The following is a 57,671-nucleotide window of genomic DNA, read 5'->3' on the forward strand; positions in this document are numbered from 1 at the left end:
CAAAACTTTAGAAGAAGGCCAAGATGTTGAATTCGAAATCGTTGACGGCAACCGTGGCCCTCAAGCAGCTAACGTTGTAAAATTATAATCCTATTCTTTTTAACCTTAGCGAATTCAAAGCGCCCAGAGTTTATCTGTGGCGCTTTTTACATGCAAAGAAAACCGTTGTTCGGCAATCCATATCAGGATTGCCAAACAACGGTTTTATGAGAAGACAGACGGCTGTCTGCTTAGTTTATGTAGTGACAGGTTACTTCTTCATACTTCTCATAGCAAAGGATACGATGAAAATCAGGATGACTGCTCCGACTAATGCAGGAACAATGTAGAAGCCTCCGATTTCTGGACCCCATGCTCCAAACAGAGTTGTTCCTAACCATGAACCGACGAAACCAGCAATGATGTTACCGATAATACCACCGGGAATATCCTTACCCATGAACGATCCTGCTAATGCTCCTAAGACGCCACCAACAATTAAAGACCAAATAAAGCCCATTTCTCTTCCTCCTTTTTCTAATACGAGTGCAGTAACAATATAGTTATTTCCAATTAACTATACTCTTATTATATATAAAATGAGTCACATTACAAATAATAAGCCCTCGAGATGGTAGTTTTTCTGAAAGCAGGAAGTGGGAGTCAGCCATCTGATGCGAGAAAAGCTCAGTTTCACAAAGAACAAAAATCAGGATAAGAGGATAAATAAAGAGCTGCCCCGAAAAGACGAGGCAGCCCTAAGGTATCAGCGGAGTTGTTGTTCCTGTTGGTGGATATTCAACAGTTTAACTTTCAAATCGTCCTCCATCATAGAGAGTTCTTTTTCAGCCTCTTTGCGTTTGATCCGACCTTCTTGCTGGATTTTCAGCGTCTCTTCCAAAGTTTCGATCAGATCCTGCTGTGTCTGTTTGAGCGTTTCGATATCGATCACACCCCGTTCATTTTCTTTGGCAGTTTCGATGGCTGATATTTTCAGCATTTCGGAATTCTTGCGCATCAGATCATTCGTGGTCTGCGATACTTGCCTTTGCGCCGTTACGGCATCCTTTTGGCGCAGCAGCGTAAGGGCGATGGCCACTTGGTTTTTCCATAACGGGATGGCAGTGTGGATCGAGGACTGGATTTTCTCAGCCAACGCTTGATTGGTGTTTTGGATCAAACGGATCTGTGGCGCTTGCTGGATCGTCATTTGTCTGGTCAAACGCAAGTCATGGGTACGTTTTTCAAGTCGGTCAAGGAACTGTTTCAGGTCGTTGACGATCTGCACATCCATTTGGCTTTGGGAAGCCTCAGCAGTCTGGATCGCTTTCGGGATTGCGTTTTTCTGAAGATCCTCCATTTTCACCTCACCGGCCGCGATATAGATATTCAAGGCTTCAAAATAATCCTTATTTTTTTGATATAGCTGCTCCAACGTGATGTTGTCATTGAGCAAGCTATTTTTTTCTTTATCCAGTTTGATCGCGATCTTATCGATTTGGGCACCGATCTTTTGGTATTTTGCGGTCATTTCGTAAGCGGATTGTTTTACCTTGCCGAAGATCTTGCGGAAGACATTGTTGTCTTCTGCCCGGAGGTCTTCCGGTTTGGCCTCATTCAAACGATACATCAGATCGTTCAAGGAGTCGCCGATTTCGCCGGTGTCCTGGTTCTGAACATGGTCCAGCATCGAATGGGAAAATTCACCCAATTGTTTTTGGGCTGCAGCGCCATAACTGATGATGGCTTGCATGTTGTTCTCATCGATTTGGCCGGCTAACGCCAACGCCTGTTTTTGCCGTTCTTCCGGTAAGCGATCGATCAGGCGATCCGGATTGATCACTTCGGCTGTGGCTTCGATTGCATCAGCAACAACTGCTGGTTGCGCAAATGGATCCGAAAAAGGATTGGCCAGCAAATCTTCCAATTCTTGATTGACATTTTTGCTGTCAGTTTGTTTATTTTGTCCGGTAGCATCAAATTGGTCCATCAGTATTCCCCCTATAGTTCTTCGTCCAAAGCATTTGCATTGCTTTTTCCTTCATTATCCCTTTTCAAAACTTGCTTTGCAAGTTCCAACTCGATATCCATATCTTCGATATCGTTGGACATGAAGTGAACGTAATCTTCGCCGATAAGCCGGCTCATATCATCGATTGTTCTGGCGCAGTTGTCCAAGGCTGTATAGGTTTCTTTTGTCTTGGAAACGTGGCCATCGATTGCGATGTATTTTTCTGTCAGCTCTTTCAGGCTGGGAAGATGTGTATACAGGAATTTATCAACCTCATGAAGACGATTCGGTTGATTGACGATATTTTTGAAGAAATCCTTCAGAATGTCCATCGTATCGTTGCGTGCCGCGATAGCTTTTAATTTTGAGCGCTGCTGGAGGTTGAATTCGATTTCTTGAATTGTTGTTTTGGCTTGATCCATCGTGCTGCGGAAATAGGCAATCTGTTCCTTGGTCATCCCTTTGGATTGGTAGAAGGCTTCTTTGTCGGCGCTCACTTTTCCGAGTGTGCCTCGTTGTTTTTTTGCCTTAGGCGACCATTGCATCCTTCCGCCGTTTTGGACGTAATACAAGCAAACGCCCAAGCCGATAGTCATCGCGATCGACGTCCAGAAATCGAATCCGAAGATGAAAAAGAAAATCACTAATGCAATCAGGCAGGCTACGCTGGAAAACGTATATTTCAGTATATCTTTGATGTTGCTCCACATAAATTTTTCCTCCTTTGATAACGTGCTGTTCACTTTGTCTGTGCTTATGCTATTATTCTAGCATAAAAGTCTATTGAGCACCTATCGGCCGAAAGGATGATTTTCGTATCCGCTGCCCATTTAGCCTGAATTTCTCGCGGCTCTTGTAAATGGCGGAAAAGATAGGTTATGATATTAGATGATGAGGAAAGTGGATTGGGAGGTACAGAAATGGAATTTGAAGAAAAAACATTGAAAAGCGAAAAAATATTCGACGGTGTCTTGTTGCATTTAGTTAGGGAAGAAGTGCTGCTGCCGAACGGAAAAACTTCAGTCAGAGAGATGATCAGACATCCGGGTGCGGTAGCGATGATACCATTTACTTCCGACGGGAAAATGGTCATGGTCAGACAGTTCCGGAAACCGTTGGATCGGACCGTTGTCGAAATACCGGCAGGCAAATTGGAGACTTCCGATGCGGAACCTTTGCTGGCAGCGATCCGTGAGCTGGAGGAAGAGACCGATTATCGCGCAGAAAAATGGTCTGAATTGACGGCTTTTTACCCGACACCGGCTTATTTGGATGAAAAAATCACAATCTATTTGGCGGAAGGCTTGACGAAAGTCGAAAATTCTTTGCCTATGGACGAAGATGAATTCATCGAAATATTGGAATTGACCTACGACGAAGCGAAAGCTTTGCAGCAATCCGGAGAAATCTGCGATTCGAAAACAATCTATGCCATGCTGTTCTGGGAGATGCGTCTTTTGCGGGAAAGAATAGAGGGATAGCATGCCAGAACCAAAGAAACCGCTGATCACCAGGGAACGCTATCGTCAGTATAAAAGGGACCAGACGAAACCGCTGGTGACCGACGAAAAGAAACACACTCCGGCAACGGAAAAAAACAACAAGCAATCAACTGCTTCTGCGGGCGAGAAAAGCAGTATTCCGGCTGAAAAGAAACGTTCGGAAAACGGCAATAAAGCCAAAACCGCCAAGCCAAAAGCGAAGCTGTTCCGGAAGGCCGACAAACCGACAGCCTCAATAAAGGTGGAGCGTTTGTCGGACAAAGAAAGAGGCCGAAAGCTGGATGGCTATCTGAACAAAGCCATTCTGATCGTCGTCTTGTTGATCATTTTGGTTTTTGCTATAGCCTTTGTCCTATAACATAACAATGCAGATACAAGGAAGGAAATACTCATGATCGGAATTATTGGAGCAATGGAAGAAGAAAACCGTATTTTGTTGGAAAATATGGCAGAAAAAACAGAGGAAACGCATTTCCACCTTGTTTTTACAAGAGGGAAAATCGAAAACCAGGAAGTGGTGCTGGTGCAATCCGGTATCGGTAAAGTCAATTCGGCTATAGCTACCGCTTTTATCATCGATCGCTACCGTCCCGACTTCGTCATCAATACCGGTTCCGCCGGTGGGTTGAACACAGCTTTGCATGTAGGCGATGTCGTCGTAGCGGATAAGGTTGCTTATCATGATGTGGACGCTACCGCCTTCGGTTATTCGGTTGGACAAGTACCACAGATGCCGCATTATTATACGGCCGATAAAAAAGTCGTTGAAAAGATTACGCGGGCAGCTGAAAAAGTCGGCTTGCACGCTGTCCAAGGAACGATTGTCTCAAGTGATTCCTTCATCGCGTCTGAAAGCGGCACAAACCGCATCAAGGAACATTTCCCTGATGCCTATGCGACCGAAATGGAGGGCGCATCGATAGCACAGGCTTGCTACGTTCTGGGGACCCCCTTCGCCATCATTCGTGCCATTTCGGACGGCGCAAGCGATGGTGCAGCCCTGAGTTTCGACGAATTCATCGTTGAAGCCGGAAAGAAATCAGCGGAAATGGTCATCGAATTACTGAAAAATAACGGAGCATAGTCCGAAATTGAACCGCTCATCCGATAATGGCTGAGTGGTTTTTGCTTTCTGCAGAATTTTGGAGCGCTGTTACTTCAGAAAAGGAAGGGCTTACTGTTGTAAGGGTTTTTCAAAATACTGTACAATAAGGATGAAATGTCAGGCTAAGGAGGGATTTTGGATGCGCCAAGAACTGGTTATCGGACAAGGGGAAAAACCGGCCATCATCCATTTGGATAAGTTGAATCGACACGGCTTGATAGCCGGAGCGACCGGAACAGGGAAGACGGTGACTTTGAAAGTGATAGCGGAAAAATTGAGCAAAGCTGGTATTCCGGTATTCCTCGCGGACGTCAAAGGGGACCTGGCGAGCATTGCAGAACCGGGTGAGTTGAGCGAAAAGATACTGGAGCGAGCAGCGAAACTGCAACCGGAGGATTTTGAGCCGCGCGCATATCCTGTTGAACTCTTGGATATATTCGGAGCGAACGGTGTACCGGTGCGGACAACCATTTCCGATATGGGGCCGATTTTGTTGTCGCGTCTGCTGGGACTCAATGAAACACAAGAGGGTATCCTGAACATTGCGTTCAAAGTAGCCGATGAAAAACAACTCTTGCTCATCGACATCAAAGATTTGCGGGCGATGTTGAATTTTGTCGGAGACAACGCCACAGAATTGCGTCGTGAATACGGGAATATTTCCAAGCAATCGATCGGTGCGATCTTAAGAGGTCTATTGGTTATTGAGGAACAGGGAGGCGACCTTTTCTTCGGGGAGCCGATGTTCGATATCCAGGATTTATTGAAAACAGATGCAGCTGGGCGCGGCTATGTGAACATCCTCATGGCGAACCGCCTGTTCATGTCTCCTAAACTCTACTCGACTTTCCTGCTATGGTTTCTTTCGGAGCTGTATGAGCAATTGCCGGAAGTCGGTGACCTTGAAAAACCAAAGATTGTCTTCTTTTTTGATGAAGCGCATGTCCTTTTCCAGGATGTTCCGGATGTGTTGGAAGAAAAAATCGAACTCATAGTCCGGCTGATCCGTTCCAAGGGAGTCGGTGTTTATTTCGTGACGCAAAATCCCACCGACCTGCCGAATGCCATTTTGAGCCAATTGGGCAACAAAATTCAGCATGCTTTGCGAGCCTTTACGCCGAAGGAACAAAAGACCGTCAAAGCTGTTGCCGAAACTTTCCGCCAACAGGAAGGAGAGGAATTGGAAAAGAAATTGACGGAACTGAAAGTCGGTGAAGCGCTTGTTTCCTTTCTCGATCCGGAAGGAATTCCCGGCTATGTTCAGCAGGTCATGATTTATCCTCCGGAGAGCAAAATGGGCATCCTGGATCCGTTCGTAAAGGAAGAAAAAATCAACCGTTCCTTGCTGTATTATAAATACAGCGAGGCAATCGACAGGGAATCCTCCTACGAACAACTGCAACGATTGTCGGAAATCAAGGCGATTGAGTTGGAGGAAAATGAAGAGCTTGCCGCGAGAGACAGGGATAAAGCCGAACAGTTGAAGCAACTCGAAATAGAGCACCAAAAACAAAAAGAACAAACCCAACAAAAACGAACGAGCAGTTCCCGCGATTCCACAATGGACAGATTCACAAAAAATTTGATGTCCCAAGTAGGCAGGGAAGTCGGGCGCGTCATCTCGCGTGGCATTTTGGGCATCTTGAAAAAATGAAAACAGACCGAAAAAGTAAAAGCCAGTCATTGATGACGCGCCCTTACTTTTTCGGTCTTTACAATTTTTCTGGATATTGGTGACGCTCTCCTTAAAATAACTTACTTTTTTTCATGAAAATCTCATATTTGGTATTGTGTTTTATTTCCTCATCCATTAGAATAACATCTATACCATTAATTGAGAATGATTCTCAATTAGAATCGTTCTCATTAAGGAGTTGTTTTTGGAAGATGGTGAAGAGGTGTTGAAGAAATTACTGCTTACTCTCGCATTGGCGGGAGTAATCGTGCTTTCCCTGAGTGTGGGAACGGCTGCGTTTTCGGTTGAACAGTTTCTGGTCGGGAGTAACACGGATCGTCTGATCCTATTGTCGTCAAGGCTACCGAGGACGGTTACGGTTCTCTTGGCAGGTGCGGGATTGTCTTTATCCGGGTTGATCATGCAATCCTTGACACAGAACCGTTTTGCTGCCCCTGATACAGTCGGAACGGTGGATGCAGCGAGAGTTGGGATGCTCTGCGGCATGATTCTCTTTCCGGGTTTATCGGTTGTGGGAAAGATGGCCCTCTCTTTCTTCTTTGCGGCAGCGGGAACCTTCCTTTTTTTGGTGGTGGTGAATCGCTTACCTTTCAAGAGCCAGATGACAATCCCTTTATTAGGGTTGATGTACGGAAATATTTTGGGAGGGATCGCCAATTTTTTTGCCTTCCGCTTCAACGTCACGCAAAATCTTTCGGCCTGGATGCAAGGAGATTTCTCATTGGTCATCAAAGGACAATACGAGGGGATGTATCTCATTTTCCTGTTATTTTTGGCACTTTATTTTTTTGCCGACCATTTTACGATTGCGCGTTTTGGGAAAGACGCGGCCAAAAATCTTGGTTTGCCTTTTGAAGCGGTCCTGTTCATCGGGACACTATTCGTATCCTTGACGGTTGCTGTCATCTTGAGTACGGTCGGAAATCTGCCGTTTTTGGGAGTCATCATCCCGAATCTTGTATCATTGCGCTTCGGCGACAACATCCGCAATACCCACGGCAAGGTTGCGCTTTTTGGAGCGGTTTTCCTGTTGCTGTGCGATATCTTTTCGCGCGCGGTTATCCCTCCATACGAAATACCGGTAGAAACGGTACTGGGTGTTTTCGGCGGTGGCCTGTTCTTGTGGCTGTTGCTGAAAGGAGGGCGGACTGCATGAAAAACGTGTTGAAAAATCGCATCATTATGAAGCGGCTGGCGGTGATGGCAGTGGCTGTGGCTTTGGTTTATTTTTTTTGGAACCAGGGTATCGGTAATTTATTCATTATGAAGTTGCGGAGCACGAAACTTTTGACATTTGCGGTCATCAGTATCAGTACTGCTTTTGCGACAGTCAGCTTTCAGACGATTGTGCACAGTAACTTTTTGACCCCTAGCATTCTAGGGGTCGAATCCTTCTACCGCCTTCTGCAGACAGTGTTGATGTTCTTCAGCTTCTCGTTGCTGGGCAGCCAATTGAATGCGGAATGGCAGTTCGTTTTCCTGGTATTCTTGATGTTGGGCAGTTATTTCTTGCTGTACCGGCTTTCGTGGAACCGGAAAAATTACGATATGCAAATCATTTTGATGATCGGGCTTGTCATGGGGACTTTTTTCAACAGTATCAGTTCCTTCATGCAGGTGCTGATGGATCCGAATGAGTACGACAAACTGCAGACGAAGCTGTATGCCAGTTTTCAGAACATCAATGATTCTGTACTTGTTTTGGCTGTTCCGATCGCCTTGTTTTCGATCATCAGTCTGTGGCGCAAGCGGAAGGTGTTGGAAGTTATGGGACTGGGTACACAAACGGCCAAAAATTTAGGGATCTCCGTCGAAAAGGAGACCAAGCTCACCTTCATGCATGTCATCCTGTTGATGACTGTCTCTGCAGCGCTCGTCGGGCCGATGATGTTTCTCGGTTTTGTGGCGGCGAATATCGCTTATCGTCTGTTCAGGACGTATTGCCTGAACTATCTGTTGCCTGGTGCGAGTTTGCTCAGTTTTGTGATGGTCGTGGCCGGACAATTTCTGGCAGAGGAAGTTTTCAAGTTGCAGACGAATTTAAGCATTCTGGTCGAACTGTTCGGGGGAATCTATTTCTTTTGGTTATTATGGAAGGAAAGGAGTAAGTTATGAAAATCAGTCATGTCAGCAAAGCCTATGAGGATGAAAAAGTATTGGATGATATCTCTTTGGCTATCGAGAGAGGTAAAATAACGGCTTTCATCGGTCCAAACGGGGCAGGCAAAAGTACGCTCCTTTCAGTCATCAGCCGTCTGTTGACAAAGGACGAAGGCATATTGACGATACACGGGAAAGAAATTGAGGCCTGGCAATCCGATGAACTGGCGAGGGAGCTTTCGATCCTGAAACAACAGAATGCTTATCAAGTGCGTATGACGGTCCGTGAACTAGTCTCGTTCGGCAGGTTCCCCTATACGAAGGGCAGGCTGAATGAAGAAGATCATGCTATGATCGACAAGGTTTTGGGCTATCTGAACCTGGTGGAATTCTCCAACCGCTATTTGGATACGTTGTCTGGGGGGCAACTCCAGCGGGCGGCCATCGCCATGATCTTGGTGCAGGATACCGAGTATATCTTATTGGATGAACCGCTGAACAATCTCGATTTGAAGCAGAGCATTGTGACGATGCAGACCATCCGGAATTTGGCGGATGAATTGGGTAAAACCATTCTGGTCGTCATCCACGACGTCAATTTCGCCTCCGTTTTTTCGGACAACATCATCGCCATGAAAAATGGGAAAGTCTTCCGGAGCGGCACGGTCGAGGAAGTGATCCGGACTCAAGTTCTGCAGGAATTATATGAAGTGCCATTGGAAGTCATCACGACTGCAGATGGAAAAAAACATTGCACGTATCAAGCAATTTAACATAGAGGAGAATGGAAAATGAAAAAATGGCAAAAGACAATCATCAGTTTGGCTTCAATCTTTACCTTGGCGGCTTGCGGCGCCCAAGAAGGGGCTGCCGATGCGGCAGACTCAACAACAGTGACTTCGAATGCGGAAACTGAAACGACAGTGACCATCGAGGATGCGCGTGGCTCCGTAGAAGTACCGAAAGATCCTGAAAATGTAGCTGTTTTGGATTTTGGCCATTTGGACACATTGATCGCCTTGGGCAAGCAAGATGCAGTCACAGGAACTGCGACAGACAACATGCCGGCTTATTTGGCGGATAAGGCAGATCAATTCGAGAATGTAGGGACACTTAAGGAACCGAATGTGGAAGCATTGGCGAATTTGGCGCCGGAGCTCATCATCATTTCCAACCGCTTGTTGGACTTCGCGGAACAGTTGGAGGAAATCGCCCCTGTAGTCGTGCTCAGCGTCGATTACACGGACTATTGGGGATCTGTGCAAAAAAACATCACAACTTTAGGAGTCATCTTTGACGAAGAGGAAGCCGCTGAAGAAGCCATTGTAACTTTGAATGAGGAGATTGAGTCCGTCAAAGCGAAGACAGCAGGAATCAGCGAGAAAACATTGACGTTACTCCTGAATGACGGCAGCATGTCCGCTTTCAGCACAGGCTCGCGTTTCGGCTTCATCTATGAGACACTGGGCTTCACTCCTGTCGATGCAGCGATTGAGGATTCCACACATGGGCAGTCCGTCGGGTACGAAGGGTTGTTGGAAATCAATCCGCAGATTTTGTTTGTCATCGACCGTACGGCAGCTCTTGGGACAGCCTCTGATGAAAATGCGGCGTTGTTGGAGAATGATTTCGTTTATCAAACGGATGCTTACAAAAACAATAAAATCATCAACCTGTCTTCCGACTTGTGGTATCTTTCAGGTGGTGGGATAGAATCAATCCATTTGATGATCGAAGAGATCGCAGTGGGCTACCAGTAAGCAAAAAATTGTCCAGCTTCTGATTTTTTCTCTATAATGATGGAAGCAAATCAGAAAGAGGTGCACAATTTGGCAGGTTATCATTTCGATAAGGCAGACTTCAACGTTTTTGATATTCAGGGACTCGATGAAAGGATGGCAGGCATCCGCGACCGGATCCAGCCCAAGTTCAGGCATTTTGCGGAAGCGGGTGCCCACCTCATCGTTTCGGAAGCGGGTCCCGAGTCGGTGCCTGTACATGTCGCCAAGCATCTGCGCCGCACAAAATATGCGCCCGAGAATACCTGGTGCGCCATCGGTGGGGATGCGAGGGGCTACAAGAAATATCCGCACTTCCAGATCGGTATTGCGAAGGAAGGGGTCAGCTTCTACCTTTGTCTGATCGACCAACCCGTCAAAGAGAAAGAAATGGCGGCCGCTTTATTGGAACGGATTCCGGAACTGGAAAGATTGCCGCGTGATTACGTCGTTTCGGTCGATCATACCGTGCCGGATGTGCTTCCGATTGAGGCAGTCAATTGGGAGTCTATCCTGATCCGGTTGCGGGATGTGAAGAAAGCTGAGCTGTTGATCGGCCGCAAGTTGGCGCCAACCGATCCGCGCTTAGCGACGGAAGCAAGTACGCTGGCAGTGTTGGAGGATACTTTCCGTGAACTGCTGCCGATCTACCAGGCCTGCATGGAACACTACCGCTAAACGTGTAACCCAATACAAACTAAACAGGACTGAACAGCGAGATTGATTGCTGTTCAGTCCTGTTTGGCTTGAAAAATATTTTGAGCATCCAAAACGTTGGCTAGCTTCACGGGTTAGCCCTTCGGAAAAAAGAATAAGGAACCTCTTGTCTCTGCGAGCCAAGACATACTGTTCGACTTGTCATGGTTCTTGCCATCTTTGATGGCTTAGAAACATGATACAACTGACCGGTACGGTCACGTTGATTCCTTTGTTTCGGAAGTCTCTCAGCAATTGCGCTCTGCGATGCTCATTTGCATGGAACTCTTGGGGATTCATCCCTTAGAGTCCCAGTACAAGGTGACTGTAGGGAACGTTGCGATGCCAGATTTCCTAAATTGTCATGACTCTTGCGATTTCAATCGCTTAGTCCTGTCATCAGGCCATCCAACTGGTCTCGTAGTGAGGCCCTCTGATGTCGCGCTGTGACATCAGAGTACTTGACCGATTAGGTCACAGTGTTTCCTTAAAGAAGGGCTGAACGAACCCGTTCCGCTTTTCCTGTACAAAAAAAACGGCAAATTGCTTTGCCGTTTCCTTGATGCCGCTCTCCGGGGAGATTAGCCTAATTTGTTGTAGTATTCTACTACGAATGACTCATCGATTTCAGCTGGCAATTCTTCGCGAACTGGCAGACGGTTCAATGAACCTTCCAATTTTTCTTCGTCGAAAGTAATGAAGTCAGGACGTCCGAACAAAGCTTCAGCAGCTGCTTTAACAACTACCAAGTTTTTGGATTTTTCACGCAAGCCGATTACTTGGCCAACAGCCACTTCGTATGAAGGGATATCGACACGTTTGCCATCGACAGTTACGTGACCGTGGTTAACTAATTGACGTGCTTGACGACGAGTAGAAGCCAAACCTAAACGGTAAACTACGTTATCCAAACGTTGTTCCAATAAGATCATGAAGTTAACACCTTGTTTACCTTCTTTGATTTTACCAGCTTTTTTGAATAAAGTTGCGAATTGGCGTTCGTTCATGCCGTACATGTGACGCAATTTTTGTTTTTCTTGCAATTGCATAGCATATTCAGATAATTTTTTACGGTTGTTAGGGCCGTGTTGACCTGGAACGTATGGACGACGCTCCAATTCTTTACCTGTTCCCAAAAGGGAGATGCCTAGACGACGAGCTTGTTTCCAACTTGGTCCTGTATAACGTGACATAATAAAATTCCTCCAATAAATGTTTGATTTTTGGAGTAAAATAAGAATGATAAGTCAGCAATGCGTGCAGGTCATCCTTCAATCTTCACCTTATGCAGCCGCAAGGGTACACAATTGAACCATCTACAGATGGCGATGAACTGTTGACGCGGGTGCTTCTTTCTCGCTGCATTATTTTACACAAAGGTTATTGTACCAAACAAAATCAGTAAATGCAATGAAAAAGTGATGATATTCATCGTTTGCACAGCGGTGGACCACTTGGGGTATTCCAAACGAAGGAATTAAGTTTCCAGATTATTTTCTGGTTTATGATTGGTTCTTTCTATGTTATACTAAAAAATGAGATATATTGGGCGTTTTCAATTTTAAATCAAATAAACGAAATTGTCGGAATAGGTGGAGGATTTATTGATGGAGTTTATATATTGGTTAGTAGCGATAATATTGTTAGTATTGGTCGGGTATGGTGCGATCATGTATTTGACAAGACAACAAGCGAATCGGATCAAAGCAATCGATGAGAAGAAACAAAAAGCGATGGCCATACCGGTGGCCGACAATCTGTTCACGTTGAAAAACATGAATTTGACAGGGCAAACGAAGCGCACCTATGAGAGTTGGCAAGCCACGTGGCAGACCATTACGCGTTTTCAGTATCCTGAAATTGAGGCGGCGCTGGTCAGTGCCGAACAGTACATTCAACGCATGAATTTCATTAAGGCGAAGCAAGCCATCTCGCAAGCGGATCAATTGATCGACGAAACGAAGAACAGCGTCGAAAAAGTGAACAAGGCTCTCGAAAAGCTATTGGAAAGTGCGCAAGAAAACCGCAAAGAGTTGGAAGAAATCCAGGAACGATACAATAAAATCCGCAAGCAATTACTGGCGCACAGCTTTACATTCGGTCCGGCAATCGAAACGTTAGAGAAGAACCTGAATTACATGGAGTTGGATTTCACGAAATTCAATTCATTGACGAACGAGGGCGACCATATGGAAGCCAAAGAGATCTTGTCGCGTATCGAGCAAGATTTGTTGGTGATGGAAGAAGTTGTCGAAAAGATCCCTGAATTGAACGAAAAAATCAAGACCGAGTACGAAGAACAAGTGAGTGATCTGAAAGACGGCTACCAACGCCTGTTGGATGAAAAATACATTTTCGAAGGTGTAGATGTCTCAGCTGAGATAGCTGCGGTTGAAAAAGAAATCCAAGAAGCGAAAGATTCCATCGGCCTTGCCGATATCAATGAAGCAGGCAAGAAGATGGACAAGGTAGAACGCGACATCGAAGCAGTCTATGCTATCATGGAAAAAGAAATGGAAGCCAAAGAATTTGTAGGTCGTCACACTGCGAACCTGCAAAAGAAAATGGATCATGTGCTGCAGAGCAACCGTTACGTGTTGCTTGAAATCGATCGCGTCTCACAGAATTATTTCTTGAACAAAAATGAGCTAGGCCGAGCGCAAGAGTTTGAAGAGCAGTTACTGAAAGAAAATGAAGCCTTGCGTTATTACGACAAGATGATGAAGGAACACGAAATTTCTTACTCGGTTGTCCGCGAGTATTATGAAAAAATCAGTCAACGTCTTTCCGAAATCGATAAAGAACAATCTGAGTTGGTCAGCAACCTCAGTGATTTGCGCAATCGCGAAAAGGAAATCAAGGACAGCATCGATCTCTACGAATTGGATATGCGCAATATGAAGCGCACAATCGAAAAATACCATCTGCCCGGTTTACCGAAAATTTATTTGGATCTTTTCTTCTCAGTCACGGATCGCATCGAAGATTTGGCTTCCAAGTTGAACCGCGTGAAGATTGACATGGACGAAATCGATGCGATTTCGAAGATGTGCGAAGAGGATATTGAAATGTTGGATAACCAAACCCAAGTAATTGTGGACAATGCGATGCTGACTGAATATATGATCCAGTACGCAAACCGTTTCCGTCATTCACATGTGGAAATTGAAAATGCCATCAACAAAGCTTTAGTGCTTTTCCACCGCGAATATGACTATGAAGGTGCGTTGGAAGCCATACGAATTCCTTTGAACCGTATAGAAGCAGGGGCTGCCCGCAAGGTCGAAGAATCCTATCAGGAAGAAAAAAATCGCCGTTACTATTAAATACAGAATCAATAAGACGCAGGGGTCGGGACATTGTCTCGGCTCCTTTTTGGACACTCTTTTATGAGAGGGGAATAAAATTAAACCGTAAGCTTTTAATGGTCAGACATTTTCTATATAATGGATAGGATGTCCCGCTAAGGGTGCAAAGTTATTAAGGAAGTGTAGATATAGATGATTTATTTTGACAACAGTGCAACAACGAAAATGTATCCAGAGGTTTTGGATACGTACCGAAAGGTCAATGAACAATTTTTTGGCAATCCTTCCAGTTTGCACAGAATAGGTAATGAGGCAGATGCGTTGCTCCAACAATCGCGCAAACAAATTGCGCAATTGCTGGCTGTACAGCCGGATGAGATTTTCTTCACGAGCGGCGGTACAGAGAGCGATAACTGGGCAATCAAAGGTACTGCAATGGAAAAGTTCCACGCCGGGAAACACATGATCGCTTCTTCTGTCGAACATCCTGCCGTCTCAAAATCGCTGGAACAGTTGGGGAAATTGGGATTTGAAATTACTTATCTGCCTGTCGATACTGACGGAATCATATCCGTTGAGGAGCTTGGGAAAGCGATAAGAAAAGATACGATCCTGGTGAGTGTCATGGCAATCAATAATGAGGTCGGCAGCATCCAGCCAATCGAGGCTATCGGAGAACTGTTGGAAAATTATCCTTGGGTTCATTTCCACGTAGATGCCGTGCAGGCTGTGGGTGAATGCGTGCCGCTGATCCAACATCCTCGTGTGGATCTCTTATCGCTTTCAGCACACAAATTCCATGGCCCTAAAGGTGTCGGTATCCTTTATAAGAAACATGGTAAACGGATTGCACCGTTGTTGACTGGAGGCGGGCAAGAAGCTGGTATGCGCAGCACGACAGAGAATGTCGGCGGCGTTGCGGCAATGGCGAAAGCTTTGCGCATGACGCTCGAAAATGGTGCTTCAAGCCGCGAGCAGGAACAGTTGGTCCGGGGTAAGTTGTTAGCTGCCCTTTCGGAATATGAAGATGTCCGAATCTTTTCGCCCGAAGATGGCGCCGGGCATATCCTCTGCTTTGCCATGAAAGGCGTCAGGGGAGAAGTGATGGTCCATGCTTTTGAAAGCCAGGACATCTTCATCTCAACGACAAGCGCCTGCTCAAGCAGAAAGAAAGGCACACCCTATACGCTGGGGTCGATGGGCGTACCGCTTTCCTGGAGCCAGTGCGCAGTCCGGATAAGCCTTTCCGGCGAGAATACGCAAGCGGAAGCAGATGCCTTCATCGAACATTTTCGGACGCTGCATCAACAGTTCCAAAAGATACAATAGAATAATAACTGACAGATTGGAAGAGAATATAAATGGAAACGCACATTCAAATACGCTTTGGTGAATTATCGACCAAAGGGAAAAACAAAAAACGTTTTGTCCAGCAGTTGGCGCAAAATGTCAGGATGGTCACAAAGGATTATCCGCAGATCAGAATCAAACCCGAGCACGATTTTATGTTACTGGAACTGAATGGAGCTGCAGAGGCTGACATTCTCGAGCGCTTGCAGCATGTGTTCGGTATTCAAAACTTTTCGCCCGTTTATCTTGTTTCGCACGATCTGAATGAAGTGAAACGGGTTTTGGTGGAGTTGCTTGGTAAAATGGAGACGGCGGGAAAAACGTTCAAAATAGCTACGCGCCGTTCCGACCATTCCTACGAGCATGACACTACTTTTATGAATGCCGAGCTGGGCGCTACTGTGTTGGCTGCTTTTCCGGCCATTTCTGTCAAGATGAAACAACCGGATATTCTTGTACGTGTAGACATCAAAACTAGCGGCATCATGCTCAGCACGCAGACATACAAAGGGGCTGGCGGGTTGCCTGTCGGTTCCAGCGGCAAAGGCATGCTGATGCTTTCCGGAGGCATCGACTCACCGGTTGCCGGTTATCTTACTATGAAGCGCGGTGTGAAGATCGAGGCTATTCATTTTCATAGTCCGCCGTACACAAGTCCACAAGCATTACAGAAAGCAAAAGATCTGGCTGCCAAATTGACTAAATTCGGTGGTGAAATCCAGTTCATCGAAGTGCCGTTCACTGAAATCCAAGAAGAAATCAAAGAGAAGGTGCCGGCGGATTATTTGATGACGATCACACGCCGGATGATGCTGCGGATCACCGATGCCATCAGAGCCGAACGCAAAGGATTGGCCATCTTTAATGGAGAATCTTTGGCTCAAGTCGCTTCTCAGACGCTGGAAAGTATGATTGCCATCAATGATGTCACAACGACGCCGATCATTCGTCCTGTCGCTACGATGGACAAATTGGAAATCATCGCATTAGCGCAAAGAATCGATACCTTTGATTTGTCTGTGCAACCGTTCGAAGACTGCTGCACTATTTTTGCACCACCAGCGCCAAAAACGAAACCACACTTGGATAAAGCCAGACGTTTTGAAGCGTTGCTTGATGTGGAACCACTCGTTATGCGCGCGGTTGAAGGGATTGTAGTATCTAGCATAACGGGTCGGGAAGACACTTCCAGCCAAGATGAGGCGCTCTTTTCGGATTTGCTTTAATCTATTTTGCAAGTGCGTATCCTTACCATAAATCGCCACTTATCTGTATAATGAAGATATTATCGATCAAGGGGGAATGTTTTCATGCAAGTAACATTAAAGGGTGAAATTGTTGAAGTTTTAGGAACACAGCCAGTTGTCGGGGAGAAGGCGCCGGCTTTTTCGTTGTACAATACGGAAGACGAAAAGGTAGCTTTGGATGATCTGCGCGGATCGGTAGTCTTGATCAGCGTATTCCCGGACATCAACACGAGCGTTTGCGATAAACAAACACGTAAGTTCAACGAGACGGCAGCGGACATCGAAGGTTTGACTTTGTTGTCGGTTTCCAGAAATACAAAAGAAGAATTGGTCAACTGGTGTTCAGCAAACGGCATCGATATGCAGATGCTGCATGATGATGCAGGCGAATTCGGCGAGTCCTATGGCCTTAAAATTCCAAAAATGGGCAACAAGTTGGCCCGCAGCGTATTCGTCATCGACAAGGAAGGCGTCCTTTCCTATATGGAGATCGTCCCTGAAATCGCGACGGAGCCGGATGAGGAAGCAGCATTGGCAGCTGCCAAAAAATTACTTTAATCGCATTGAGATTTCAATGAAAAGGTGCTAAACTAGTGAAGTATAAACAAAGCGTCGATCAAGAAGAGTAGCTTACCCGGAACCATACAAGAGAGAAAAGCGATTGGTGAAAGCTTTTTTGGGGAAGGAAAGTGAAGTAGCTTGTGAGCAAGTTGTGTGAAGGTCTGTGGACTGGGTAGCGCAGCTCGGAGTATTCTCCGTTATCAAAAAGAGAGACAGGGATCCGTTTCCTGTAATTTAGGTGGTACCGCGATTCATATCGTCCTGCATATTCGTATGCAGGGCGTTTTTTTTCGCAATAAATCAATGTAAAGAGAGAGGAAGTGGCTGAATGTCTAAAGCAGACGCAATGCCGACAAAGTATCAACCCCAGCAAGTAGAATCTGGGAAATATCAACAATGGGTGGAAGCGGGGCTTTTCAAGCCTAGCGGAGACAAGAGCAAAAAACCGTATTCGATCGTGATTCCGCCTCCGAACGTAACCGGCAGGCTGCACTTGGGCCATGCTTGGGATGTGACGCTGCAGGATATGCTGATCCGCCAAAAACGCATGCAAGGGTTCGATACGTTATGGTTGCCGGGTATGGACCACGCCGGCATAGCCACTCAAGCCAAAGTGGAAGCGAAACTGGCCGAGGACGGGCTTACCCGTTATGACCTTGGTCGTGAAGCCTTTGTCGACAAGGTTTGGGAATGGAAAGAGGATTATGCAAGCGTCATCCGCGAGCAATGGGGAAAAATGGGGATCTCCGTTGATTATGACCGGGAGCGTTTCACGTTGGATGATGGTTTGTCCGATGCAGTCCGTAAAGTCTTCGTCGGCTTGTACGAAAAAGGTTTGATCTACCGCGGCGCATACATCATCAACTGGGATCCAAAGGCAAAAACGGCCTTATCAGATATTGAAGTTATCCATAAGGACGTCCAAGGCGCCTTCTATCACTTCCGCTATCCGATGACAGATGGTTCGGGATACTTGGAGCTGGCTACTACCCGTCCGGAAACGATGCTTGGAGATACTGCCGTAGCGGTTCATCCGGAAGATGAAAGATATCAGCAGTTCATCGGCAAGACCGTGACTTTGCCGCTCGTGAATCGGGAAATCCCTGTCATTGCGGATGATTATGTCGAAATGGACTTCGGGACCGGTGTCGTAAAAATAACACCGGCTCATGACCCGAACGACTTTGAAGTCGGTTTGCGTCATGACTTGCCGCAAGTGAATGTCATGAACGATGACGCGACGATGAACGAAGCAGCCGGAAAATATGCAGGTATGGACCGTTTCGCAGCGCGCAAAGCGATCGTAAAAGATATGGAAGAACTGGGCTATTTGGTCAAAATTGAAGAAATGACCCACAGTGTCGGACATTCTGAACGCACAAACGTTGTTGTGGAACCGCGCATCTCGACGCAATGGTTCGTCAAAATGCAACCATTGGCTGAGCGTGCGGTCGAAAATCAATCCGCAGAAGAAAAAGTTTCCTTCTATCCTGAACGATTTGAGAATACTTTCCTGACTTGGATGGGCAACGTCCATGACTGGGTCATCTCCCGTCAATTATGGTGGGGACATCAAATCCCGGCTTGGTATCATAAAGAAACCGGCGAAATGTACGTAGGCATGGAAGCCCCGAGCGACAGCGAAAACTGGACGCAGGATGAGGATGTTCTGGATACATGGTTCAGTTCAGCACTTTGGCCGTTCTCGACGATGGGCTGGCCGGATGAAGATGCGGAAGATTTCAAACGTTATTTCCCTACCAGTACGTTGGTTACCGGCTATGACATCATCTTCTTCTGGGTAAGCCGGATGATCTTCCAGAGTCTGGAGTTCACCGAAAAACGTCCGTTTGAGAATGTACTGATCCATGGTCTGATCCGTGACGAGCAAGGCCGCAAGATGAGCAAATCGCTCGGAAACGGGATCGACCCGATGGATGTGGTCGAAAAATATGGGGCGGATGCTTTGCGTTGGTTCTTGGCGAACGGTTCCGCACCTGGTCAGGATGTCCGCTTCAGCTATGAGAAGATGGATGCCTCCTGGAATTTCATCAACAAAATCTGGAATGCCAGCCGTTACGTGCTTCTTAACTTGGAAGACCTGACATTCGACGCTATCGACATTTCAGGGGAAAAGACGATAGCCGATAAATGGATCCTTTCCAGCCTGAACAAGACCATCACTAAAGTGACGGACCTGTTCGAGAAATTTGAGTTCGGTGAAGCCGGTCGCTTGTTGTACCGTTTCATCTGGGACGATTACTGCGACTGGTATATAGAAATGTCCAAAGAAGTCCTGCAAGGGGAAAATGAAGCTGCTAAAAAGACAACCCGCAGCATCTTAGCTTATGTTTTGGACAACGTCTTGCGCTTGTTGCATCCGGTTATGCCTTTCGTCACCGAAGAAATCTGGCAGAACGTACCGCATCAAGGTGATTCCATCGTGACGGCAGCCTATCCGGTAGCGGATGCAAGCCATATCGATGAAGCGGCTGAAGAAGCGATGGAGAAACTGATCGAATTGATCCGTGGCGTCCGCAATGTCCGCGCTGAAATGAACACACCGTTGTCCAAAAAAGTTCCGATGCAGTTGAAAGTGAATGACGAGGCGACCGAAGGGATTTTCCGCGCCAATGAATCGTACATCTTCCGCTTCTGCAATCCGGATACACTGGAAATCGGCCAGCACATCCAAGCGGCCAGCGACGCTGTCACCGCAGTTTTCTCAGGCGGAGAGGTATACATGCCGCTTGCCGGTCTTATCAAATTGGAAGATGAGATTTCCCGTCTCGAAAAGGAAGCGGAGAAATTGACCAAAGAAGTCGACCGTGTGGAAAGCAAATTGAATAACGAAAAATTTGTCAGCAAAGCCCCTCAGGCTGTAATCGACGGGGAAAAACAAAAAGGGACCGAATACCGCGAAAAACTGGCGGCCGTTGAAGAACGCATCGCTGCCCTAAAAGAACAGCTAGCTTAATAAGAGAATCGAATTGAACAGGAAGAACCCTATTAGCAAGTTCCTTTGTAGATAGGGTTCTTCTTAAACAGAAATGGAGTGAAGAGGTAGATGTTTGCAACTTATGAAGAAGCGATGGAATGGATCCATACCCGCAAAGGCATGGGGCCTAAGCCCGGAATAGTCCGGATGAAATGGTTGATGGAAAAACTGGATCACCCGGAACGTAAATTCAGATCCATCCATATTGCCGGAACAAACGGAAAAGGATCGAATGTTGCTTACTTAAGAAGCCTGTTCATGGCGGCCGGCTATACGGTGGGCACCTTCACCTCGCCGCATATCGTCAGTTTCAATGAAAGGATCAGCGTGAATGGGGCGAATATCCCGGATGAAGACGTATTGGAGCAAGCGAACATCCTTTACGCACTCTATGAGGAAATCGGCCGCACGGATATGGGTCCACTGACGGAATTCGAAGTAGTGACAGCCATGATGTTTTCCTATTTTGGGACACATCCTTGTGATGTCGTATTGTTGGAAGTCGGTCTGGGCGGTTTGTACGACAGCACGAATGTTGCCGAGCCGGATTTTTCGCTCATCACGACGATAGGCAAAGACCACAGCAATATCCTCGGGGATACCATTGCGGAGATCGCCTACCAGAAAGCCGGAATAATCAAGCAAGGGACACCTGTCGTCATCGGAAGATTGCCTGAAGAGGCTTTTGCGGTGATGCGTGACACTGCGGAAAAAAAAGCTGCGCCCTTGCATGCATTCGGCCCGGATTTCAGTGTTTCCAATTGGCATGAGGGTTCCGATTATCATGAGGTCTTTGACTTTGCCTCTCAGTTGGGCGCTTTTGAAAAACTGGAAATAACCTTGATGGGTGGCCATCAAGTCGATAATGCAGCCACTGCGCTACAAACTTTCTTACTGTTCTGCAAAAAATACGCTTTGAGTTACTCGGAGACGACGATCAAATCCGGTTTGCTGGGGACAGCTTGGCCGGTCCGGATGGAGATCATTTCGCAAAAACCGTTCATCATGCTGGATGGTGCCCACAATATCCCGGCTATGGCAGTGCTGACTGAAGCGATCAAAAAGAAGTTTTCGGATAAAAATATCACCATCCTCTTGGCGGCTTTGGCGGATAAGGATCTGGAGGAAATGGGCCAGTTGATCAAATCAATTCCCGCGAGTAAGCTGCACGTGACCACTTTTGATTTCCCGAGGGCTGCATCAGTCAAAGAACTGTGTGAGCGGGTAGGTGTACCGGAAGCTGGAGCCTACGAAGATTGGCGATTTGCGATTGATGATCTGAAGGCGAAGCAAGCTGAAGCAGGTATGCTATTGATTACCGGTTCGCTGTATTTTCTTTCCGAAGTAAGACATTATTTATTAAAGGATAAGGAGTTTGGAGATGCGTAAAAAAGCAGTTATTTTTGATATGGATGGATTGATGTTCGATACGGAAACATTGGGATATCAGGCACAAGGCGAACTGGCTGAAGAGATGGCTTTGCCGATAGCGTTCGACTTCGATTATTATCTGAAACAAGTAGGGCGATCCGATAAAGATGTGATGCCTGAATTGGCTTCCGACTTTGGTGATGCGGAACTGGCGGAACGATTTTTGAAGAGAATGAAGGAGAGGCAGACGGGCATCGCCTCTGAAAAGGGGCTTCCGATCAAAAAAGGCCTATACGATCTGTTGGCCTTTCTGAAGGAGGAAGGCGTAATATGCGTCGTTGCTTCCAGCAGCCGGAGGAAAGAAGTCAGTTTCTACCTCGAATTGGCTGATATTTCACAGTATTTCCGCTACCAAGTGTGCGGGGATGAAGTATCCTTCGCCAAACCGAATCCGGAAATTTTCCTGAGCGCCTGGAAACCCCTTGGCATTCCGAAAGAGGACTGTCTGATCCTGGAAGATTCGCTTAATGGCATCCGTGCTGCCTACGATGCGGGCATTGAAGTGATCATGGTTCCGGATCTGATCGTTCCCGATGACGAAGCCAAAGCAAAAACAATTGCCATTTTGCCCGACCTGCATGCGGTCATGGATTGGCTGAAAGAGAAATAACCTGTTAGGCTCCTTCCTGCGTACCTATTGAGTAGACGGAAGGAAAGGGGTAAAACAGGATGGTGCAAGAAACAAATCTGCTGATGGAGGTTCCAAAAGCCTCGCGACCGCGCGAAAGATTGGATCAATTCGGAGAAAAAGCCTTGGCGACGCATGAATTATTGGCTATCGTTCTGCGGACAGGGCCCAGGGACAGCAACGTCATGCAGCTGGCGTTGCGGGTGCTGAATGAGTTCGAGGATCTGCATTCCTTGAAGATGGCCTCGCTTGAAGAATTGACTGCTATTCATGGAATCGGCCGAACCAAAGCGATCGAAATCAAGGCCTGTGTTGAATTGGGGGTGCGTGTAGCCAATGCCACGCAACTGAAGAGCGGAACGATCACATCGACGCAAAGCGCCGGGACGCTGCTGCAGAAAGAGATGCGCGATCTCCAGCAGGAGCACGTGGTGGCTGTCTATCTGAACACAAAGAACGAAATCATCAAGAAAAAGACGATCTTCATCGGCAGCCTGAACAGTTCGGTTGCGCATCCCCGCGAGATATTCCGGGAGGCGGTAAGGTTTGCGGCGGCGCGGATCATTCTTGCGCATAATCATCCTTCCGGTAATCCCGATCCCTCGGAAGCCGACCTGGTGTTTACCCGCAGGATGGTGGAGTGCGGAGAAATGATGGGGATCGAGATCCTTGATCATTTCATCATCGGGGTCGATGATTATCTCAGCCTGCGGGAATACGGTATCATATAGTAAAGGTTCCTAAACGATTTACGCAAGCTGAAATGAAAATTTGATGGCAAAAAACTTGCAATATCGGAAAACCTGATATATCATTATGTTAGTGTTTTTGTTTGGTAAAGAATAGATTGTCATGAACATTCCTATCGTACCAAAAGCAAGAATAACAATTTAAAGTGCTTTGCACGAGGAGGAATTTTTCATGGAAAAAGGAACAGTAAAATGGTTTAACGCAGAAAAAGGCTTCGGATTTATCGAACGCGAAAGCGGAGATGACGTATTCGTACATTTCTCAGCTATCTTAGGCGACGGATTCAAGTCATTGGAAGAAGGACAAGCCGTTTCATTCGAAATCGTTGAGGGAAATCGTGGAGCACAAGCTGCCAACGTTGAAAAAATCTAATTAATCTTAACTTAATCGATCAAAAGGCCCGGGACACTGTCTCGGGCCTTTTTAAGACATATAGGAATTTATAAAATTTTTTCAACTCAAAAGTGCATCACCATAGGTGTTTCACAAGTTTGCAACATATTTCATGCATCTAAAATGATGTCCAGCTTCACGGGTTAGCCCTTCGGAAATTAGATAAATCTGTCCTATTGCGCTCTTCGATGCTCAGTCGGACAGATTTCCTAAATTTCTTTCAGGGCTGAACGAACCCGTTCAGCTTTTCTTAATGCCGGATGCCTGATGTTCGTCCGGGAACTCCGATCCACCGGGATATTCCCTGTGAATGGTCCAAACGTATTGTGTCAATCTGGAGGGATAATCGGCAGCAGTATTACCGATCAACGTCATTCCTGTCAAATTGATTAATTCTTTCTTTTGTTTGTTACATTGATGTTTTTCTTGTTCCGGTTTGTGGTAAAATAGAAAAGAATTTGTTTGTGGGAGAGTTTGTAGTCAATCAGACGGAAGGATGAGAAGTACTTGGTAAGTTTGAATTTTAAAGGCAAAAACATCGGCATTGATTTAGGTACGGCCAATACGATCGTCTTCGTAGCCGGCAAGGGCATCGTATTCAGAGAACCTTCTGTCGTCGCAAAAAATATCCATACGGGAGAGATTCTCTCCGTTGGAGAAGAAGCATTCCAGATGCTTGGAAGGACACCCGGCACCATTGTGGCATCCCGCCCAATGAAAGAAGGGGTCATTGCGGATTATGATACAACTGTCGCGATGATGAAATATTTCATCAAAAAAGCGACGGGTAATGCATTCATCAAACCATACGTGATGGTCTGCGTACCGAGTGGTGTTACAGAAGTGGAAAAACGGGCAGTTCTTGATGCTACCCGGACAGCCGGAGCGAAAGAAGCCTTCATCATAGAAGAGCCCTTCGCTGCTGCTGTGGGTGCTGGGCTTCCGGTGCATGCGCCTACAGGCAATATGGTGGTGGACATCGGAGGCGGTACGACGGATGTCGCGACGATTTCGCTTGGCGGAATTGTTACGAGCCGTTCCAGTACAGCCGGTGGCGATCGGATGGATGAGGCAATCATTCAGTTCATCCGCAAAAAGTACGGTCTGCTGATAGGCGAGCGGACTGCCGAAAACATCAAAATAACGATCGGTTGTGCCGATATTGAAAAGGCAGCTTCCTATGGCTCCATGGAAATAAGAGGCCGGGATATGGTCAACGGCCTGCCCAAGACTTTGGAAATCCACGCCGAGGATATTGCGGTTGCGATCCATGATGTGGTCGAGAACACCATCCTTTCCGTAAGAGAAGTGCTGGAAGAGACGCCTCCCGAAATATCTGCTGATGTCATTGACCATGGTATCGTTTTGACGGGTGGTGGCGCTTTGTTGAAAAACATCGCTGAAGTCATTTCAGCAGAAGCGGAAGTTCCTGTATTTATCGCCAACGATCCATTGGACTGCGTCTCCATCGGGACCGGTGAAACCTTGAAGAACATTAACGTTTACAAGCGTAAAAATTTAAGGCAGTAAGTATAATGAATGTAATTGAAAGTGATGTACGAAATGAGGTGTCAATGTGAATCAGTTTTTTAACAATAAAAAATTGATTATCCTATTGATCGGTGTGATTACCTTTATCAGCTTGATAGCATACTCTCTTACCAACAACAGAGAAGATACATCGATACCGCAACAAGTAGGGAACGATGTAACAGGCTCCATTGCGAGAATATTTTCTAAGCCAGCGGAAGTAGTGGCGAATTTTGTTGATTCAGTCGATAACCTGATGAATACGTATGAAGAAAACCAATCTTTAAAAAGTAAAATTGATACCGTTTATGAGCTGCAAGTGAAAGTCTATAATTTGGAGCAAGAAAACGCAAGGATGCAGGAAGAACTTGAATTGAAAACTACTTTGTCAGAGTATGAACAGATCAATGCTTCTGTGGTATCCCGCAATCCCGACAGTTGGCTGAACCAAATCGTCATCGATAAAGGATCCCAGGACGGGGTGGAGGTCGATATGTCGGTGATGGCGGGGAACGGTCTGATCGGCCGTGTATCCGAAGTCAATTCGACCAGTGCGAAAGTCCTGCTTTTGACCACATCCAACGATACAACCAACCGTGTATCAGCTGAAATCCAAACGGAATCTGGACCTGTACATGGTATTGTCAATGGTTATGATGAGAATACGAAGAAGCTTTCCATGTCCCAGATTGCCCCTGATGCAGTGATCAATCCGGGCGATAGCGTGATTACATCAGGATTAGGCGGTGTTTCTCCAAGCGCTCTGTTGATCGGGAGCGTCAAAGAAGTATCGATGGACAGTTACGGTTTATTTAAGCAAGTCACAATCGAGCCCGCCGGTGAGGTTTACAATATTCGCTTCGTGACGGTCATCAAACGGCTGAGCGGAAGTGGTGAGTGATGGTGCAAAACAGATCTTTGCATCACACTTATTTCATCCCTGTGGTGCTCTACGTGCTTTTGATTTTGGATGGCTTTTTGATCAATGCCTTTCCGGGCCAGTTTGTCAGCGAAGAGTATATTCTCGTGCCGCATTTGGCGTTGTTCGGATTCGTGCTTTTTTCCTACTATTTCCCTAAACAGCCGATGCAGTTGTACGCAGTTCTTTTCGGACTGTTGTTCGACAGTTATTATAGCGGCATTCTGGGTGTTTACGCAGTCGCTTTTGCCGTAATCGTTTACTTTGTGAAGAAGATGCAGAGATTCCTGGCGGAAAATGTTTTTGTGCTGGCATTGTTGTTTATCGTTGCGATCGTCATGGTGGATTCATTCGTTTTTGGCTTCTACAGTTTGATGGATATCACGCAACTTGACTTCAGTGCATTTGCTTCAGAGCGATTAGGGCCGACTATTGTGTTGAATATTGTATTGTTCATTGTGATTTATTACCCACTGTTCAAATTGGTGGGCTGGATGTACGATTGAACCTGATGAGAAAATAATGAGATATTTTTTAATGAAATGCTTGCATTTGACGAAAGCTGTGGTATTATTGTCTTAAATTCTAAATGCAATGAAGAGAAAAAGTAACTTTTGACTATTTCCAGAGAGTTTGCGGCCGGTGTAAGCAAACAATAGAAATAAGTGAAATCACATCTCTGAGCAAGGATACCGAAAAGACAGCTTCCGCTTTCTCAGTAGGTTGACTCGGTTGTGCCCGTTACAGCACTGACGTTTCAAACGGAACGTTATGAGGCGGTTTCTGTGAAGAGCCCGCAAAAAAAGGTGGAACCACGACTTCAATCGTCCTTTAACTTTCAACAGGAAGTTAAAGGGCTTTTTTTATTGGAAACGGCGTGATGGGGGACACCACAAAATTAGGTAATAAAAAAGTACACATATATGGAGGAGAAGGATATGAAAAAATTAGCATTATTGTTGTTGGCATCTACAAGTTTATTGGCTGCATGCGGTGGAGGTGCCGCTGAGGATTCTTCTGCAACTGGATCGGAAGTTTCAGAAATCAAAGAAACACTGGTGATGGGACTGGACGATACATTTGCACCGATGGGCTTTAAAGATGAAAGTGGCGAAATCGTCGGTTTCGATGTCGAGTTGGCGAAAGAGGTTGCGGAACGCTTGGATGTGGAAATCACTTTCCAACCGATCGATTGGGCAATGAAGGAAACCGAATTGGCTTCCGGTAACATCGACATGATCTGGAATGGCTATACCATAACGGAAGAACGCAAAGAGAAAGTCTTGTTCTCAGAACCGTATTTGAGCAACAGCCAAATTATTGTCACAATGGCGGATAGTGATATCGAAACAAAAGCTGATTTGGCCGGAAAAGTCGTTGCGACACAACAAGGATCTGCGGCATTCGATGCTATCATTGCCGACGAAACGGGAATTGCTGCTGAGTTTGATGGGGGCACGCCGATTTTGTATCCTACCTTCAACGACGTGTTCAATGACCTGGAAAGCGGCCGCAGTGATGCAATCGTCGTTGACGAAGTGTTGGGCCGATACACTATGAAACTAAAAGGCGAGGAAAAGTTCGCTGTTCTTACCGATAATTTTGGCGATGAAGAATATGGTGTGGGTCTCCGCAAAGAAGATGTCGTGTTGAAAGAAGCAATCGATGCAACGATGAATGATATGCGTGAAGATGGAACCTACGATGAAATCTACGCAAAATGGTTCGCTGAATAATAAAACTTCTTGTTGAGGGAGAAAGTCGTATGTTGAATAAGCTTAAAAAAGCCGCACTGGTCGGATCAGGGTTATTGGTGTTGGCTGGATGCAGCAGTGAGTCGGCTGATGACGCTTCTGTCAACTCTGAAGCCGTTGGTGCAGAAACGTTGGTTGTTGGTTTGGATGATACTTTTGCTCCGATGGGATTCCGTGATGAAAATAATGAAATCGTCGGCTTCGATGTCGACTTGGCGAAGGCGGTCGGTGAACGGATCGGAGCTGAAATTGTTTTTCAGCCGATCGATTGGGCAATGAAGGAAACCGAATTGGATTCCGGCAACATCGACATGATCTGGAATGGCTATGCCATCACACCGGAACGGGCTGAAAAAGTCCTCTTGAGCGAACCGTACATCGTGGATGCGCAATCCATCATCGTTTTGAAGGACAGCGCAATCGAAACAAAAGCGGACTTGGAAGGGAAGTTGGTTTCGACGCAGCAATCTTCCAGTTCAGTGGACAAGATTATGGAGGATGAGTCAGGGATATTTGGAAAGTTGGGCGGGGATCTGGTGCTCTATCCTTCCAATAATAATGCCTTCAGCGACTTGGAATCAGGACGTGTGGATGCCATCGTCGTAGGTGAAGTCTACGGTCGTTACTACATGAAGCAATCCGGTAAAGACATCTACCGTGTTCTCGAGGATAACTTCGGGGAAGACGAAATGGCGGTTGCCTTCAAAAAGGATAATAAGGAACTGCAGGAGCGCGTCGATGCAGCCTTGGCCGAAATGAAGGAAGACGGGACTTTCGATGAAATTTATGACAAATGGTTCTATAGTGAATAACGAAAATAAAGGGTAAGAAAGAGGTTTAAGAAATGGACTTGATACAGACGATACTGCCATCATTGCTTGACGGCTTGAAGATGACGCTCACGTTGTTCTTCATCATAGGGTTATCCAGCATTCCGTTAGGTTTTCTGGTCGCCGTCATCCGGGTTTACGGACCGAAGTGGCTGGGTTTTCTGATCCAGATATATGTATTCATCATGAGGGGCACACCCTTACTTTTGCAATTGATGTTTGTTTTCTTCGGTTTGCCGCTGATAGGCATCACGTTGGATCGTTTTACGGCAGCCATTCTGGCATATATAATCAACTACGCTGCCTATTACGCGGAAATCTTCCGTGGAGGTATCACTGCTGTACCGAAAGGACAGTTCGAGGCCATTTCGGTGTTGGGTATCGGTAAAATCAGAGGATTTTTCAAAATCATCATTCCGCAGGTCACTAAAATTGTGTTGCCGTCTGTAGGGAATGAAGTGATTGCGCTAGTGAAAGATACATCTTTGGTTTATGTCATCGGTCTCGGGGAATTATTGCGCGCAGGACAGATTGCTGCCAATACCTATGCCTCGTTAGTGCCTTTCCTGGCAGTCGGAATCGTCTATTTGTCGATTACGGCTGTCATTACGGTGCTGCTGAATAAACTTGAATCCAAAGGAAACTTTTAGGGGGGGAGCGGCAATCATGTTATTAAATGCGATGAATTTAACAAAGTCTTATCATGACATAACCGTAATCGATGATTTTTCATTCCATATCGATTCCAGTGAAATCGTTGTGTTGGTGGGTCGTTCCGGAACCGGTAAGACCACTTTGATGCGCTTGCTCAACAATCTGGAGAAAGCTGACCAGGGAACCATTTCGATTGAGGATGCCTTGTTGTGCAAGCAAGGTTTGAAGGGCGCAGAATATGTGGACCGCAAAAAAAGGCGTCTTTACCAAAATAAAATTGGCATGGTGTTTCAAGACTATGCTCTGTTCCCGAACCTTTCGGTGTTGGAAAATCTTCTGGAGGCGCCGCTTGCCCAAAAATTGGGTACCCGCGAGGAACTGGCGGCGAAAGCAGCCGGATTACTGGAGCAAATGGGATTGGAAGACAAACTGGAAGCAATGCCGTCAACTTTGTCCGGAGGCCAGAAGCAAAGGGTCGCAATCGCCCGGGCGATGATGCTGAATCCGCGCGTGCTTTGTTTTGACGAACCGACTTCTGCGCTCGATCGCGAATCTTCCGACAGCATCGGTAAGCTGATACAGGAAATTGCAGCAGGAGGAACCGGTATCCTGATCGTTACGCACGATACCGAGTTCGGGCAACAATACGGCACACGGATCGTATCCTCAAGCGAATTCGTCAAGAACCGTTAAGGATAGGGCAAGGGCTGACAGTCCGGCAAAAAAAAGAGCAATTGCCCTGTTTTTTTGTTATATTTTTTTGTCGTCAGTGAAAGAATGGCAGTTTATTTCAACAATGTTTTCATTTAGGTTGACGGGAGCTTTTGTTTTTGGTAGACTATTAATGTTGTAAATGTGCGCACCACAGCTACAACCGCACGGATAGGAGTCATGAGACCTGCAAGGGCACTCCGTTTGGCGAGTCTAAGTAAAATAAGGAGGTGCAGAGAATATGTACGCAATTATCAAAACTGGTGGTAAACAATTAAAAGTTGAAGTTGGTCAAGCGATCTACATTGAAAAATTAGATGCTGAAGCTGGTGATAAAGTAATTTTTGATGAAATCGTATTTGTAGGCGGAGAAGAAACTAAAATTGGCGCTCCATTCGTAACAGGTGCTTCTGTAGAAGGCACTGTTGAAAAACAGGGCAAAGAAAAGAAAGTCACTACTTTCAAATACAAGAGAAGAAAAGATACACACCGTAAGCAAGGTCATCGTCAACCTTATACAAAAGTAATCATTGACGCAATCAACGCATAAGAGTGTGAATAACCATGATTGAAGTGAAATTTAAAGAAGATGACCATGGCAACCTGCTTTCTTTCGAGATTACGGGACACGCCGGGTATGGGATAGAAGGCGAAGATATCATCTGCGCTGCTGTTTCTGTACTGGCCATCGAAACTGTGAATAGCGTTGAACGTTTAGCCGGCTATCAGATGCTTGTTGATGAAGCGGATGAAGAAGGCGGGTATCTCTATGCGGAAATACTTTCCGAAAGGGAAGCGGAACAGCAATACATTACGCAGATTTTACTGAAGCATCTATTCTACTCGTTGGAGGATGTCGCTCAGGCATATCCAGATTATGTGACCATAAACATGCAATAAATACTGTACTACTTAATAAGGAGGTGCAAACCACATGTTGAAATTGAATCTACAATTGTTCGCCCACAAAAAAGGGGGCGGATCTACTACCAACGGACGTGAGTCCCAATCCAAACGTTTAGGCGCTAAACGTGCAGACGGACAAACAGTAACTGGCGGATCAATTTTGTACCGTCAACGCGGAACAAAAATCCATCCAGGTACTAACGTCGGTATCGGTGGAGATGACACTCTATTTGCAAAAGTTGACGGTGTCGTTCGTTTCGAACGTTTAGGCCGTGACAAAAAACAAGTTTCTGTATACCCTACAGCTAAATAATACTTGTACTTTTGCCGATCAACCAATTACATACACACAAAAAACCTTGCGGGGGCAAATGATCAATCACTTCCTTCGCAGGTTTTTTTGTATTTTAGATAAAGACAAAAAGTAAGGGACGGTGAACGACTTGAAAGCAACAAATGTTGAGAGTCTTTTCGGATTAATGGATGAAGCCATCACATTGCTTCAAACGGAAGCGGAGCTTACATATATAGAAGCGTTATCCGAAACGTTGGAAAATCTTTCCTTTGAAGCAAAAGCACAACAAGTGGAAGGCTTGCCTTCAATCGAGGCAGTTGAACGCTTGAACAGCCTCTACAAAAAGATGAATTTGGATGCATTGGATAAGGAAATTATCCGCAAGAGCATCCAACTGACTTTCATCAAGGCAACAAAAGAAGACAAGCTCCAGATGAATCATCAAATGACACCAGACACGATCGCCTATCTGATCGCATATTTTATCGGAGAAATAAAAAAAGATAAAACAGAAAAACTGCATGTTTCAGATTTGGCTGCAGGAACAGGAAATCTTCTGAATATCGTCGTGGCGCATTTGACCAGCAGGGGAAATGAAGTGACTGCAGAAGCAGTTGACAATGATGATCTGTTGATCAGTGTTGCGGCCAACAGCGGAGCCTTGCTGGGATTTTCGGAAAAAATCCATTACACCCACTCGGACAGCCTGCAGGAACTGCTGATTGCGCCTTCTGATATCGTAGTATCCGATTTTCCGATCGGGTATTATCCGGTTAATGAGCGCGCAAAGAACTACCAAACAGCTTTTCCGGAAGGAAATTCTTTTGCGCATTTCCTAATGTTTGAACAAAATGTGAACTATTTGAAAGAATCCGGTTGGGGGATATTTATCGTTCCATCCGACATTTTTGAAACAGATAAATCATCTGTGCTAATTGGATGGTTGAAAGAAAACGTTCATATACAGGCTTTCTTGAGTCTTCCGGCGGATCTGTTCCATAAAAATGGTATGAAAAAATCAATCATTATTGTTCAAAAAATTGGTGAAAAATCTCTTCAAGCTGAACAAGTGCTTTTGGGGGAAATTCCAGATCTTAAAAACGCACAAAAGATGCAATCTTTCCTGGATATTTTCCACAATTGGAGCGCAAAGATGATATAATATTTATTAGAGATATAAGAAAAATCAGACAATTTAAAGGAGAGAAAAAAATGTCAAAAATCATCGCTATCAATGCTGGTAGCTCAAGTTTGAAATTTACTTTATATGCAATGCCTGAAAAGGACGTTCTTGCAACCGGGATAATCGAAAGAATCGGTTTGAACGATTCTGTCTTCACCATCAAACACGGGGAAGGCCAAAAATTCCAGGTAATCGAAGACATCATGAACCACGAAATTGCAGTACAGAAATTACTTGACCAATTATTGGCATTAAACATCATTTCAAGCTACGACGAAATCACAGGAGTCGGCCACCGCGTCGTTGCGGGCGGAGAAATATTCAAAGACTCCGCGCTTGTGGATGAGCGTGTCCTGGAACAAATCGAAGAATTGGGAGAATTGGCACCGCTGCATAACCCAGCCAACGCTACCGGCATTCGTGCATTCAAAAAATTGTTGCCTGAAATCACAAGTGTTGCTGTATTCGATACTTCATTCCATACAACAATGCCGAAAGTAAACTACCTATACAGTATTCCGATGGAGTACTATGAAAAATATGCTGCTAGAAAATATGGCGCACACGGAACGAGCCACAAATACGTAGCCGAACGCGCTGCTGAAATGTTGGGAAGACCGATTGAAGAGTTGAAAATCATTACTTGCCACATCGGTAACGGCGGTTCCATCACTGCTGTCCAAGGCGGGAAATCAATCGATACATCCATGGGCTTTACGCCACTGGCAGGTATCACGATGGGAACTCGTTCAGGGGACATCGATGCATCATTGATTGCCTATTTAATGGGTAAACTAGGTATCACTGATATCAATGAATTCGTTGACATTCTGAACAAAAAATCTGGCCTTTTGGGACTTTCCGGCGTATCAAGTGATATGCGCGATGTTGAGGCAGAAGCTGAAAAAGGCAACGAGCAAGCTCAAATTGCTTTGGATATCTTCCATAATCGTATCATTAAATACATTGGACAATATGTTGCAATCATGAATGGTGTTGATGCGATCGTCTTCACAGCCGGCGTCGGTGAAAATTCTGCTCCTACCCGCAAAATCATCATTGATGGTATTTCATGGTTCGGTTGTGAAATCGACGATGAAAAGAACAATGTCCGGGGTGTTGAAAGAATCATTTCTACTGATGATTCAAAAGTGAAAGCATTATTGATTCCTACAGATGAAGAATTAATGATTGCTCGCGATGTCGTTCGTTTCAGCGAAAAATAATCATTTGAAATAAAAAATCCGTTATGCCGATGTTTCGGCATAACGGATTTTTTCATGCCATCAAATTTGATGGCTAGCTTCACGGGTTAGCCCTTCGGAAAAAAGAATAAGGAACCTCTTGTCTCTGCGAGCCAAGACATACTGTTCGACTTGTCATGGTTCTTGCCATCTTTGATGGCTTAGAAACATGATACAACTGACTGGTACGGTCACGTTGATTCCTTTGTTTCGGAAGTCTCTCAGCAATTGCGCTCTTCGATGCTCATTTGCATGGGACTCTTAGGTATTCATCCCTTAGAGCCCCAGTACAAGGTGACCGTAGGGAACGTTGCGTGGACAGATTTCCTAAATTGTCATGACTCTTGCGATTTCAATCGCTTATTCCTGTCATCAGGCCATCCAACTGGTCTCGCAGTGAGGCCCTCTGATGTCGCACTGTGACATCAGAGTACTTGACCGATTAGGTCACAGTGTTTCCTTAATCAGGGCTGAACGAACCCGTTCAGCTTTTCTTAGTTTTGGGTTTGTTCTCGAGGTCAGTCCGGACTACCAACACATCGCAAGGTGCGTTGCGGATGACATACTCGGATACTGAGCCTATGAAAAGTCTCTCGATGGCATTAAGACCAGTCGCTCCAATCATAATTAGATCCACACCGTGTTCGGCAGGCAAATCTTTTGCGATGATCGCTTTTGGAGAACCATATTCGATGACTGTTTGAACATCTGTAATGCCTTCATTCGTCGCATAGATTTTGTATTCTTCCATCAACGTTTTGGATTGACGGACAATCTCATCTGTAAAGCTACCCTCGAAACCTGTAGGGGTCTGGATGGCTCTTGTGTCGATAATATGAGTGATGATGATGGCTGCTTTATTCCGTTTGGCTACTTCCACTGCCTTACGGAAAGATAATTCTGATTCTCTGGATCCGTCAACCGGTATCAAAATCTTCTTATACTCTTGAAACATATTAACCACTCCTCTAAACTAGTATCGCTTACAAGTTTATTTTACTTCACTTTCCTTAAAAATGAAAGCGCATGCGATTTTTTTCGGTAATTTATTGATCAGTGGCTTTGATCTTTCATCATGCCGGCCAAGCGGATGCTGAAGAGTGCTGTATACCCTGAGGAGATCAGCACGGCAAATACATAAAGCAGGGTACTCCTGAAGAAAATCGTCAGGAGGCAGAGAAATCCGATCAACATGTACAGAGCTCCGCCATTACGGAAAAAGAGCCAGATCTGCTGGCGTTGTTGTTCCGTGATCCGGTCCGGAGCCAATACGAAAACAGTGGGGCCTTTCAACGTCATGAAAAGGCCGGTCGAAACCAGCAGTAATGAAAAAAGGGCAATCAACAATTCTAACAATATGCATCCTCCTTAAAGGAATTGTGGGATAAGAGCTCAAGTAGTACTTTTACGTGCTTTTAAATCTGCAAAAAAAGCTGCTCAATGAGCAGCTCCAAAAGTATAAAACTTTATTAGAAATCCGATGGTGCCGGTGAGTATATTCTACTAGTTTTGAACCCGCATATAAGCAGGTGGGCTCCAATATCCAGTCTCTAACTACCAAATGATAAGGCGTGTTATCCACCGAAATAAACAGGATCCCAAGGTAGTAATAAATTGTTCGGTCAACACATTGAGAATATGTCGAACACCTCAGAAATCTATATACGTATAGTAGCATACTAATCAATTGTTGGCAAGCAAAACACATGGAACTGAGTCCGGAAACATAATGGCGACAATGGGTTAAACGCTACCAACAAATCATCAAGAATCTTTGTTGAAGCGGTGCTGCAATTGGTTGGCCAAGGCTTGCTCGTATTTGCCCGTTGCAGCCGGCTCGTAGTAGCGTCTACTCTTCAGCGAGTCTGGTAAATACTGTTGTTTGACCCAGTGGTCCGGGAAATCGTGCGGATATTGATAACCGATGCCGCGGCCTAACTTATTTGCCCCGCTATAATGGGCATCACGCAAGCTATCCGGTATGTCGCCGGACTTTCCGGCGCGCACATCCGCCAGTGCGCTATCCAAGGCAAGATAAGCCGAATTGGATTTCGGGGAAAGGGCCAGATCAACGACAGCATTTGCCAGGGGAATCCGAGCTTCCGGCAAACCTAACTTTTCTGCAGCCTGAACGGCCAAAACGGTCCGAGCCACAGCTTGAGGATTGCCTAGGCCGATATCTTCGTAGGCGCAGACCATCAGTCGTCTGCAGGCGATCAGCAATTCGCCGGCTTCCAGCAGCCTGGCAAGATAATGCATGGCTGCATCGACATCACTGCCACGGATCGATTTTTGGAATGCCGAGATGACATCATAATGGGCATCGCCATTCTTATCGTGAACCAGGGCTTTCTTTTGGATGCACTCCTCAGCGATGTCCAAGGTGATATGGATCGTTCCGTCCGCATCAGGTTTAGTGGATAAGGCAGCCAACTCCAAAGCATTCAGCGAACCGCGGACGTCTCCCATCGTACTCCTGGCGAAATGGAGCAAGGCGTCTTCCTCGATCAGGATCTTTTCTTTTCCCAATCCGCGCTTTTCATCCGCAATGGCACGTTCCAGTGCCTGTATGACGTCTTGAGTAGTAAGGGGCTTCAATTCAAAAATTTGGGTCCGGCTCCGGATAGCAGGACTGATGCTGATATATGGGTTTTCGGTGGTGGCGCCGATCAGAATGACCTGGCCGCTTTCAAGGTGCGGCAAGAGAAAATCCTGCTTGGGTTTATCCAACCGATGCACCTCATCCAACAAGAGGATGACCTGGCCGGAAAATTTGGCTTCTTCCACGACGATCTGCAAGTCTTTTTTTGTGTCGGTTGCGGCGTTCAACTGACGGAAAGCCGAATGGGTCGATCCGGCGATGGCGCTCGCAATGCTGGTTTTACCGATTCCCGGTGGGCCATACAATATCATGGAAGAAAGCATCTTCGCATCGACCATGCGACGGATGATTTTATTTTCGCCGACCAGATGACTTTGACCGATGACTTCGTCAATGTGGACGGGACGCATACGGTATGCTAAAGGTTGTTTCATGATTCTCCGCTCCTTTTTCTCTACCCATTATATGCCATCTGATAAAGAAGAACAAACATTCGCCCGATTGTTTTTTGAAGAATTCTGAAAATTGATTGAAAAGAAAGACAGGCAACATCTTTACTATTTACAAGCAGAAAAGCTATAATGAATACATTGAAAATTGGAAGCAGAAAGTGAGCGTACATAATGACGGATTTCAAAGAGATTATTCTAACACACAAATTATCGGCATTATTTTCGAAAGCCTCTTTTGGAATCGAAAAAGAAAGCCAAAGGATAACGGACGAAGGCACAATCGCCAAAACTAATCATCCGACAATATTCGGGAATCGCAGTTTCCATCCGTACATACAGACTGATTTCGCGGAGAGTCAACCGGAATTGATCACTCCACCGATGCAATCGATCGAAGAAATGCATGAATGGCTGATGGCTATCCATGACGTTGTTCTGCGGTCTTTACCCGAAGGTGAATACCTGTTGCCTTGCAGTATACCACCTGCTATGCCGGCAAGTGAAGAAATTAAGGTAGCCAAATTGGACAATGAGAGTGATATCGCTTATCGGGAATATCTAGTATCAGTGTACGGAAACAAGAAGCAGATGGTCAGTGGCATTCATTTCAATTTCGAATTGAATCCTGTACTTATCAAAGAGCTTCATCAGCTTTCCGGTTCCGTCAGGACGCTTAGGGAGTTCCAATCGGATGTATACTTGAAGATGGCTCATAATTTTATTCGTTACCAATGGATCATGACCTACCTTCTGGGCGGATCGATATCAGCTGACCGTTCGTACTTTGAAAAAGAATCACAGCATGATCTGCCGTTGGATCAGTATACAAGAAGTATCCGCAGCAGCAAGTACGGATATGTCAATAAAGCGGACGTGCATGTTTCTTTTGAATCGATTGATGCCTATGTGCAGGATATCGAAAAAATGGTGACAACCGGTAAGCTTATTGCCGAAAAAGAATTTTATTCCACTGTCCGTTTCAGGGGGGCCAACAAAGCGCGTGATTTGCTGACGAACGGAATCGCCTATCTCGAATTCAGGCTGTTCGATCTGAACCCATTTGCTGAGTTTGGCATGCATAAAGAGGATATGTACTTCATCCATTATTTCTTGCTCTATTTATTGTGGATCGATCAGGATGCCAGTGAGGCAGAGATGCAGCTCGGTAAAGAAATGAATTACAGCACTGCTTTGGAGAATCCTTTGCAGCCATCCGCATTCCAAGCGGAAGGACTATCCGTCCTGGAAGGTATGCTGCAGATGCTGGAAGCGATCGATGCAGAAGAGAAAATCAGCGCAATCGTCAAAGAAAAAATCGAAGCATTCCAAAATCCGGAGAAAACAGTGGCGGGCCAGATGGTCAAGGCATTGGAAGCGGGAGAGGACAAAACGGCTTGGGCCGCTTCCTTGGCCAAGAAGTACAAAGAGGCTGCCTGGAAACGTCCATATGCTTTGAGGGGATTTGAGGACATGGAACTCTCCACGCAAATCCTGATGTTCGATGCCATCCAAAAAGGTTTGAAAATCAACATGCTTGACCGTTATGACCAATTCATCTCGCTGACTTACAAGGACCATCGCGAATACGTGAAGAAAGGCAATATGACGGCAAAGGACAGCTATATCGGTCCGCTCATTATGGAAAACAAAGTCGTCACCAAAAAAATATTGGCGGAGAACGGATTCGCGGTGCCAGACAGCGGCGAGTATCATTCTGCGGCAGCAGCTCTCCGTGATTATTCCATCTTTGCCGGGAAAGGCATCGTCGTCAAACCAAAGACCACGAACTACGGGTTAGGGATTTCCATTTTCAAGGACGGCGCAACATTTGAAAACTACGAGAAAGCGGTTCGCATCGCATTTGAAGAGGATGAAGATATATTGGTTGAGGATTTCTTGTCCGGAACCGAATACCGATTCTTTGTCATCGGTAATGAAACAAAAGCTGTCTTATTGCGTGTACCCGCCAATGTGGTAGGCGATGGCAGACACACGATCCGTCAATTGGTTGAGGAGAAGAATAAAGACAGTCTCCGTGGGAAAAATCACCGGTCTCCATTGGAGCTGATAGCGACCGGTGAGCTCGAAAAATTGACGATCCAAGGACAAGGCTATACCTTTGACAGTATCCCACCTGAAGGCACGATGGTCCGTCTGCGGGATAATTCAAACATCAGCACCGGCGGCGATTCGATTGATTTTACGGATCAGATGGATGACAGCTACAAGCAATTGGCTGTACAGATGGCAGCTGCACTGGGCGTTGCAGTCTGTGGAGTGGATATCATCATCCCGGACCATTCAGTCCCAGCCACGAAAGTGGAACCAAACTATGGGGTGATCGAAGCGAACTTCAACCCAGCCATGCTGATCCACATTTATCCTTACCAAGGGAAGAGCCGACGTTTGACGATGGAAATCCTGCGGCTGTTGTTCCCGGAAATGCAGCTGGAGCAAGTGTGAAGAGTAGGGGGAGCCTCATGAAAAAATCATTTCTGAGAATTGCCGGCCATACTACAATTGCCGTCATCATGCTGTACGGATACCTGATTACGAAGGCATTCAGCAATTGGGGGCAACTGTTGTCGTTTGATCCGATTCTCATTCCCATGTTGTTGGTCGGCCTTTTCTTATCCATCCATGTGCATATTTTTCTTCATGAAGCGGGACATTTTATCTTCGGAAAACTGAGCGGCTACCGGCTGGTCAGTTTTCAAGTCAGGCGATTTAAGTACAGTCAAGCGGATCACAGCCTGCATCATATGCAGACTGCCTCGCCTTTACTGGCGGGCCAATGCTTGATGGCGCCACCCAAAGGGGACTATGCGGAATTGCCATATCGCAGCTATCTGCTGGGGGGCATCATGGCAAATGCATTGACGGGGACAGTCTTGTACAGCTCGGCTTTTTTGATGGAACTGAAACTAGGCTTTCTGTTCGTTTTGTTCAGTTTTGTACCCATCTGGATGGCTTTCGCGAACCTGCTGCCGAAAGGGCAGAATGATGGAGCCGTACTGAGGGAAGTAAGTCAATCGTTGGTCGCGCGCAAGCTCCTGTTCCAACAATTGGAAATGGCACAGCTTATCGAAGGCAAAGTCCCGTTTGCGGACCTGCCGGATACCTATTTCGAAAGTATAAATGATGCTCAGTATCAAAAAACTTTCCTGATCGACTACTTCTTCATGGTCGCGTATGCCCGCGCTCTTGATGGCCTGGAATTTGAAGAAGCCGATTCATTGTTGCAGGCTTTTTCAGCCAACCGTCCAGTAGAAGAGTCGGTCTATTGGCCCGTTTATATGTTGGAATCTTTGTTTTGTGATGTGCTGTTCGGTCGGCTCGCTGATGCAGAGGAAAAATACATTCAAATACAAGCCCAGCCATTGTTGAAAAGGCATTGGTTCGGGAACCGCAGAATAAGGGCGTCCTATGCATTTTTTTGCCTTGTCGATGTTGAAGCAACAAAAAAATTACTTGAACAGGAGCAAGCAGCTGCCATGGATCCCACTCCGGAAACGGATGCCAACATCGAACTGCGCCTGTACCGTTGGCTGAAGAGTTATTTTGAAAACTAGAAAGACAAGTGAAAGAAAGAAGGTAACAAATTGATCTATTTCGACCATGCCGCTACCACGCCGGTGCGCCCTGAAGTTGTGGCAGTCATTCAGGAATCGCTTATCGAAGATTACGGGAATCCTTCCAGCACCTATGCGCTTGGAAGACGAACAAGACAGCATATCGACCAAGCACGCAGAATTTTTGCGTCATCCGTCAAGGCGGATCCGGCTGACATCATCATCACAAGCTGCGGTACTGAATCAAACAATACCGCAATCATACCGACTGCGTTGGCTTTGGAAGGGAAAGGCAAACATCTGATCACTTCTGCAACGGAACACCACGCAGTCCTGCATCCGATGCATTATCTGGAAGAGCTAGGCTTTGAGGTGACGTATCTGTCTGTTGACGATACCGGGAGAGTAACTTTGCAATCCGTGATGGATGCGGTTCGCGAGGATACAATCCTGGTCTCATTGATGTATGCAAACAACGAGGTGGGCAGCATCAATCCGATTGCCGAAATCGGTTCATTTTTAGCGGAGAAGAACATCCTCTTCCACACGGATGCGGTTCAGGCATTTGGCAGCGAGACAATTGATGTTAGGCAACAGCACATCGATCTGTTGTCCGTTTCCGCGCATAAAATCAACGGACCTAAAGGTATCGGATTTTTATACCGCAAAAATAGCCTGCATCTGCCTAATTTCATCCATGGCGGCAGTCAGGAAAACGACCACCGTGGCGGTACGGAAAATACGCCTTATATCAGGGGATTTGCCAAGGCCATCGCTCTGATGGAAATCGAAAGGGAAGAGACCAACCACAAAAAACGTGGACTGGGTAATTATTTTCTGAGCGAATTAGAAAAGAGCGGAGTCCCATTTGAATGCAATGGCGTTTATCCTGAAGGGGTTCCCCATATTCTGAACCTTTGGCTGCCGGGTATGAGATCCGACAAAATGCTGATCCAGTGCGATCTAAAAGGAATCATGGTGGCAGCAGGATCGGCCTGTACAGCTGGTAGCCTTGAACCGAGTCACGTTCTGGAAGCAATGTACGGAAAAGGGAACCCTCGTGCAACGGAATCCCTGCGCATTTCGTTCGGACCGGATAATACAACTGATGAGGCAGACACATTGATCGCATTGCTGAAAAGCATCCACAACAAGCAATACAAGAACGGCTGAACGGAAGAAAAAAATATGTTATGATAGAGAAAACGTTATCTTGGAGGACTGCAAATGGCATTCGAAAAAAATGTATCTTTAAAGGGATCCGGCAAAACCTTTCAATTGAATGAACAGGTGAAGCGCTACACTTTGCGCGACAATGGCTTTGAAGAAACCAAAAACGGCAATTTTCAAATGGTCCGCGATTTGGACAACAGCGTGCTGCATAAGCAAGGGATCAAAGTGAAGATTGTCGTCGCTGCCGATCTGAAAACTTTGAAAGTTTCCACAACGACAAGCAACGGATTGCAGATGGTGGATGTTTATGGCAAAGCAACCATGGCGGCTGCGAAAGAGCAGTTGGAATATATATTGGACAGTCTGGTCGAAAATGGCGTCCTGGCTGAAGTGACTGAATGACCAGACTCTTTTAAGAGTCCGATAATGGCTAAGGACCGGTTCTGTAAGAGTAATTCTTACGACCGGTCTTTTTGTGGCAAAATCAAAAACTCTTTCGGATCCATGTGCACAAAAAAAACACTGCACACTATAAATGCGTTAATATTATTACATTAAACGCTGTTTTTTTCATTCCAATTCCTATGAAATATGATATACTTATTCAGAATCGCACAAACAATTCGGGAGATGAAGAAAGTGGAACAAAAATATCAAGGCGCAGCCATGACTACAGTTGACAAGAGCGCCCTAAAGAAGTCAGACTTATTTGAGACTTCACCAGTAAAGTATTTCATCAGATGTATGCTTGCGGGTATGTTTCTGACGTTGGGGACATCAATCGCTGTGATGGTGGCTGAAAAGGCAGAACACATGCTGCCCGGTAGCGGGAAATTTTTCTACTCATTCATGTTTGCATGGTCGTTGGTCATGATCAATTACATGAACACAGAATTGGGTACATCCAACATGATGTACATGACGGCAGCCATTTATCGCAAGGTATTGGTACCAAAAAGGGCTTTAGCAATTTTATTCGCTTGTATTCTATTCAACCTTATCGGTGGTACGATCGCATCATTCATTATGTCATTCACGAACATTTTCCAAGATTTGCCGGCTGAGCACTTCCTTTTCCATGCAGTGGAAGGCAAGTTGATCAAAACGCCTATCCAGATGGTAGCCGAGGGTATTTTCGCAAACGTCATCGTAAATACGACTGTATTCGTGAGCGCCCATATGAAGGATGACGCCGGCAAACTTTTCTCGACCATCTTCATCATCTTCATCTTTGCATTTTTAGGCTTTGAGCACGTTATCGCTAACTTCTCTTCCTTCAGTCTTGCGTTTTTCGCATTCGGCGGCGCTTTGCCAGGGATGACGGTCGGCAGCGTTCTGACGAACTGGTTTTTCGCTATGATCGGAAATTACATCGGCGGCGGCTTGCTCATCGGTTTGCTTTATGCGTGGATGAACAAAGATTCCGAAGTATACGTAGACTAAGCTTCACAACTTAAAACGAGAAGGATCCTGATGCTGGATCTTTCTCGTTTTTTTCTGCGGATAAACAATAGAAAGAAATGTAATTTTGTTCGCTTTTCAGGGAGTTTGCTTGTATCAATCGGTGATTATCCTTATGGAAGGTTGACAAAAGCGAAGATTATCTGTATTGTTTTACTGTTATTTGTAAACGGAAATAAGTCATGCTAGCCGATTGTCGCAAGCGGCTGATAGATAGAACGAAATGTGATGAAGGAGGATTTTTTTATGAAATTGCTTGAAGAGCGCATATTGAAGGATGGTATCGTGTTGGGCGATAACGTGTTGAAGGTGGACAATTTCTTGAACCATCAGATCGATCCGGTATTGATGCAACAATTGGGGGATGAATTTGCACGGTATTTCGCCGATAAAAAAATTACCAAGATTCTGACTGTGGAAACATCGGGCATCGTGCCTGCGGTGTTCACAGGATTGGCATTGGGAGTGAAGGTTGTTTTTGCGCGAAAACAAAAGAGTCTGACGATGAAAGACAATCTGTATTCGGCCACTGTCTACTCCTTCACAAAAGATGTCACCAACGAAATTACAATTTCCAAACAATATCTTGACGAGAACGATCATGTCCTCATCATCGACGACTTCTTGGCGAATGGACAGGCAACAAACGGCTTGATGGAAATCTGCAACCAGGCAGGAGCGGAAATCGCCGGTGTCGGTATCGTCATCGAGAAATCCTTCCAAAAAGGCAGAAAAATTTTGGAAGAGCAAGGTATGGATGTTTATTCATTGGCGCGCATCAAATCCTTTGAATCTGGAACAGTCCAGTTCATCGAAGAATAGCAAGTCCGGAAGACAGACACGTTCTGTCTTTTTTTGTTCCTCAGAATCATTCCATTTCGCCTCAATATCTACACAAAGCCTTTGGGAATTGTGGTAAAATGTTAAATATATATGAGATTATGAGCGCTATCTTAATGAGGAGGTTCAATAATGAGAATCGAAACACAATGTTTACACGAAGGGTACCACCCAGGGAACGGAGAGCCAAGCGCGCTCCCGATCTACCAAAGCACCACTTACAGATATGACTCGACGGAACATATCGGAAAATTATTCGATTTGACGGCTGCCGGACACATGTATTCGCGCATCTCAAATCCTACTGTTGCAGCTGTGGAAGAGAAAATTGCGGCGATGGAGGGTGGCGTGGGGGCTTTGTGCACAACTTCCGGGCAGGCAGCCACTATGATCAGCTTGATGAACATCCTGAAGGAAGGCGATCATTTCATCAGCACCGCCTCCATTTATGGCGGAACCATCAATCTGTTTGCCGTAACCTTGAAGCGTTTCGGGATCGAATGCACCTTTGTCGATCAGGAACTGCCCGAGGAAGAAATACAAAAAATGTTCAAACCGAACACGAAGGCCGTATTCGGCGAAACCATCGCAAACCCAGCCTTATCAGTTCTGGATATCGAAAAATGGGCAGCGATTGCGCACAAAAACAACGTGCCGTTGATTGTGGACAACACGTTCCCGACTCCATACCTTTGCAGACCGTTTGAGTTTGGAGCGGATATCGTGGTCCATTCCACCTCGAAATACATGGATGGCCATGCAGTGCAGATGGGTGGGGTCATTGTCGACAGCGGCAATTTTGACTGGAAGAACGGCAATTTCCCAGAATTCACCGAACCGGATGAATCCTACCATGGCATCGTCTATACGAAAAGCTTTGAGAAAGCTGCGTATATCACAAAAGCACGGGTACAGATGATGAGGGACATGGGGGCATACCCAACCGCCAATGCTGCCTTCTTATTGAATCTTGGACTTGAAACCCTCCCTGTGAGGATGGACAGACATTGCAGCAATGCCTTGAAAGTCGCTGAATATTTCAAAAAATCCGAAAAAGTCGAATTTGTGAATTATCCGGGCTTAGAAGGAGACAAGTACCACGAATTGGCGAATAAATATTTGCCGCTCGGAACGTGCGGCGTCATTTCGCTCTCCATCGAAGGAAGCAAAGAAAATGCCATCAAATTCATGGACAGCCTGAAGCTGGCGTCCAATGAAGTTCACGTGGCCGACATCCGGACTTGTGTGCTCCATCCGGCAAGTTCGACCCACAGACAGCTGACCGACGAGCAATTGGCGGCAGCAGGCATTACACCGGGCCTGATCCGCTTTTCGGTAGGGCTTGAAAACGTGGATGACATCATCGAAGACATCGAGCAAGCATTGGCCCATCTGAATCTGGATGCGAAGCCTTATACAGTCTGATCAAAAGTTTACCTGAAGATGAAGCAGAAATCCTCCCAAGGTTTTCTGCTTTGTTTTCTTTATTGCGAAAGTACTTTTGCAGCTTGGTGAATATGAATAGAAAGGAAGTGAAGGAATGGCGTACAACAACAAAACGGCACTTATCAAATGGATTGCGATCCTCACAATGACGATCGACCATATCGGCTACTATCTGTTCCCCTCATTGCTTTTTCTGCGAGTTGTCGGACGCATCGCTTTCCCTTGTTTTTTGTACACAACCGTGCAAGGGGTAAGGGAAACGCGTGATTTCCGCAAGTATCTGCTGCGGCTGGTCGTGACGGGGCTCGTCAGTATGCCGATAACCGCCCAAACAGGGAATGTCTTCAATATACTTTTCACCCTGACACTTTTTGCCTTATCGATCAAAGATTACCGTTTCATCTTGCCGGCAATCTTTTTGGTCCAGTTTACGGAATACGGCTTGTATGGCTTTTTGATGGGGTGGACAATCTATGTGCTTTCGGAAAAACATGTCGGAGCGGGAATCGTTTTGTTTTTATTGGTGAATGCTCTGCAATTCCCCTCGTTGCAGGCACTCGCTGCAGTGTCGCTCATTCCCATGCTTCTTCCGGTCGCTTTCCCGGTCAGACCGTTGCCGAAATGGGCCGGATATGCCTATTACCCTATTCATCAAGTTATCCTGATGCTTATCGCCAGGCTGATGTGACTGTCGGGTTGGATGCGAACAGGCGAGAAAGCTTGAAATATGCGCCGGGATGGTGTAAACTGTTTTTTTGTATCGGGTTTAACTTATATATTGTAAGAAGTGATAAAATACACAAATAAAGTAAGGGTGTGATAGGCATGCAAGACAATTCAAAAATACGCGTGGTGGTCGGAATGAGCGGTGGCGTTGACTCTTCTGTCACAGCATTGCTTTTGAAGGAACAAGGCTACGACGTCATCGGCATTTTCATGAAGAATTGGGATGATACGGATGAATTCGGATTCTGTACGGCAACGGAAGATTACAAGGATGTTCAGGCTGTCGCACAACAGATCGGGATTCCTTATTATTCCGTCAATTTCGAAAAGGAATACTGGGACAAGGTCTTCCAATATTTCCTGGACGAATACAAGAAAGGACGGACACCGAATCCGGATGTCATGTGCAATAAGGAAATCAAATTCAAGGCTTTCCTGGATTATGCGATGGAACTGGGCGCGGATTATGTCGCAACCGGGCATTATGCACAAGTCGTCCGTGACGAAGACGGCACCGCTCATCTGCTCAGAGGAGTGGACGACAACAAGGACCAAACCTATTTCCTGAATCAGCTTTCCCAAGAGCAACTTTCCAAAACGATGTTTCCGCTGGGCGGGATCAAAAAGCCGGAAGTGCGCCGCATCGCTGAAGAAGCGGGTTTGGCGACTGCCAAGAAAAAAGATTCGACAGGCATCTGTTTCATCGGCGAGAAGAACTTCAAAGAATTCTTGACGAACTTTCTGCCGGCGATCCCGGGTAAAATGGTCACTTTGAGCGGCGATGTGATGGGTGAGCATGCCGGATTGATGTACTATACGATCGGGCAAAGAAAAGGTTTGGGAATCGGAGGCGGCGGGGAATCCGATGATCCGTGGTTCGTCATCGGCAAGGACTTGGCGACCAACACGCTTTACGTGGGCCAAGGCTACCATCATGAGAACCTGTATGCCGACAGTCTGGATGCGACTGATATCCATTTCACATCCGAAGTGAAAAAACCATCCGTCTTCACCTGCACGGCTAAATTCCGTTACCGTCAACAGGACACTGCAGTCACTGTCTACCTGAACGAAGACCAAACGACTGCCCGTGTGGAATTTGCGGAGCCGGTCCGCGCCATTACACCAGGTCAAGCAGTTGTATTTTATGATGGCATGGAGTGTCTGGGTGGGGGAACGATCGACAAGGCCTATCAAGCCGACCGTGTCCTGCAGTATATTTAGAGGGAAAGAAAAAATAAGTGAGAGGCCGGTTTTTTCTCCGGCCTCTCTTTAATTTGGGCGCGAATTGTGGTATCGTTCTTAAGGAATCTTATAACAAGTCTGAATAGTCAAAAAAGGGAGGGGATCATCCGGATGGATACAGAACAAGGCTATATCGTCGGAGAAATCAAAGCGATTTTCTTTGAAAACGCGAGTAATTTCTACAAAGTCATGCTGATTTCAGTCAATGAATCGAATCTCCCGCAAAAGCATGATGAAATTGTTGTGACGGGAAGCTTCGGGCAGATAACCGAAGATACAGCTTATCGCTTTTTCGGTGAGGTCGTGGAGCACCCAAGATACGGCGTCCAATTCCAAGCCAATTCCTATCAACAGGAAAAACCCACCTCCAAGAACGGGTTGATTGCATTCTTGTCGGGGGAACGTTTCCCGGGAATCGGGAAACGGACTGCGGAAAAAATCGTGGAAACTTTTGGCGAGGAAGCGGTCGACGTCATCCTTGATGACCCGGAAGCTCTGAAAAGCATCAGCGGCATGACGCCCAAAAAAAGGGAAATGATGCGCGATGTGCTGATGCAGACGCAAGGAACCGAGAAAATCCTGATCGCATTGGGTAACTATGGCTTCTCCAATAATCAGGCAGCGAATATCTTTCATTTCTACCGCACTGAAACGCTGACTGTCCTAAATGAAAATCCTTACCGACTGCTCGAGGATATCGAAGGCATCGGCTTCAAGAAAGCCGATCAGCTGGCGGAGGAGTTGAACTTCGCTCCGGATCACAGCAGCCGTCTGAAAGGCGGCCTGATAGCGACGCTGCAGGAACTTTGCCTGTCGAACGGAGATACCTATGTCGATGGGACCGTCTTGCTTGAGCGAACAATCCACTTGCTTGAACAAAGCCGGCGCTTCATTATCGAAGATGCACCAGTAATCGAAGCGTTGATGGAAATGGTCATGGACATGAAAGTGGTCGAGGATCACAGCCGCTTTGCCATCCCGTCCCTTTATTTCGCCGAAGAAGGCATCGCATCATCGATCGACAGACTGCTGAAACGGAAAACAAAAATTGCTTATCCGGGAGTGAATTTGGATCTGGAAATCGAGAATCTGCAATCCAATCTGCAGATCCGCTATGGGGCCTCCCAAATCGAAGCGATAAAAGCAGCTTTGCTTTCACCGTTCTTCATCCTGACAGGTGGACCCGGTACTGGTAAAACGACCGTTCTCAAAGGGATCGTGCGCATGTTCTCCGAATTGAACGATCTGCCGGAAGACCCTAAGGATTACAAAGGCGGACTTTTCCCGATTTTGCTTGCCGCTCCGACCGGCCGTGCCGCAAAAAGGATGCAGGAGACGACAGGTCTGCCCGGCAGCACGATCCATCGCTTGCTGGGTTTGACGGGCCAGGAAAAGGAATCCGAAGAACTTTATACGCAAGAGTTGGAAGGCAAGCTGTTGATCATCGACGAAGTTTCGATGGTGGATACGTGGCTGATGCATCGACTCTTGAAATCCGTTCCGCCTGGTATGCAAGTGCTGTTTGTGGGGGATAAGGATCAATTGCCTTCAGTCGGTCCAGGCCAGGTGTTGTTCGATCTTCTGAACTGCAAAGCGTTACCGCAGGTCGAGCTGAATGAGATATTCAGGCAATCCGGAGATTCATCGATCATCCCGTTGGCGCACGAAATCAAGAACGGCATCCTCCCGCGCGATTTCCGCAACAATCAAGGGGACCGCTCGTTTCTGCCTTGCCAAACGCATCAGATCGAGCCGGTGATCCGGCAAGTCGTCGAAAAGGCGAAGTCAAAAGGGTTCACTGCAAAGGATATCCAGATTCTGGCGCCGATGTACAAAGGAGCTGCCGGCATTGATGCCATCAATACGATGATGCAGGAGATCTTCAATCCAAAAGGGAACAAGAAAAGACGGGAAGTCGCTTTTTTTGATGTCGTCTATCGGGTAGGCGACAAGGTGCTTCAGTTGGTGAACCAACCGGAAAATAATGTCTTTAATGGGGATATGGGTGAAATCACTGCCATCCAATTCGCCAAGGAAACGGAAGAGAAGGTCGACCAGATCACGATCCTGTTCGATACCGTGGAAGTCACTTACAATCGAAACAATTGGAATAAGTTTGTTTTGGCTTACTGTTGTTCCATCCATAAATCGCAGGGCAGCGAATTTACGATGGTCATTCTGCCGATGGTGAAACAGTACGGGCGGATGCTGCGCCGAAATCTGCTTTACACAGCCATCACCAGGAGCAAAAGCAAATTGATTTTGTGCGGGGATTATGAAGCTTTCGAAACGGCAGTCGTAAGCACTGGCGATATCCGGAAAACGATGCTGCATGAAAAACTGGAGCGCAACCTGAACAATGACAAGGTCTTCACTGCGGAAGAGTCTGCAAAGGACAAGGAAGCGAAGGCGCCCGGTACCGGGATTGAAGTTGCTGAACCGATCACCGAAACAACTGCAGAACCCGCAACCCAAAAGCCAGAAAAGAATGCGTCCCCAAATATATTACCCGTCTACCAATTGACGATCGAACAGATCTCCAACGGGAGCATCGATCCGATGATCGGCATGGGAGATGTAAGGCCGGAAACTTTCATGAGTGAAAAATAATCCGGGAAAAGTCCGCAGACAATGAATAATTTGTCTGCGGACTTTTCAGCTGTCAGAAAATCAATCAGCGCAGCATGCTCCGATCAAAGTCGCATCCAAATTCGGTAGGCTCAGCAAAAGAAATAAGCTACTCGCCGGATCAATATTCTGCTATACTGACAGTAAAGCATGTTACTGGTTTTCCAATACAGCTACAAGAAGAGAGTGGTATAATGGAACTATTTGATCAATTGATGAATCCGAACTGGAAGAACATTCCGATGGAGCACAAGCTCGTTTTGGCCAGCAGTGTCGTCCGTTATTTTGTGAACCCCCTGTTGCCTGTCGCGAATATCCAGCCGGTGTATTATCAAATGGGCGGAATCAAGACCGAGACATTTACAGTGGACATCAACGGAGCGGCGTTTGTTTTTGTGCCTGGGCACAAGGAGGCAGTCCTCGGATGGGACAGCGGAATCAATGGCCTGGACCCGTTGGATATCAGCTCCGACAGGAAAGAGATGTACCTTGCCATCGAAAATTGTCTTAAGCTTTCGGTTCAAGGCGCTGAGTTTCTGCATGACGATCATTGGATGAAGAAGAAAATCGGACCAATTCATAATTTGGAAGAATTGGAAGATTTGGTCAACAGTCAAATGTCTCAACTCCGGACAACAGAAATTCCGCCTTTATTGGTGGAAGTCAGTCCGAATTATGTGGGCATGACGAAAGTCGGGGATTATGCAGTCATAAATGGGAAATTTGAAGGCCAGAGCGATTGGTTCAGTATACACGAAAAGGACATTCATCAAGCTTTGATGCCGAGCGCAACTGGATCTTCGGTATTTGCGGATTTTCCGGCGCATCTGGTTCAAAATGACTCCTTCTTCCTGAGACAGAACGAAGATTTAGATTCATACACAGTTTTCGCGCCTTGCCAGACTACCTATGCAGAGATACGCAAGCAATTGGAGAAGGATGGCATGGGACTTTTATCCAGCAATGAGTGGGAATATTGCTGCGGGGCATCGACCCGCAGGCTTTTCCGTTGGGGCAATCAGTTGCATCGCAACCTGTTTGAACCGGAAGACAGTCATCTCTACAAAAAGAACATGTTTGGTCTGGAAATTGCGAACATGGGTTGGGGCCCGGAACTTGTCGAAGACGGGTTGTTGGTAAAGGGTGGTTGGATATCCATCCAAGCCGAGAATATATTGGAGAAACTCCTGCCGTATGCTACTTATTATGAAAACCATGCGGATGCTTTAAACGAGAAGCAGCAAGAGCCTTTGGCACCCGGATATTACTGTGCAAGACGTTCCATCCGCATAGAAATGTAACCTGTTCCGCTTTTCTGAAGAACAGCTTGCATGCGGCTGTAATTTTGGTTATACTAGTTTTTGATTGAAGCAGAGGATATACAAATGGATAACAAAAGAGAGTTTCCGCTTGGTGAAAGGAAACGCATCCGTTTATGCTCCCTTTGCGTGAATTATAGTAGAAATACTATCGCTTCCAGCGTTAACGGATCCGAGAGGTAATGAATGATCAAAGCATTTCATTGCAAACAAGGTGGTACCGCGTGATTCGTCCTTGTATGCAGTGGGATGTTTTTTATTTTTGTTCACTCAAAAAAAATAATGAAGAGAAAAGGAAGGTAACAATGAAAAATCTGACAAGCAGTGACATCCGTCAAATGTATCTTGATTTTTGGGCAACAAAAGGGTCGAAAGTGGAACCGAGTGCTTCGCTGATACCGGTCAACGACCCTACGCTATTATGGATCAACTCAGGAGTAGCGACATTGAAAAAGTATTTTGATGGCACATTGATTCCTGAAAATCCGCGCATCACCAATGCCCAAAAGAGCATCCGTACAAACGACATCGAAAATGTCGGGGTGACCGCAAGACACCATACTTTATTTGAAATGTTGGGGAATTTCTCGATCGGGGACTACTTCAAAGAAGAAGCAATCCCTTGGGCTTGGGAATTCCTGACTGACGAAAAATGGTTGGCGTTCGATCCAGAACTGCTTTATGTCACTTACTATCCTGAAGACACAGATACGAAACGCATTTGGCAGGAAAAAGTCGGTTTGCCGGAAGATCATATCGTTCCGATCGCGGACAATTTTTGGGATATCGGGGAAGGACCATGCGGACCGGATACGGAAATTTTCTACGACCGCGGACCATCCTTCCAGGATTTGCCTGACGGGGATCCTGAAATGTATCCGGGCGGAGAAAATGAACGCTACCTTGAAATCTGGAACCTTGTGTTCTCTGAATTCAACCACAAACCGGACGGCACCTATGAGCCGTTACCGCACAAGAACGTCGATACGGGGATGGGTCTGGAGCGCGTCACGAGCGTAGTCCAAAACACACCAACCAACTTTGAAACGGATCTGTTCATGCCAATCATAAAAAAAATCGAGACGTTGAGCGACGGCAAGAAGTACGGCGAAAACAAAACATTGGATATCTCTTTCAAAGTCATCGCCGATCATGTCCGCGCCGTCAGTTTTGCGATCGGGGACCGTGCCTTGCCGTCCAATGAAGGCCGTGGCTACATTTTGCGTCGTTTGATCCGCCGCTCGGTCATGCATGGGCAAAAATTGGGCATCGAAAAATTGTTCCTGAACGAATTGGTTCCGGTTGTGGCAGATGTTATGGAATCCTATTATCCAGAAGTAAAAGCGGACCAGGATTTCATCATCAAAGTCATCACAAATGAAGAGCAACGTTTCCAGGAAACGATCCACGAAGGGATGGACATCCTGAACAGCGTCTTTGAAGAGATGAACGAAAAGGGCGAAACGGCCGTAAATGGCAAGAACGCCTTCAAACTGTATGACACATACGGCTTCCCGTTGGAACTGACGAGCGAATATGCTGAAGAAAAAGGCTTCACAGTTGATACAGAAGGATTTAACCAAGAGATGCAGGAGCAACGGAACCGCGCCCGTGCAGCAAGACAAGTGGAAGACTCCTTCTCTGTGCAATCTCCGGTATGGGCTGAAGTGTTGGTTCCAAGCACGTTTTCCGGATATGCACAAACAAAAATTTCGTCTGAGCTTTCAGTGATGGTCGCGGATGACGAAATCGTCGAAAAAGCAGCTGCAGACGATCGCGTTCAGATCATTTTCCGTGAAACGCCTTTCTATGCAGAAATGGGTGGTCAAGTTGCGGATAAAGGAACGATCGAAACCGAAACGGGTGAAGTGATCGCAGAAATCGAAGATGTCAAACGCGCTCCAAATGGCCAAACGATGCACATCGCGCGTGTCCTGACGGAAATCCATTCGAACGAAACCTATGTCCTGCACGTGGATGAAGCCCGCAGAAGAAACATCACGAAAAATCATACAGCGACGCATTTGTTGCACCAAGCTCTGAAGGATGTTTTGGGCAATCATGCCAACCAAGCTGGATCGTTGGTGAATCCGAACCAACTTCGTTTTGACTTTACGCATTTCGGCCAAGTAACTGCAGAAGAGTTGGTGCGGATGGAAGAAATCGTGAATGAAAAAATTTGGGAGAGTCTGCCAGTCGTTACTGTCGAAACAACCATCGATAAGGCAAAAGAAATGGGTGCCATGGCTTTGTTCGGCGAGAAATACGGTAAAGAAGTCCGAGTAGTCGATGTCGGAGGCTATTCAGTCGAACTTTGCGGAGGAGTCCATGTTCAAAATTCACAGGATATCGGCGTCTTCAAGATTTTGTCCGAATCCGGGATCGGTGCGGGCGTTCGACGTATCGAAGCAGTGACCGGACAGGCAGCTTATCAGTATTTCCGTACAAAAGAAGCTGAGTTGAACGAAGCGGCGCACCTTCTGAAGGCTCAACAAACAAAAGAAGTGGCCGGTAAAATCAATCAGCTTAAGCAGGAAATGAAGGAAATGCAAGGCGAAAATGAGTCTTTGAAAGCCAAAATCATGAATGCCGAAGCCAAAGACCTCTTTGAGAACGTGGAGACCGTCAACGGTGTCACGTACATTACCTATGAAACAAAGAATCAAGATATGAATGCCTTGCGTCAATTGGCTGACCAATGGCGTCAAAAGGCTGTCTCTGATCTTTTCGTGGCAGCTTCAGCTACAGACGGCAAAGTCAATATGCTGGCTGCAGTTTCCAAAGGCAAGTTGGAACAAGGCCTGAAAGCCGGCGATCTGATCAAGACGCTCGCTCCGTTTGCTGGAGGCAAAGGCGGCGGACGCCCGGATATGGCACAAGCAGGCGGCAATAACCCAGCAGGCATCCCGGATGCGCTGAAACACGTTGCAGTCTGGATCGCTGACAATACAAAATAAGCATCCTTTCCTAGGGGGCGGCATCCACATATGGATGCTGCCCCCTTTTTGGACATATAGGAATTTATAAATTTTTTTCAACTCAGAAGTGCATTACCGTAGGTGTTTCACAAGTTTGCAACATGTTTCATGCATCTAAACTGATGTCCAGCTTCACGGGTTAGCCCTTCGGAAATTAGATAAATCTGTCCTATTGCGCTCTTCGATGCTCAGTCGGACAGATTTCCTAAATTTCTTTCAGGGCTGAACGAACCCGTTCAGCTTTTCTTACACAATCTGTCTGCAACAAAATGCGGAATATACTGACAGGAGGGGGAGCAGAAAGGTCATGAAGCCGATCTGAGGAATGACAACGGCATTTCTTTGTTGTAGTTTTTTGTGATTTCTTGTAAAATGGTAAATATACTAAAGAAAACTGGGGTGTCGCTATGAGTTCGAAAGATGAAACGATGTTGTTCAATTTTGATGACAATCTTAAAAAGAATGTACAAGAGACATTAGCCCTTGTTTATGACGCATTGGAAGAAAAAGGATACAACCCTATCAACCAGATTGTGGGATATCTGCTTTCTGGAGATCCGGCTTATATCCCGCGTCATAACGATGCCAGAAACCTGATCCGTCGTCACGAACGTGATGAAATAATGGAAGAATTAGTAAAAAGCTATCTTTCTGGAACAGGCAGAGTCATCCAATGAGGCTTATGGGCTTGGATGTCGGATCCAAAACGGTAGGAGTGGCTATCAGTGATCCGATGGGATGGACGGCGCAAGGGATAGAAATCGTCAAAATCGATGAAGCTAATGGAGAGTTTGGCCTTGCTCGTATTGCCGAATTGGTTAAGCAGTACGAAGTCGAGAAGTTTGTGCTCGGCTTGCCGAAGAATATGGATAACAGCATCGGGTTTCGGGCGGAAGCTTCCATTGCCTACGGAAAGTTGCTTGAAAAAGAGTTAGGCTTACCCGTCGATTACGTTGATGAGAGATTGACTACTGTCCAAGCAGAAAAAATGTTGATCAATGAAGGAAACGTTTCCCGAAAAAAAAGGAAAAAAGTAATTGACAAACTTGCTGCTGTCATTCTTTTGCAGAATTATCTGGACAGCCAGTAAAGAGAGTGGTTTTTTTGACCTTTTTGCGTTACAATATCCTTTGTTTGAATGAAAAAACAATACTTAGATAAAGAGGTGCATACCATGACTGACCATAATCACGATCACGATCATGACCATAATCACGACCACGACCATGACCACGAGCACATCACTATCGTGGATGAGAACGGAAATGAAGAGTTATTCGAAATCTTATTCACTTTCGAATCAGAAGATTTCGGAAAGTCCTATGTTCTGGTTTACCCTGCAGGAACTCCTGAAGGGGAAGAAATCGAGTTGCAAGCCTATTCTTATGTTGAGACAGAAGATGGCGGAGAAGGCAATTTGGAACCAATCGAATCGGATGCAGAATGGGATATGATCGAAGAAGTCCTGAACACATTTATGGAAGACGAAGATCTTCAATAATAATGTAAGTGACTTGTAAGGAAAACAAGGAAGGATCGGGACAAATAATATTGTCTGGATCCTTTTTTTGTTGCGGGATCGCTTTTTTGAATTTTTGGAATCCGAATGGACACGAACTGAAAATCTGATGAGAAACCTGTCCAAGATGTTCCGGATGTCTATGCAAATAGCGAAAAAGATTCAATTTAGATTGGTTTTCGTGTATAATTACGGAAGTCGAATGGCTAGTAGTGCATAAAATAGCCATATACTCAAGTAAGGAGGGCCTTATCTTTGTCACAAAATGATCAGCAAGAACCTCAAGGGCAACAAAAACTCATTCGTCCTACGTTGGAAAAAGAAGCCGTAGACAAAATGAAAATTCGCAGAAAAGAACGGTCACTAGTGCGGAAAATTGTCTTTGCAATCGTAACGATAGGAATCCTTTTAGGGCTCATCGTTGGCTTTGCAGGCTACAAATATATAACAGATGCACTTCAGCCACTGGAGCCAGAAAGTACGGAAGTTATAGAAGTGGAAATTCCGATAGGGACATCCACAAAAGGGATTACACAATTGTTGGAAGAAGGCAACGTCATAAAAAATGCTACCATCTTCAACTACTACATCAAGACGCAAAATGTTTCTGATTTCCAGGCAGGCTTTTATGAATTATCGCCTTCTATGAGTCTGGATGACATCATTGCGTCGCTTCAAGCAGGTGGCAGCCCTGTCCCGCAATCGAGCGATCATAAAATAATCGTAAGAGAGGGTAATACAATCGAAGAAATCGCAGCGGAAGTCGAAGAGAAGTCGGACTTCACTGCTGAGGAATTCTTGGCGAAAGTAAATGATCCGGATTTTTTGGCGAATGCGACTGCACGATACCCTGATATTTTGACGGAAGTCTCGCAACGCACTGATACGCGTTATCGTTTGGAAGGATACCTCTACCCGGCTACTTATGATTATCTGAACGGAAGCGGTTTGGACGAAGTCATTATGCAGATGCTTCAAAAAACGGATGATGTGATTAGGCCATATGCAGAGCAAATCGCTTCTTCAGGCTATACGCTTCATGAAATTCTGACAATTGCCTCTCTTGTCGAAAAAGAAGGTGTCACTCCGGAAGATCGTGCGAATATTGCCGGCGTATTCTTTAATCGTTTGGAAATCGATATGCCGTTACAGTCGGACATCAGTATTCTCTATGCTCTTAATGAGCATAAGGAACTAGTGACTTTCAAAGACCTTGAAATAGATTCGCCATACAACCTGTATAAAAATACAGGAATGGGACCAGGTCCATTCAATAGTCCGAGCGAAGGGTCCATTCAAGCCACGTTGTCCCCAGCGGATACAGAATATCTGTATTTTGTTGCAGACACAGAAACCGGTATTGTTTATTTTTCCGAAACATATGAAGAACATTTACAGTTGCAAAATCAATACGTAGATAGCGAATAAGCCGAATATAATGCGTTTCAAAAAGAGAGGAAGTATACACCAGTGAGAAGACCTATCGTTATTGGGGTGACAGGGGGATCGGGAAGCGGAAAAACCAGTGTCAGCAGGGCCATCTTAGACAAGTTCACCGAAGTTTCCATTTTGCTGTTGGAACAGGATTTTTATTATAAAGATCAAAGCGAGCTACCGTTTGAGGAGCGTTTAAAAACAAACTATGATCATCCGTTTGCTTTTGATACGGATTTGTTCATCAAAGATCTTCAAAAATTAATCCAATACGAGAGCATTGAACAACCAGTCTACGATTACTCCAAACACACGCGAAGTGATCAAGTAATCCATCGCGATCCGAAAGAAGTCATAATCGTTGAGGGAATCCTCATCTTAGAGGATAAGCGACTGCGCGATCTGATGGATATAAAAGTCTATGTGGATACGGACGATGATATCCGTATTATCCGCAGAATCAAGCGCGACATGGAGTCAAGAGGCCGGACTTTAGACTCTGTCATCCACCAATATCTGACAGTGGTCAAGCCAATGCATCAACAATTCATCGAACCAACCAAAAAATTTGCCGATATCATCATTCCTGAAGGTGGGCAAAATCAAGTCGCGATTGATCTGATGACTACAAAAATTGCTTCAATTTTGTCTGAAAAAGCAGAATAAAAATAAATCACAGTAATATTTTAAAAATATAATTGCTTTTACTGGAATTAA

54 protein-coding genes, 1 other RNA gene, 1 pseudogene and 3 other annotated features (1 of these 59 cut by a window edge) are annotated in these 57,671 nt (G+C 45.9%); of the genes and pseudogenes, 48 read left to right on the forward strand and 8 right to left on the reverse strand.

What is annotated here, in order from left to right; all coding sequences use genetic code 11:
* Positions 1 to 88 carry the 3' end of a cold-shock protein gene (locus TES5_RS04075; protein ID WP_068560061.1) on the forward strand. It extends 113 nt beyond the left edge of the window, so 88 of the gene's 201 nt are visible here — the last part of the coding sequence; its start codon lies off the left edge, out of view; it ends in the stop codon at positions 86 to 88.
* A 162-nt stretch (positions 89 to 250) separates the two neighbouring features.
* Here TES5_RS04075 and TES5_RS04080 read toward each other — a convergent pair whose 3' ends face one another.
* The 3 genes from TES5_RS04080 to TES5_RS04090 all read right to left on the reverse strand — a co-directional run bounded on the left by TES5_RS04080 (position 251) and on the right by TES5_RS04090 (position 2,700).
* Positions 251 to 499: a GlsB/YeaQ/YmgE family stress response membrane protein gene (locus TES5_RS04080; RefSeq protein WP_068560064.1), complete on the reverse strand. Its 249-nt coding sequence runs from the start codon at positions 497 to 499 to the stop codon at positions 251 to 253.
* Positions 500 to 745: 246 nt separating this feature from the next.
* On the reverse strand, positions 746 to 1,969 hold the full coding sequence (locus TES5_RS04085; RefSeq protein WP_068560065.1) for a toxic anion resistance protein: 1,224 nt from the start codon (positions 1,967 to 1,969) through the stop codon (positions 746 to 748).
* Positions 1,970 to 1,980: 11 nt separating this feature from the next.
* Complete coding sequence (locus tag TES5_RS04090) at positions 1,981 to 2,700, reverse strand: 5-bromo-4-chloroindolyl phosphate hydrolysis family protein (RefSeq protein WP_072763712.1); 720 nt, start codon at positions 2,698 to 2,700, stop codon at positions 1,981 to 1,983.
* A gap of 210 nt (positions 2,701 to 2,910) precedes the next feature.
* Between TES5_RS04090 and TES5_RS04095 the strand changes: the two genes are divergently transcribed.
* The 9 genes from TES5_RS04095 (at position 2,911) to TES5_RS04135 (ending at position 10,849) form a co-directional block, all read left to right on the forward strand.
* On the forward strand, positions 2,911 to 3,471 hold the full coding sequence (locus TES5_RS04095) for an NUDIX domain-containing protein (RefSeq protein ID WP_068560066.1): 561 nt from the start codon (positions 2,911 to 2,913) through the stop codon (positions 3,469 to 3,471).
* 1 nt (position 3,472) lies between these two features.
* Positions 3,473 to 3,850: a hypothetical protein gene (locus TES5_RS04100; RefSeq protein ID WP_068560067.1), complete on the forward strand. Its 378-nt coding sequence runs from the start codon at positions 3,473 to 3,475 to the stop codon at positions 3,848 to 3,850.
* Positions 3,851 to 3,883: 33 nt separating this feature from the next.
* Complete coding sequence (locus TES5_RS04105; RefSeq protein ID WP_068560069.1) at positions 3,884 to 4,576, forward strand: 5'-methylthioadenosine/adenosylhomocysteine nucleosidase; 693 nt, start codon at positions 3,884 to 3,886, stop codon at positions 4,574 to 4,576.
* 160 nt (positions 4,577 to 4,736) lie between these two features.
* On the forward strand, positions 4,737 to 6,251 hold the full coding sequence (locus tag TES5_RS04110) for a helicase HerA-like domain-containing protein (protein WP_068560072.1): 1,515 nt from the start codon (positions 4,737 to 4,739) through the stop codon (positions 6,249 to 6,251).
* A 226-nt stretch (positions 6,252 to 6,477) separates the two neighbouring features.
* Positions 6,478 to 7,449, forward strand: coding sequence for an ABC transporter permease (locus TES5_RS04115; protein ID WP_178137785.1), 972 nt, complete (start codon positions 6,478 to 6,480; stop codon positions 7,447 to 7,449).
* Positions 7,446 to 8,408: an iron chelate uptake ABC transporter family permease subunit gene (locus TES5_RS04120; RefSeq protein ID WP_068560074.1), complete on the forward strand. Its 963-nt coding sequence runs from the start codon at positions 7,446 to 7,448 to the stop codon at positions 8,406 to 8,408. The genes TES5_RS04115 and TES5_RS04120 overlap by 4 nt, the downstream gene beginning before the upstream one ends.
* Complete coding sequence (locus TES5_RS04125) at positions 8,405 to 9,166, forward strand: iron ABC transporter ATP-binding protein (RefSeq protein ID WP_068560077.1); 762 nt, start codon at positions 8,405 to 8,407, stop codon at positions 9,164 to 9,166. The genes TES5_RS04120 and TES5_RS04125 overlap by 4 nt, the downstream gene beginning before the upstream one ends.
* 18 nt (positions 9,167 to 9,184) lie before the next feature.
* Positions 9,185 to 10,153 (forward strand): siderophore ABC transporter substrate-binding protein, encoded by a 969-nt coding sequence (locus TES5_RS04130; protein ID WP_068560080.1) that lies wholly within the window; start codon positions 9,185 to 9,187, stop codon positions 10,151 to 10,153.
* Between the two features lie 69 nt (positions 10,154 to 10,222).
* Complete coding sequence (locus TES5_RS04135) at positions 10,223 to 10,849, forward strand: DUF1054 family protein (protein ID WP_178137784.1); 627 nt, start codon at positions 10,223 to 10,225, stop codon at positions 10,847 to 10,849.
* 599 nt (positions 10,850 to 11,448) lie between these two features.
* On the opposite strand, the gene rpsD is transcribed toward TES5_RS04135, so the two are convergent.
* Positions 11,449 to 12,060: a 30S ribosomal protein S4 gene (gene rpsD / locus TES5_RS04140; RefSeq protein WP_068560083.1), complete on the reverse strand. Its 612-nt coding sequence runs from the start codon at positions 12,058 to 12,060 to the stop codon at positions 11,449 to 11,451.
* 414 nt (positions 12,061 to 12,474) lie between these two features.
* Between rpsD and TES5_RS04145 the strand changes: the two genes are divergently transcribed.
* The 21 genes from TES5_RS04145 to TES5_RS04245 all read left to right on the forward strand — a co-directional run bounded on the left by TES5_RS04145 (position 12,475) and on the right by TES5_RS04245 (position 33,541).
* Positions 12,475 to 14,193, forward strand: a complete 1,719-nt coding sequence (locus TES5_RS04145; protein WP_068560085.1) for a septation ring formation regulator EzrA — start codon at positions 12,475 to 12,477, stop codon at positions 14,191 to 14,193.
* A 174-nt stretch (positions 14,194 to 14,367) separates the two neighbouring features.
* Complete coding sequence (locus tag TES5_RS04150; RefSeq protein WP_068560087.1) at positions 14,368 to 15,504, forward strand: cysteine desulfurase family protein; 1,137 nt, start codon at positions 14,368 to 14,370, stop codon at positions 15,502 to 15,504.
* A gap of 32 nt (positions 15,505 to 15,536) precedes the next feature.
* Complete coding sequence (gene thiI / locus TES5_RS04155; RefSeq protein ID WP_068560089.1) at positions 15,537 to 16,751, forward strand: tRNA uracil 4-sulfurtransferase ThiI; 1,215 nt, start codon at positions 15,537 to 15,539, stop codon at positions 16,749 to 16,751.
* Between the two features lie 84 nt (positions 16,752 to 16,835).
* Positions 16,836 to 17,330, forward strand: coding sequence for a thiol peroxidase (gene tpx / locus TES5_RS04160; protein ID WP_068560092.1), 495 nt, complete (start codon positions 16,836 to 16,838; stop codon positions 17,328 to 17,330).
* A 45-nt stretch (positions 17,331 to 17,375) separates the two neighbouring features.
* Positions 17,376 to 17,600 (forward strand) — a binding site (T-box leader).
* A 61-nt stretch (positions 17,601 to 17,661) separates the two neighbouring features.
* Positions 17,662 to 20,310, forward strand: a complete 2,649-nt coding sequence (locus TES5_RS04165) for a valine--tRNA ligase (protein ID WP_068560094.1) — start codon at positions 17,662 to 17,664, stop codon at positions 20,308 to 20,310.
* 90 nt (positions 20,311 to 20,400) lie between these two features.
* On the forward strand, positions 20,401 to 21,720 hold the full coding sequence (locus TES5_RS04170; protein WP_068560097.1) for a bifunctional folylpolyglutamate synthase/dihydrofolate synthase: 1,320 nt from the start codon (positions 20,401 to 20,403) through the stop codon (positions 21,718 to 21,720).
* Complete coding sequence (locus TES5_RS04175; protein ID WP_068560100.1) at positions 21,713 to 22,372, forward strand: HAD family hydrolase; 660 nt, start codon at positions 21,713 to 21,715, stop codon at positions 22,370 to 22,372. Before TES5_RS04170 ends, TES5_RS04175 begins: the two co-directional genes overlap by 8 nt.
* A 59-nt stretch (positions 22,373 to 22,431) precedes the next feature.
* The gene (gene radC, locus TES5_RS04180) at positions 22,432 to 23,121 is read left to right on the forward strand and encodes a RadC family protein (protein ID WP_068560104.1); all 690 of its coding nucleotides are present in this window, start codon (positions 22,432 to 22,434) and stop codon (positions 23,119 to 23,121) included.
* A gap of 190 nt (positions 23,122 to 23,311) precedes the next feature.
* Positions 23,312 to 23,512, forward strand: coding sequence for a cold-shock protein (locus TES5_RS04185; protein WP_068560106.1), 201 nt, complete (start codon positions 23,312 to 23,314; stop codon positions 23,510 to 23,512).
* A gap of 537 nt (positions 23,513 to 24,049) precedes the next feature.
* Complete coding sequence (locus tag TES5_RS04190) at positions 24,050 to 25,063, forward strand: rod shape-determining protein (protein WP_068560410.1); 1,014 nt, start codon at positions 24,050 to 24,052, stop codon at positions 25,061 to 25,063.
* A 46-nt stretch (positions 25,064 to 25,109) separates the two neighbouring features.
* Entirely contained in the window at positions 25,110 to 25,964 is an 855-nt protein-coding gene (gene mreC, locus TES5_RS04195; protein WP_068560108.1) for a rod shape-determining protein MreC, read from the forward strand.
* Positions 25,964 to 26,488 carry a rod shape-determining protein MreD gene (gene mreD, locus TES5_RS04200; protein ID WP_068560111.1) on the forward strand — a complete coding sequence of 175 codons (525 nt, stop codon included), beginning with the start codon at positions 25,964 to 25,966 and terminating at the stop codon, positions 26,486 to 26,488. Before mreC ends, mreD begins: the two co-directional genes overlap by 1 nt.
* Before the next feature lie 79 nt (positions 26,489 to 26,567).
* Positions 26,568 to 26,817 (forward strand) — a binding site (T-box leader).
* Between the two features lie 103 nt (positions 26,818 to 26,920).
* On the forward strand, positions 26,921 to 27,718 hold the full coding sequence (locus TES5_RS04205; protein WP_178137783.1) for an amino acid ABC transporter substrate-binding protein: 798 nt from the start codon (positions 26,921 to 26,923) through the stop codon (positions 27,716 to 27,718).
* A gap of 29 nt (positions 27,719 to 27,747) precedes the next feature.
* Positions 27,748 to 28,548 (forward strand): amino acid ABC transporter substrate-binding protein, encoded by an 801-nt coding sequence (locus tag TES5_RS04210; RefSeq protein WP_068560118.1) that lies wholly within the window; start codon positions 27,748 to 27,750, stop codon positions 28,546 to 28,548.
* Between the two features lie 32 nt (positions 28,549 to 28,580).
* Positions 28,581 to 29,216 (forward strand): amino acid ABC transporter permease, encoded by a 636-nt coding sequence (locus TES5_RS04215; RefSeq protein ID WP_068560120.1) that lies wholly within the window; start codon positions 28,581 to 28,583, stop codon positions 29,214 to 29,216.
* Positions 29,217 to 29,232: 16 nt separating this feature from the next.
* Positions 29,233 to 29,913 (forward strand): amino acid ABC transporter ATP-binding protein, encoded by a 681-nt coding sequence (locus TES5_RS04220; protein ID WP_068560122.1) that lies wholly within the window; start codon positions 29,233 to 29,235, stop codon positions 29,911 to 29,913.
* A 169-nt stretch (positions 29,914 to 30,082) separates the two neighbouring features.
* Positions 30,083 to 30,156 (forward strand) — a sequence feature (ribosomal protein L21 leader region).
* A gap of 16 nt (positions 30,157 to 30,172) precedes the next feature.
* On the forward strand, positions 30,173 to 30,481 hold the full coding sequence (gene rplU, locus TES5_RS04225; RefSeq protein ID WP_068560124.1) for a 50S ribosomal protein L21: 309 nt from the start codon (positions 30,173 to 30,175) through the stop codon (positions 30,479 to 30,481).
* A gap of 14 nt (positions 30,482 to 30,495) precedes the next feature.
* Positions 30,496 to 30,831 carry a ribosomal-processing cysteine protease Prp gene (locus tag TES5_RS04230; protein ID WP_068560126.1) on the forward strand — a complete coding sequence of 112 codons (336 nt, stop codon included), beginning with the start codon at positions 30,496 to 30,498 and terminating at the stop codon, positions 30,829 to 30,831.
* 34 nt (positions 30,832 to 30,865) lie between these two features.
* Positions 30,866 to 31,150 carry a 50S ribosomal protein L27 gene (gene rpmA, locus TES5_RS04235; protein WP_068560128.1) on the forward strand — a complete coding sequence of 95 codons (285 nt, stop codon included), beginning with the start codon at positions 30,866 to 30,868 and terminating at the stop codon, positions 31,148 to 31,150.
* A gap of 130 nt (positions 31,151 to 31,280) precedes the next feature.
* A complete protein-coding gene (locus tag TES5_RS04240; RefSeq protein WP_143148196.1) occupies positions 31,281 to 32,294 on the forward strand; it encodes a class I SAM-dependent methyltransferase in 1,014 nt (337 codons plus the stop codon).
* Positions 32,295 to 32,344: 50 nt separating this feature from the next.
* Positions 32,345 to 33,541: an acetate/propionate family kinase gene (locus tag TES5_RS04245; protein WP_068560131.1), complete on the forward strand. Its 1,197-nt coding sequence runs from the start codon at positions 32,345 to 32,347 to the stop codon at positions 33,539 to 33,541.
* Between the two features lie 502 nt (positions 33,542 to 34,043).
* Here the strand turns inward: TES5_RS04245 and TES5_RS04250 are convergent.
* The 4 genes from TES5_RS04250 to TES5_RS04265 all read right to left on the reverse strand — a co-directional run bounded on the left by TES5_RS04250 (position 34,044) and on the right by TES5_RS04265 (position 36,595).
* The gene (locus TES5_RS04250; RefSeq protein ID WP_068560133.1) at positions 34,044 to 34,514 is read right to left on the reverse strand and encodes a universal stress protein; all 471 of its coding nucleotides are present in this window, start codon (positions 34,512 to 34,514) and stop codon (positions 34,044 to 34,046) included.
* Between the two features lie 98 nt (positions 34,515 to 34,612).
* Positions 34,613 to 34,915: a hypothetical protein gene (locus TES5_RS04255; RefSeq protein ID WP_068560135.1), complete on the reverse strand. Its 303-nt coding sequence runs from the start codon at positions 34,913 to 34,915 to the stop codon at positions 34,613 to 34,615.
* Positions 34,916 to 35,029: 114 nt separating this feature from the next.
* Positions 35,030 to 35,219, reverse strand: a non-coding RNA gene (ssrS, locus tag TES5_RS04260) — 6S RNA.
* Positions 35,220 to 35,323: 104 nt separating this feature from the next.
* Positions 35,324 to 36,595, reverse strand: a complete 1,272-nt coding sequence (locus TES5_RS04265; RefSeq protein ID WP_068560137.1) for a replication-associated recombination protein A — start codon at positions 36,593 to 36,595, stop codon at positions 35,324 to 35,326.
* A gap of 189 nt (positions 36,596 to 36,784) precedes the next feature.
* Here TES5_RS04265 and gshAB point away from each other — a divergent pair, with 189 nt between their 5' ends.
* The 17 genes and pseudogenes from gshAB to udk form a co-directional block, all read left to right on the forward strand.
* Positions 36,785 to 39,076, forward strand: coding sequence for a bifunctional glutamate--cysteine ligase GshA/glutathione synthetase GshB (gene gshAB, locus TES5_RS04270; protein ID WP_068560139.1), 2,292 nt, complete (start codon positions 36,785 to 36,787; stop codon positions 39,074 to 39,076).
* Positions 39,077 to 39,093: 17 nt separating this feature from the next.
* Positions 39,094 to 40,185, forward strand: a complete 1,092-nt coding sequence (locus TES5_RS04275; protein WP_068560142.1) for a zinc metalloprotease — start codon at positions 39,094 to 39,096, stop codon at positions 40,183 to 40,185.
* A 30-nt stretch (positions 40,186 to 40,215) separates the two neighbouring features.
* Positions 40,216 to 41,358 (forward strand): cysteine desulfurase family protein, encoded by a 1,143-nt coding sequence (locus tag TES5_RS04280; protein WP_068560145.1) that lies wholly within the window; start codon positions 40,216 to 40,218, stop codon positions 41,356 to 41,358.
* A 54-nt stretch (positions 41,359 to 41,412) separates the two neighbouring features.
* A complete protein-coding gene (locus TES5_RS04285; protein ID WP_068560148.1) occupies positions 41,413 to 41,760 on the forward strand; it encodes a cysteine desulfurase in 348 nt (115 codons plus the stop codon).
* A 264-nt stretch (positions 41,761 to 42,024) separates the two neighbouring features.
* Positions 42,025 to 42,801 (forward strand): formate/nitrite transporter family protein, encoded by a 777-nt coding sequence (locus TES5_RS04290; protein WP_068560417.1) that lies wholly within the window; start codon positions 42,025 to 42,027, stop codon positions 42,799 to 42,801.
* Positions 42,802 to 43,065: 264 nt separating this feature from the next.
* A complete protein-coding gene (locus TES5_RS04295; RefSeq protein WP_068560150.1) occupies positions 43,066 to 43,641 on the forward strand; it encodes a xanthine phosphoribosyltransferase in 576 nt (191 codons plus the stop codon).
* Between the two features lie 150 nt (positions 43,642 to 43,791).
* A complete protein-coding gene (locus tag TES5_RS04300; RefSeq protein ID WP_068560153.1) occupies positions 43,792 to 45,084 on the forward strand; it encodes an O-acetylhomoserine aminocarboxypropyltransferase/cysteine synthase family protein in 1,293 nt (430 codons plus the stop codon).
* 115 nt (positions 45,085 to 45,199) lie between these two features.
* Complete coding sequence (locus TES5_RS04305) at positions 45,200 to 45,793, forward strand: TraX family protein (protein ID WP_068560156.1); 594 nt, start codon at positions 45,200 to 45,202, stop codon at positions 45,791 to 45,793.
* 137 nt (positions 45,794 to 45,930) lie between these two features.
* Positions 45,931 to 47,055, forward strand: coding sequence for a tRNA 2-thiouridine(34) synthase MnmA (gene mnmA, locus TES5_RS04310; protein ID WP_068560159.1), 1,125 nt, complete (start codon positions 45,931 to 45,933; stop codon positions 47,053 to 47,055).
* A 132-nt stretch (positions 47,056 to 47,187) separates the two neighbouring features.
* Positions 47,188 to 49,686: an SF1B family DNA helicase RecD2 gene (locus TES5_RS04315; protein WP_068560162.1), complete on the forward strand. Its 2,499-nt coding sequence runs from the start codon at positions 47,188 to 47,190 to the stop codon at positions 49,684 to 49,686.
* A 212-nt stretch (positions 49,687 to 49,898) separates the two neighbouring features.
* Positions 49,899 to 51,005, forward strand: a complete 1,107-nt coding sequence (locus TES5_RS04320; protein WP_068560165.1) for a DUF7278 family profilin-like fold-containing protein — start codon at positions 49,899 to 49,901, stop codon at positions 51,003 to 51,005.
* A gap of 323 nt (positions 51,006 to 51,328) precedes the next feature.
* On the forward strand, positions 51,329 to 53,980 hold the full coding sequence (gene alaS, locus TES5_RS04325) for an alanine--tRNA ligase (RefSeq protein ID WP_068560168.1): 2,652 nt from the start codon (positions 51,329 to 51,331) through the stop codon (positions 53,978 to 53,980).
* A gap of 428 nt (positions 53,981 to 54,408) precedes the next feature.
* Entirely contained in the window at positions 54,409 to 54,678 is a 270-nt protein-coding gene (locus tag TES5_RS04330) for an IreB family regulatory phosphoprotein (protein WP_068560171.1), read from the forward strand.
* The gene (ruvX, locus tag TES5_RS04335; protein ID WP_068560174.1) at positions 54,675 to 55,091 is read left to right on the forward strand and encodes a Holliday junction resolvase RuvX; all 417 of its coding nucleotides are present in this window, start codon (positions 54,675 to 54,677) and stop codon (positions 55,089 to 55,091) included. The genes TES5_RS04330 and ruvX overlap by 4 nt, the downstream gene beginning before the upstream one ends.
* An 84-nt stretch (positions 55,092 to 55,175) precedes the next feature.
* A complete protein-coding gene (locus tag TES5_RS04340) occupies positions 55,176 to 55,502 on the forward strand; it encodes a DUF1292 domain-containing protein (protein WP_068560177.1) in 327 nt (108 codons plus the stop codon).
* A 273-nt stretch (positions 55,503 to 55,775) separates the two neighbouring features.
* Positions 55,776 to 56,948, forward strand: coding sequence for an endolytic transglycosylase MltG (gene mltG / locus TES5_RS04345; RefSeq protein WP_068560180.1), 1,173 nt, complete (start codon positions 55,776 to 55,778; stop codon positions 56,946 to 56,948).
* Between the two features lie 30 nt (positions 56,949 to 56,978).
* Positions 56,979 to 57,620, forward strand: a pseudogene (udk, locus tag TES5_RS04350) (uridine kinase); the annotation flags it as partial.
* Positions 57,621 to 57,671: the final 51 nt, after the last annotated feature.

The sequence above is a fragment of the Trichococcus sp. ES5 genome (assembly GCF_900067165.1).
Classification (GTDB): Bacteria; Bacillota; Bacilli; order Lactobacillales; family Aerococcaceae; genus Trichococcus; species Trichococcus flocculiformis.

Excerpts from the sequence above, each read along its gene's own strand:
- TES5_RS04230 (WP_068560126.1), top strand. The coding sequence starts at position 30,496 with ATGATTGAAGTGAAATTTAAAGAAGATGACCATGGCAACCTGCTTTCT.
- TES5_RS04295 (WP_068560150.1), top strand. The coding sequence starts at position 43,066 with ATGAAATTGCTTGAAGAGCGCATATTGAAGGATGGTATCGTGTTGGGC.
- TES5_RS04290 (WP_068560417.1), top strand. The coding sequence starts at position 42,025 with ATGACTACAGTTGACAAGAGCGCCCTAAAGAAGTCAGACTTATTTGAG.
- TES5_RS04100 (WP_068560067.1), top strand. The coding sequence starts at position 3,473 with ATGCCAGAACCAAAGAAACCGCTGATCACCAGGGAACGCTATCGTCAG.
- TES5_RS04315 (WP_068560162.1), top strand. The coding sequence starts at position 47,188 with ATGGATACAGAACAAGGCTATATCGTCGGAGAAATCAAAGCGATTTTC.
- TES5_RS04145 (WP_068560085.1), top strand. The coding sequence starts at position 12,475 with ATGGAGTTTATATATTGGTTAGTAGCGATAATATTGTTAGTATTGGTC.
- TES5_RS04185 (WP_068560106.1), top strand. The coding sequence starts at position 23,312 with ATGGAAAAAGGAACAGTAAAATGGTTTAACGCAGAAAAAGGCTTCGGA.
- TES5_RS04210 (WP_068560118.1), top strand. The coding sequence starts at position 27,748 with ATGTTGAATAAGCTTAAAAAAGCCGCACTGGTCGGATCAGGGTTATTG.
- TES5_RS04175 (WP_068560100.1), top strand. The coding sequence starts at position 21,713 with ATGCGTAAAAAAGCAGTTATTTTTGATATGGATGGATTGATGTTCGAT.
- TES5_RS04130 (WP_068560080.1), top strand. The coding sequence starts at position 9,185 with ATGAAAAAATGGCAAAAGACAATCATCAGTTTGGCTTCAATCTTTACC.
- TES5_RS04090 (WP_072763712.1), bottom strand. The coding sequence starts at position 2,700 with ATGTGGAGCAACATCAAAGATATACTGAAATATACGTTTTCCAGCGTA.
- TES5_RS04300 (WP_068560153.1), top strand. The coding sequence starts at position 43,792 with ATGAGAATCGAAACACAATGTTTACACGAAGGGTACCACCCAGGGAAC.
- TES5_RS04085 (WP_068560065.1), bottom strand. The coding sequence starts at position 1,969 with ATGGACCAATTTGATGCTACCGGACAAAATAAACAAACTGACAGCAAA.
- gshAB (WP_068560139.1), top strand. The coding sequence starts at position 36,785 with ATGACGGATTTCAAAGAGATTATTCTAACACACAAATTATCGGCATTA.
- TES5_RS04105 (WP_068560069.1), top strand. The coding sequence starts at position 3,884 with ATGATCGGAATTATTGGAGCAATGGAAGAAGAAAACCGTATTTTGTTG.
- TES5_RS04305 (WP_068560156.1), top strand. The coding sequence starts at position 45,200 with ATGGCGTACAACAACAAAACGGCACTTATCAAATGGATTGCGATCCTC.
- TES5_RS04250 (WP_068560133.1), bottom strand. The coding sequence starts at position 34,514 with ATGTTTCAAGAGTATAAGAAGATTTTGATACCGGTTGACGGATCCAGA.
- TES5_RS04275 (WP_068560142.1), top strand. The coding sequence starts at position 39,094 with ATGAAAAAATCATTTCTGAGAATTGCCGGCCATACTACAATTGCCGTC.
- TES5_RS04245 (WP_068560131.1), top strand. The coding sequence starts at position 32,345 with ATGTCAAAAATCATCGCTATCAATGCTGGTAGCTCAAGTTTGAAATTT.
- rpsD (WP_068560083.1), bottom strand. The coding sequence starts at position 12,060 with ATGTCACGTTATACAGGACCAAGTTGGAAACAAGCTCGTCGTCTAGGC.
- TES5_RS04285 (WP_068560148.1), top strand. The coding sequence starts at position 41,413 with ATGGCATTCGAAAAAAATGTATCTTTAAAGGGATCCGGCAAAACCTTT.
- thiI (WP_068560089.1), top strand. The coding sequence starts at position 15,537 with ATGGAAACGCACATTCAAATACGCTTTGGTGAATTATCGACCAAAGGG.
- TES5_RS04170 (WP_068560097.1), top strand. The coding sequence starts at position 20,401 with ATGTTTGCAACTTATGAAGAAGCGATGGAATGGATCCATACCCGCAAA.
- TES5_RS04120 (WP_068560074.1), top strand. The coding sequence starts at position 7,446 with ATGAAAAACGTGTTGAAAAATCGCATCATTATGAAGCGGCTGGCGGTG.
- mnmA (WP_068560159.1), top strand. The coding sequence starts at position 45,931 with ATGCAAGACAATTCAAAAATACGCGTGGTGGTCGGAATGAGCGGTGGC.
- TES5_RS04330 (WP_068560171.1), top strand. The coding sequence starts at position 54,409 with ATGAGTTCGAAAGATGAAACGATGTTGTTCAATTTTGATGACAATCTT.
- TES5_RS04125 (WP_068560077.1), top strand. The coding sequence starts at position 8,405 with ATGAAAATCAGTCATGTCAGCAAAGCCTATGAGGATGAAAAAGTATTG.
- TES5_RS04150 (WP_068560087.1), top strand. The coding sequence starts at position 14,368 with ATGATTTATTTTGACAACAGTGCAACAACGAAAATGTATCCAGAGGTT.
- ruvX (WP_068560174.1), top strand. The coding sequence starts at position 54,675 with ATGAGGCTTATGGGCTTGGATGTCGGATCCAAAACGGTAGGAGTGGCT.
- rpmA (WP_068560128.1), top strand. The coding sequence starts at position 30,866 with ATGTTGAAATTGAATCTACAATTGTTCGCCCACAAAAAAGGGGGCGGA.
- TES5_RS04110 (WP_068560072.1), top strand. The coding sequence starts at position 4,737 with ATGCGCCAAGAACTGGTTATCGGACAAGGGGAAAAACCGGCCATCATC.
- tpx (WP_068560092.1), top strand. The coding sequence starts at position 16,836 with ATGCAAGTAACATTAAAGGGTGAAATTGTTGAAGTTTTAGGAACACAG.
- mreD (WP_068560111.1), top strand. The coding sequence starts at position 25,964 with ATGGTGCAAAACAGATCTTTGCATCACACTTATTTCATCCCTGTGGTG.
- TES5_RS04320 (WP_068560165.1), top strand. The coding sequence starts at position 49,899 with ATGGAACTATTTGATCAATTGATGAATCCGAACTGGAAGAACATTCCG.
- TES5_RS04265 (WP_068560137.1), bottom strand. The coding sequence starts at position 36,595 with ATGAAACAACCTTTAGCATACCGTATGCGTCCCGTCCACATTGACGAA.
- TES5_RS04220 (WP_068560122.1), top strand. The coding sequence starts at position 29,233 with ATGTTATTAAATGCGATGAATTTAACAAAGTCTTATCATGACATAACC.
- TES5_RS04215 (WP_068560120.1), top strand. The coding sequence starts at position 28,581 with ATGGACTTGATACAGACGATACTGCCATCATTGCTTGACGGCTTGAAG.
- TES5_RS04340 (WP_068560177.1), top strand. The coding sequence starts at position 55,176 with ATGACTGACCATAATCACGATCACGATCATGACCATAATCACGACCAC.
- TES5_RS04165 (WP_068560094.1), top strand. The coding sequence starts at position 17,662 with ATGTCTAAAGCAGACGCAATGCCGACAAAGTATCAACCCCAGCAAGTA.
- rplU (WP_068560124.1), top strand. The coding sequence starts at position 30,173 with ATGTACGCAATTATCAAAACTGGTGGTAAACAATTAAAAGTTGAAGTT.
- TES5_RS04095 (WP_068560066.1), top strand. The coding sequence starts at position 2,911 with ATGGAATTTGAAGAAAAAACATTGAAAAGCGAAAAAATATTCGACGGT.
- TES5_RS04205 (WP_178137783.1), top strand. The coding sequence starts at position 26,921 with ATGAAAAAATTAGCATTATTGTTGTTGGCATCTACAAGTTTATTGGCT.
- radC (WP_068560104.1), top strand. The coding sequence starts at position 22,432 with ATGGTGCAAGAAACAAATCTGCTGATGGAGGTTCCAAAAGCCTCGCGA.
- alaS (WP_068560168.1), top strand. The coding sequence starts at position 51,329 with ATGAAAAATCTGACAAGCAGTGACATCCGTCAAATGTATCTTGATTTT.
- TES5_RS04080 (WP_068560064.1), bottom strand. The coding sequence starts at position 499 with ATGGGCTTTATTTGGTCTTTAATTGTTGGTGGCGTCTTAGGAGCATTA.